Source organism: Prevotella illustrans (assembly GCF_017426725.1).
In the GTDB taxonomy this organism is placed as follows: domain Bacteria; phylum Bacteroidota; class Bacteroidia; order Bacteroidales; family Bacteroidaceae; genus Prevotella; species Prevotella illustrans.
This window is the reverse complement of sequence record NZ_JAERMS010000010.1, coordinates 1-57,671: the sequence shown is the minus strand read 5'-3', so window position 1 is coordinate 57,671 and position 57,671 is coordinate 1. Positions and strand designations below refer to the sequence as shown.

General features: G+C 49.4%; 44 protein-coding genes and 1 riboswitch (1 of these 45 running past the window's edge). Of the genes, 22 read left to right on the top strand and 22 right to left on the bottom strand.

Annotated elements, in window-relative coordinates:
• A protein-coding gene (locus JHU38_RS05095; RefSeq protein WP_107582295.1) for a GSCFA domain-containing protein crosses the window boundary here: on the top strand, positions 1-234 show its 3' portion. Its footprint begins 588 nt before the window's first position; 234 of the gene's 822 nt are visible here — the last part of the coding sequence; its start codon lies off the left edge, out of view; the stop codon is at positions 232-234.
• An 89-nt stretch (positions 235-323) separates the two neighbouring features.
• Here the strand turns inward: JHU38_RS05095 and JHU38_RS05090 are convergent, their stop codons facing one another.
• Entirely contained in the window at positions 324-1,883 is a 1,560-nt protein-coding gene (locus tag JHU38_RS05090) for an SLC13 family permease (protein ID WP_107581123.1), read from the bottom strand.
• Positions 1,884-2,104: 221 nt separating this feature from the next.
• Here JHU38_RS05090 and JHU38_RS05085 point away from each other — a divergent pair, with 221 nt between their 5' ends.
• The 4 genes from JHU38_RS05085 to JHU38_RS05070 all read left to right on the top strand — a co-directional run bounded on the left by JHU38_RS05085 (position 2,105) and on the right by JHU38_RS05070 (position 5,836).
• Complete coding sequence (locus JHU38_RS05085) at positions 2,105-2,398, top strand: hypothetical protein (protein WP_107581122.1); 294 nt, start codon at positions 2,105-2,107, stop codon at positions 2,396-2,398.
• A gap of 142 nt (positions 2,399-2,540) precedes the next feature.
• A complete protein-coding gene (locus tag JHU38_RS05080; RefSeq protein WP_107581121.1) occupies positions 2,541-5,015 on the top strand; it encodes a bifunctional UDP-N-acetylmuramoyl-tripeptide:D-alanyl-D-alanine ligase/alanine racemase in 2,475 nt (824 codons plus the stop codon).
• Positions 5,016-5,117: 102 nt separating this feature from the next.
• Positions 5,118-5,291, top strand: a complete 174-nt coding sequence (locus JHU38_RS05075; RefSeq protein WP_107581120.1) for a histidine kinase — start codon at positions 5,118-5,120, stop codon at positions 5,289-5,291.
• A gap of 347 nt (positions 5,292-5,638) precedes the next feature.
• On the top strand, positions 5,639-5,836 hold the full coding sequence (locus tag JHU38_RS05070) for a hypothetical protein (protein WP_199222638.1): 198 nt from the start codon (positions 5,639-5,641) through the stop codon (positions 5,834-5,836).
• On the opposite strand, the gene JHU38_RS05065 is transcribed toward JHU38_RS05070, so the two are convergent.
• A complete protein-coding gene (locus JHU38_RS05065) occupies positions 5,826-6,566 on the bottom strand; it encodes a nitroreductase family protein (RefSeq protein WP_107581119.1) in 741 nt (246 codons plus the stop codon). The genes JHU38_RS05070 and JHU38_RS05065 overlap by 11 nt on opposite strands.
• A 152-nt stretch (positions 6,567-6,718) precedes the next feature.
• On the opposite strand from JHU38_RS05065, the gene JHU38_RS05060 reads away from it, so the two are divergent.
• The 5 genes from JHU38_RS05060 (at position 6,719) to dnaA (ending at position 13,841) form a co-directional block, all read left to right on the top strand.
• The gene (locus JHU38_RS05060) at positions 6,719-9,280 is read left to right on the top strand and encodes an adenosylcobalamin-dependent ribonucleoside-diphosphate reductase (protein ID WP_107581118.1); all 2,562 of its coding nucleotides are present in this window, start codon (positions 6,719-6,721) and stop codon (positions 9,278-9,280) included.
• 18 nt (positions 9,281-9,298) lie between these two features.
• The gene (gene folB, locus JHU38_RS05055; RefSeq protein WP_107581117.1) at positions 9,299-9,682 is read left to right on the top strand and encodes a dihydroneopterin aldolase; all 384 of its coding nucleotides are present in this window, start codon (positions 9,299-9,301) and stop codon (positions 9,680-9,682) included.
• A gap of 52 nt (positions 9,683-9,734) precedes the next feature.
• A complete protein-coding gene (locus JHU38_RS05050) occupies positions 9,735-10,967 on the top strand; it encodes an N-acetylmuramoyl-L-alanine amidase family protein (protein WP_107581116.1) in 1,233 nt (410 codons plus the stop codon).
• Positions 10,968-10,989: 22 nt separating this feature from the next.
• Entirely contained in the window at positions 10,990-11,895 is a 906-nt protein-coding gene (locus JHU38_RS05045; RefSeq protein WP_107581115.1) for an MlaD family protein, read from the top strand.
• Between the two features lie 542 nt (positions 11,896-12,437).
• Entirely contained in the window at positions 12,438-13,841 is a 1,404-nt protein-coding gene (gene dnaA / locus JHU38_RS05040; RefSeq protein WP_107581114.1) for a chromosomal replication initiator protein DnaA, read from the top strand.
• A gap of 108 nt (positions 13,842-13,949) precedes the next feature.
• Here dnaA and JHU38_RS05035 read toward each other — a convergent pair whose 3' ends face one another.
• The 3 genes from JHU38_RS05035 to JHU38_RS05025 are packed head-to-tail and all read right to left on the bottom strand — an operon-like array spanning position 13,950 to position 17,391.
• Entirely contained in the window at positions 13,950-14,624 is a 675-nt protein-coding gene (locus JHU38_RS05035; RefSeq protein ID WP_107581113.1) for a thiamine diphosphokinase, read from the bottom strand.
• A complete protein-coding gene (gene pnuC, locus JHU38_RS05030) occupies positions 14,621-15,217 on the bottom strand; it encodes a nicotinamide riboside transporter PnuC (protein WP_232369845.1) in 597 nt (198 codons plus the stop codon). The genes JHU38_RS05035 and pnuC overlap by 4 nt, the downstream gene beginning before the upstream one ends.
• Positions 15,217-17,391 carry a TonB-dependent receptor gene (locus JHU38_RS05025; protein WP_107581112.1) on the bottom strand — a complete coding sequence of 725 codons (2,175 nt, stop codon included), beginning with the start codon at positions 17,389-17,391 and terminating at the stop codon, positions 15,217-15,219. Before JHU38_RS05025 ends, pnuC begins: the two co-directional genes overlap by 1 nt.
• Before the next feature lie 97 nt (positions 17,392-17,488).
• Positions 17,489-17,588: riboswitch (TPP riboswitch) on the bottom strand.
• Between the two features lie 813 nt (positions 17,589-18,401).
• On the opposite strand from JHU38_RS05025, the gene rplS reads away from it, so the two are divergent.
• Complete coding sequence (rplS, locus tag JHU38_RS05020) at positions 18,402-18,764, top strand: 50S ribosomal protein L19 (protein ID WP_107581223.1); 363 nt, start codon at positions 18,402-18,404, stop codon at positions 18,762-18,764.
• Positions 18,765-18,869: 105 nt separating this feature from the next.
• Here the strand turns inward: rplS and JHU38_RS05015 are convergent, their stop codons facing one another.
• The 7 genes from JHU38_RS05015 to hpt all read right to left on the bottom strand — a co-directional run bounded on the left by JHU38_RS05015 (position 18,870) and on the right by hpt (position 24,591).
• Positions 18,870-19,058, bottom strand: a complete 189-nt coding sequence (locus tag JHU38_RS05015) for a hypothetical protein (protein WP_107581224.1) — start codon at positions 19,056-19,058, stop codon at positions 18,870-18,872.
• 21 nt (positions 19,059-19,079) lie between these two features.
• Complete coding sequence (locus tag JHU38_RS05010; protein ID WP_107581225.1) at positions 19,080-20,261, bottom strand: phosphoribosylaminoimidazolecarboxamide formyltransferase; 1,182 nt, start codon at positions 20,259-20,261, stop codon at positions 19,080-19,082.
• A gap of 14 nt (positions 20,262-20,275) precedes the next feature.
• Entirely contained in the window at positions 20,276-21,415 is a 1,140-nt protein-coding gene (locus JHU38_RS05005) for a M23 family metallopeptidase (protein WP_107581226.1), read from the bottom strand.
• A 15-nt stretch (positions 21,416-21,430) separates the two neighbouring features.
• Entirely contained in the window at positions 21,431-22,210 is a 780-nt protein-coding gene (gene pgeF / locus JHU38_RS05000; RefSeq protein ID WP_107581227.1) for a peptidoglycan editing factor PgeF, read from the bottom strand.
• Positions 22,203-23,363 carry a GTPase ObgE gene (obgE, locus tag JHU38_RS04995; protein ID WP_107581228.1) on the bottom strand — a complete coding sequence of 387 codons (1,161 nt, stop codon included), beginning with the start codon at positions 23,361-23,363 and terminating at the stop codon, positions 22,203-22,205. Before obgE ends, pgeF begins: the two co-directional genes overlap by 8 nt.
• Positions 23,364-23,461: 98 nt before the next feature.
• A complete protein-coding gene (locus JHU38_RS04990; protein WP_107581229.1) occupies positions 23,462-24,034 on the bottom strand; it encodes an adenylate kinase in 573 nt (190 codons plus the stop codon).
• 20 nt (positions 24,035-24,054) lie between these two features.
• A complete protein-coding gene (gene hpt, locus JHU38_RS04985; RefSeq protein WP_107581230.1) occupies positions 24,055-24,591 on the bottom strand; it encodes a hypoxanthine phosphoribosyltransferase in 537 nt (178 codons plus the stop codon).
• A gap of 89 nt (positions 24,592-24,680) precedes the next feature.
• Here hpt and JHU38_RS04980 point away from each other — a divergent pair, with 89 nt between their 5' ends.
• Positions 24,681-26,198 carry an NAD(P)H-hydrate dehydratase gene (locus JHU38_RS04980; RefSeq protein ID WP_107581231.1) on the top strand — a complete coding sequence of 506 codons (1,518 nt, stop codon included), beginning with the start codon at positions 24,681-24,683 and terminating at the stop codon, positions 26,196-26,198.
• Between the two features lie 63 nt (positions 26,199-26,261).
• Positions 26,262-27,317, top strand: coding sequence for a DUF4831 family protein (locus JHU38_RS04975; RefSeq protein WP_107581232.1), 1,056 nt, complete (start codon positions 26,262-26,264; stop codon positions 27,315-27,317).
• A gap of 23 nt (positions 27,318-27,340) precedes the next feature.
• Here JHU38_RS04975 and hutI read toward each other — a convergent pair whose 3' ends face one another.
• From hutI to JHU38_RS04925, 10 genes are all read right to left on the bottom strand, one after another.
• Positions 27,341-28,603 carry an imidazolonepropionase gene (gene hutI, locus JHU38_RS04970; protein WP_107581233.1) on the bottom strand — a complete coding sequence of 421 codons (1,263 nt, stop codon included), beginning with the start codon at positions 28,601-28,603 and terminating at the stop codon, positions 27,341-27,343.
• Between the two features lie 61 nt (positions 28,604-28,664).
• Complete coding sequence (hutH, locus tag JHU38_RS04965) at positions 28,665-30,146, bottom strand: histidine ammonia-lyase (RefSeq protein WP_107581234.1); 1,482 nt, start codon at positions 30,144-30,146, stop codon at positions 28,665-28,667.
• A gap of 40 nt (positions 30,147-30,186) precedes the next feature.
• Positions 30,187-32,196 carry a urocanate hydratase gene (locus JHU38_RS04960; protein ID WP_107581235.1) on the bottom strand — a complete coding sequence of 670 codons (2,010 nt, stop codon included), beginning with the start codon at positions 32,194-32,196 and terminating at the stop codon, positions 30,187-30,189.
• A gap of 320 nt (positions 32,197-32,516) precedes the next feature.
• Complete coding sequence (ftcD, locus tag JHU38_RS04955; protein WP_107581236.1) at positions 32,517-34,220, bottom strand: glutamate formimidoyltransferase; 1,704 nt, start codon at positions 34,218-34,220, stop codon at positions 32,517-32,519.
• A gap of 742 nt (positions 34,221-34,962) precedes the next feature.
• A complete protein-coding gene (locus tag JHU38_RS04950; protein ID WP_107581237.1) occupies positions 34,963-36,630 on the bottom strand; it encodes a DUF6850 family outer membrane beta-barrel protein in 1,668 nt (555 codons plus the stop codon).
• The gene (locus JHU38_RS04945) at positions 36,627-39,401 is read right to left on the bottom strand and encodes a carboxypeptidase-like regulatory domain-containing protein (RefSeq protein WP_107581238.1); all 2,775 of its coding nucleotides are present in this window, start codon (positions 39,399-39,401) and stop codon (positions 36,627-36,629) included. Before JHU38_RS04945 ends, JHU38_RS04950 begins: the two co-directional genes overlap by 4 nt.
• A 21-nt stretch (positions 39,402-39,422) precedes the next feature.
• Positions 39,423-40,700, bottom strand: coding sequence for a DUF4876 domain-containing protein (locus JHU38_RS04940; RefSeq protein ID WP_107581239.1), 1,278 nt, complete (start codon positions 40,698-40,700; stop codon positions 39,423-39,425).
• A gap of 25 nt (positions 40,701-40,725) precedes the next feature.
• Positions 40,726-41,130: a heavy-metal-associated domain-containing protein gene (locus JHU38_RS04935; RefSeq protein WP_107581240.1), complete on the bottom strand. Its 405-nt coding sequence runs from the start codon at positions 41,128-41,130 to the stop codon at positions 40,726-40,728.
• 539 nt (positions 41,131-41,669) lie between these two features.
• Complete coding sequence (locus JHU38_RS04930; RefSeq protein WP_232369844.1) at positions 41,670-42,887, bottom strand: glycoside hydrolase family 27 protein; 1,218 nt, start codon at positions 42,885-42,887, stop codon at positions 41,670-41,672.
• Positions 42,888-42,909: 22 nt separating this feature from the next.
• Positions 42,910-43,713, bottom strand: coding sequence for a carboxylesterase family protein (locus JHU38_RS04925; protein ID WP_107581241.1), 804 nt, complete (start codon positions 43,711-43,713; stop codon positions 42,910-42,912).
• A gap of 144 nt (positions 43,714-43,857) precedes the next feature.
• Between JHU38_RS04925 and JHU38_RS04920 the strand changes: the two genes are divergently transcribed.
• The 9 genes from JHU38_RS04920 to JHU38_RS04880 all read left to right on the top strand — a co-directional run bounded on the left by JHU38_RS04920 (position 43,858) and on the right by JHU38_RS04880 (position 57,459).
• Complete coding sequence (locus JHU38_RS04920; protein WP_107581242.1) at positions 43,858-44,637, top strand: ABC transporter ATP-binding protein; 780 nt, start codon at positions 43,858-43,860, stop codon at positions 44,635-44,637.
• A gap of 95 nt (positions 44,638-44,732) precedes the next feature.
• Positions 44,733-45,260, top strand: coding sequence for an RNA polymerase sigma factor (locus JHU38_RS04915; RefSeq protein WP_107581243.1), 528 nt, complete (start codon positions 44,733-44,735; stop codon positions 45,258-45,260).
• Between the two features lie 69 nt (positions 45,261-45,329).
• The gene (locus tag JHU38_RS04910; RefSeq protein ID WP_107581244.1) at positions 45,330-46,316 is read left to right on the top strand and encodes a FecR family protein; all 987 of its coding nucleotides are present in this window, start codon (positions 45,330-45,332) and stop codon (positions 46,314-46,316) included.
• An 81-nt stretch (positions 46,317-46,397) separates the two neighbouring features.
• Positions 46,398-49,808 carry a SusC/RagA family TonB-linked outer membrane protein gene (locus JHU38_RS04905; RefSeq protein ID WP_232369843.1) on the top strand — a complete coding sequence of 1,137 codons (3,411 nt, stop codon included), beginning with the start codon at positions 46,398-46,400 and terminating at the stop codon, positions 49,806-49,808.
• 21 nt (positions 49,809-49,829) lie between these two features.
• Positions 49,830-51,407, top strand: coding sequence for a RagB/SusD family nutrient uptake outer membrane protein (locus tag JHU38_RS04900; protein WP_107581246.1), 1,578 nt, complete (start codon positions 49,830-49,832; stop codon positions 51,405-51,407).
• 25 nt (positions 51,408-51,432) lie between these two features.
• The gene (locus JHU38_RS04895; protein ID WP_107581247.1) at positions 51,433-52,881 is read left to right on the top strand and encodes a DUF4832 domain-containing protein; all 1,449 of its coding nucleotides are present in this window, start codon (positions 51,433-51,435) and stop codon (positions 52,879-52,881) included.
• Positions 52,882-52,884: 3 nt separating this feature from the next.
• Complete coding sequence (locus JHU38_RS04890; RefSeq protein WP_107581248.1) at positions 52,885-54,027, top strand: acyltransferase family protein; 1,143 nt, start codon at positions 52,885-52,887, stop codon at positions 54,025-54,027.
• A 12-nt stretch (positions 54,028-54,039) separates the two neighbouring features.
• The gene (locus JHU38_RS04885) at positions 54,040-55,794 is read left to right on the top strand and encodes a hypothetical protein (protein ID WP_107581249.1); all 1,755 of its coding nucleotides are present in this window, start codon (positions 54,040-54,042) and stop codon (positions 55,792-55,794) included.
• 81 nt (positions 55,795-55,875) lie between these two features.
• A complete protein-coding gene (locus JHU38_RS04880) occupies positions 55,876-57,459 on the top strand; it encodes a glycoside hydrolase family 31 protein (protein WP_107581250.1) in 1,584 nt (527 codons plus the stop codon).
• Positions 57,460-57,671: the final 212 nt, after the last annotated feature.

Here is a 57,671-nt window from a genome sequence, read left to right as displayed (position 1 = left end):
TACGACGCGGATATGCTTCATCCGTCCGCCCAAGCCGTAGAATATATCTGGGAACGCTTTGCCGAGGCCTATTTTGACGATGTGGCCAATACTTTTATCGCCGAATGGAAACCGATAAAGGACGCGTTGGGCCATAAGCCTTTTAATCCCGACTCGGAGGAATACCGAAAATTTCGAGCGGATGCGGAATCGAGATTGAAAGCGTTTGAGGCAAAGTATGCGGTAGGGAAATAGCTTATGGGAGAAAAGGCTTACACGGTTTTGAAACGAAAACGGTGTAAGCCTTTTTCATGTGGGGTGACATAAGCCCTTAGTTGGAATCGCTACACGATCATATTGACCAAGTAGAGCACGACAGGTATGGTGACGGCGGCTATTCCGATAACGTCGATATAGACGCCGGTCTTGATCATCTTGGTGATGGGAATATAACCACTGGCATAGACGATGGCGTTGGGTGGAGTAGAGACGGGAAGCATGAAGCCCAATGAAGCGGAAAGAGCTACGCCGACGGCTACCGGAATGGGGCTGAAACCCGCGGAGACGGCCGCGCCGATGGCCAACGGACCTATCATGTTGGTGGCTGCCGTGTGGGATGTAAGCTCCGACAGTAGCAAAGCCATGACACAGAACACCGCAACGAGGATAAGTTCGGAAGGCCGGCCACCCATGATGGAAATGATTTGATTGCCGATCCAGGCCGAGAGACCTGTGCTATACATCATGCCGCCCATGGCCAGTCCGCCGCCGAAGAGCAATAACGTTCCCCATTCTACGCCCGCCACGGCGTCTTTCCAGCGCAGTGTCATCCAGCCTTTCTTCAGATTGACAGGCAAGAAAAAGAGCAACAAGGCACCTACCATGGCAACGACGGCCTCGGGGAAGAGCTTGTTGTAGCCTTTCAGAATATCGCTTTCCGTTCCGAAAAAGATACTGAGAAACCCCGGAGTGACCCATAATACAACGGCCACGATAAAGGCCGTGAGCGTGTTCTTCTGCGCCTGCGTCCATTGACCCAACTCTTTTTTCTTCTGTCCGATAAAAGCTTGCGCGCCTTCAATATGCTCCACGTCGGCGGGAAACATCTTGGAAAGAACGATATAGGCAATGATAAAATAGCACACCATGGCAACGAATCCCCATACCATCCATTGGAAAAATGAAATATGAATATCGCTCATTTCGCTCAAAAAGCCGAGCATAATGATATTAGGTGGTGTTCCGATGGGTGTTAAGACCCCTCCGATGGAACAGGCGTATGCGGTCATCAGCATCAGACCGGTCGCGTATTTGTATGTTTTAAGGTCTATCTCTTTGCCGTTGGCAGCCATCATTTCGCGGATAGCCTCAAGCAGACCGAGCGCAATGGGAAACATCATGGCGGCCGTGGCCGTATTGCTGATCCATCCGGAACAAAGCATACAGGCCAAACCTATGGCTAAGAATATCTTGCGGGGACTGTCGCCCACCCATTTCATGGAAATAATGCCGTAGGCTATGCGCTTGTCGAGCCCGTGAACCATCATGGCCTTGGCTATCATGAAGCCACCCATGAACAGGAAGATCATCGGGTTGGCAAAAGCGGCGAAAGCCTCTTTCATCTTGACAACGCCGCATACGACACAGAGAGTAGGGCCGAGCAACGAGGTCACGGGAATGGGAATCGGTTCGGTAATCCACCATAGCGCGACGAGGGTCATGACGGCCAGTAGCTTGTGAGCTTCGGGCGTGAGACCGTTGATAGGGGTTATCCAAACTAATAAGGCGCAGATGGGGCCGAAGACGGCACCGGCATAGCGGCGGTTGCGGTCGAATCTCGAATTGGGATTGATTGTGGTCTGTTCCTCCTCGGGAGAGATCCTTTTTACTTGAATGTCATTCATAGGTTTGATAGTTAAATCATGATATAATTCGGATGCAGCAAATATAGTGAATAATTCAACTCGTTATACCAAAAAGTGAGGGTAATATTTAAATAGGATAGTTTTTAGTGCTTTTTAAAGAAAAAACATTAAAAAGGGCCATCTAAATAACAGACTCTTGGAAAATATTGTATATTTGCGATATATTATATTAAGTTATTAACCTTATTAAATCAAGCGTTATGAGTCAGATTACCTTGTTGATTATCGGTGCTGTTATTGCGTTATTGGCCATTGCCATCGTCAATTATTCTTACCAAAAACGTATCAGCTTTCATCCCGATGAACTGAAAAAGAGAATTGAAGTCATTTTTCGGGAGCGGAAAACCGTTGAACTTTCAAGAACAACATTTTTGGTGAGCTTGAAAAATAAGTATGGTTGTTCTTATAAGAAGGCGCTTTACTTATTGGGCAAGGCCCGTGAAGCGGGGTTTGTTCAGGTAGAAGGAAAGAATATACGTATCGTCGAAAGTTGATTCTGATTTTTATAATATTTCTTTGGTCGTTTCTTTAGGTTGAAGTATCTTTGCAAGTGGTAAGCAAGGGTTTGCTATTCGGATAGGGGCCTGTCGTGCTTCTCTGTCTATTTCCGCTTACGATATTTAACATGATAGAACGATGACATATACGATTGAAAAAATCACCACACTTGTCGGTGCGCGTCGTTTTGGACATAGAGACGCTAATATAGCCTTTTTGTTGACAGATAGCCGCTCTCTGTGTTTCCCCGAAGAAACTTTGTTTTTTGCGTTGACATCAGAACGTAATGACGGACATAATTATATAGCCGATCTTTATCGGCGTGGAGTGAGGAACTTTGTCGTAGAACAGGTTCCTCTTTCTTATGAAGTGAATTATCCGGAGGCTAATTTTCTGAGAGTAGCCGATACGCTGAAGGCTTTGCAACGGCTGGCCGAGCGTCATCGCGACGAGTATGATATCCCGATTGTAGGTATAACAGGGAGCAATGGTAAGACCGTCGTAAAGGAATGGCTCTACCAGTTGATTTCTCCGGATAAAATCGTTATCAGAAGTCCGCGTAGCTACAATTCACAGATTGGTGTGCCTTTGAGCGTCTGGCTGTTGAAGGAAGACACGCAGGTGGGCATATTTGAGGCAGGCATCAGCCGGCCCGGTGAAATGCCGGCCTTGCAGACAATCATTCAGCCGACAATCGGGGTGCTGACCAATGTGGGAAGTGCTCATCAGGAAAATTTTGCATCGAAAGAAGCCAAATGCAAAGAAAAACTGCGTTTGTTTTATGAATCGGATGTCATTGTCTATTGCATGGACGATGATACGATTCGTCGTTGTGTGTCGGAATCCACGCTGAAAGGCGAGTTGCTGGCGTGGTCGAGCAAGGACGATAAGGCACCTATGTATGTTCATATCCATATCGAAGGCTTGCGGACGGTGGTCGATTATACGTTTAAGAACCATCTTCGGGGGCAATACACCATTCCGTTCATTGACTCTGCCTCGATAGAGAACAGCGTGGTGGCCGCAACGGTAGCCCTGCAGTTGGATGTGACGCCCGACGTGCTGGCAGAACGGATGGCCCGATTGGAACCTGTTGCCATGCGATTAGAGGTAAAAGAAGGACAACACGGGTGTACTTTGATTAATGATAGTTATAATTCGGATATCAAGTCGCTCGATATCGCGCTCGATTTTATGAACCGCCGTCCTGATCATAAAGGCCGAAGGCGCACATTGATATTGAGCGATATCTATCAGAGTGGCCAATCGGGCGAAAGCCTGTATGGAGAAGTGAGCAAGCTGGCGATAGAACGAGGGGTCGAAAAGTTTATCGGTATCGGAGCGGATTTGTTTTCCCACGCCGATTTGATAAAGATAAGCGAGAAGTTCTTCTTCAAAACGGTTGAGAGTTTTCTGCAAAGTGAGGTCTTCCGTTCCTTGCGCGATGAGGTTATTTTAATCAAGGGCGCACGGCAGTTTGGCTTTGACCGGATAACAGAAAACTTGGTTCGTAAGGTGCATGAGACGGTCTTGGAGGTGAATCTCAATGCCGTGGTCGACAATCTGAACTATTATCGCGACATGATGAAGCCCGGAACCAAACTCGTTTGCATGATAAAAGCCGACGCTTACGGTGCCGGAAGCGTTGAGATAGCCAAAACCTTGCAGGATCATCAGGTAGACTATTTGGCCGTGGCCGTGGCCGACGAGGGCGTAACTCTGCGGAAAAACGGTATTACCGGTAATATCATGATCATGAATCCTGAGATGTCGGCCTTTAAAACGATGTTTGACTACGACCTTGAACCGGAAGTGTACAGCTTCCGATTGCTCGAAGCACTTGTGAAAGCGGCTGAGAAAGAAGGTGTCACGGATTATCCGGTGCATATTAAACTTGATACGGGCATGCATCGCTTAGGCTTTGATCCTAAGCACGACATGGAAGAGCTTATTCGAAGACTGAAACGTCAGAACGCCATTATTCCTCGCTCGGTGTTCAGTCATTTCGTTGGTAGCGATGATGATGGCTTCGACGCGTTCTCCACACGGCAGTTTGAACTTTTCGATCAAGGAAGCCGGCAACTCCAACAGGCTTTTAGTCATAACATACTGCGCCATATTGATAACTCTGCGGGCATTGAGCATTTCCCGGAGCGTCAGTTGGATATGTGTCGGCTGGGGCTGGGGCTTTATGGAATCAATCCGCGTAACAACCAAACAATACATACGATTTCGGCCTTGAAGACAACGATTTTGCAGTTGCGCCATGTTCCGGCAGGCGATAGTATAGGCTATAGCCGCCGTACGGTTTTAGACAAGGATAGCTTGATAGCAGCCATTCCTATCGGCTACGCCGACGGCCTGAACCGTAGATTGGGCAACCGCAAGGGCTATTGTCTGGTCAATGGCAAGCAAGCGCAGTATGTCGGTAACATCTGTATGGATGTCTGCATGATTGATGTCACGGGCATAGATTGTAAAGAAGGGGATATGGTCGAAATCTTTGGCCCGGAATTGCCCGTCACCGTCCTTAGTGATTTGCTGGAAACAATACCTTACGAAGTGATGACGGGGATAAGCAATCGTGTCAGGCGCGTGTATTATCAAGATTAAAAATATCAGTTGAGTATATGGCACAGGCTGTTGTGGCAGAGGGCGGTATAGGCAGAGACACGGTTGTATATGATGAAACTTTATTCTCAAAAATAAGCGATTATGGAAAATAAGGAACGATACAGCGAATTTGCACGCAAGATGATAGATGGCATGAAAATCGCGCGTCAGAAGATGATTCACGAGAAAGTGCTCAAAGGCGAAGACATCGTGATAGCCGATGAAAACGGGCTGGTTACGACTGTTTCTGCAAAGGAACTCGCAAAAAGTGAATGAAACAGGCTTTCGCCGCAATATCCCTTTTCGTCCCACGCTCCGCATCGTCCGAGAGCGTGGGACGGTTGTTTTCCCGCAAACCGCCGGCCGGGATTTTCCGTTTTTCGTCGTGTGGTCAATGTTGAAATGCTCTCTCGGGAGCAGAAAATCGCGATTTTTCTTCGGAAACAGCCGTCAGGAACTCAGAAACTGCAGGTTTTCGATGAAAACAGCCGTCGGGAACTCAGAAACTGCAGGTTTTTGACAAAAACAGCCGTCGGGAACTCAGAAACTGCGATTTTTCAGCAAAACTGCCTGTAGGGAGCCAATAAATCGCAGTTTATCAGTAATCTTTTAAACAAAAATCTATGGAAATCAAGACTATCAATAAGGCACAGCTCCAGAACATGGAGCACTTCCGGTTTGCCGCCCACGTGCCGGCGATGTGTGAGGAGGCGAACATCGAGAAACTCAAACCTGTGCTTGAAGCGCCACTACCAACTCTAAAGTATGGCGCGGACTGTGTTGTGAAACACGGCCCGCGCCTTTTTTTTGTTATTCGATAAAGCCTTGCCGGCGTAAGGCTTCTATCAGGTGTTTACTCATTGCGACGTTATCGTTTTTGGTGTAGCGAAGATCGGTGAATACTTGGGCGAGTGTTTCCTTATGGTTGATGTCAACAAAGTGTTGATTTTCGGGCAGTAATTCCTTCTCTTTATAGAAATCGTTAATCTTTTCAGCAGTATAGTCTTCGAATGTTTCCGTATGAACGATGGAACGCAAAGGAAGTCGGTCGGTAAGCGCGGGCTGCTCGGCCGGCCAACCGAGCGTGATGGTGGCTACAGGAAAAACAAGTTGAGGTAAATGGAGCGTGTCGATAATGGATTGCGCGTTGTAGAGGGTTGTGCCCAGGAAGCAGGTGCCAAGTCCCTTTTCTTCGGCCAGGTTGCAGAACGTTTGGGTGTAGAGCAGGGCGTCGGTGGCCGCGTTCAGGAAACTCAAAAAGTTATCATAGCCCGGGCTCGCATTTCTTTGGTTAGCCCATGCGGTCGTTCTGTGGAAGTCGGCGCAAATGGTAAGCACGACGGGTGCCGACACGACCATGGGTTGATTGAAGTGGGCCGGGGCCAAAGCGGCCTTACCTTCGGCACTACGCGTAATCACGACGCTGTAGAGTTGTAGATTGCCCATGGTGGGAGTGCGTTCCGCAATCTCAAGTAGTTGATGGAGCATGTCGTCCGAAACGTTTTGCTCTGTGTATTTTCTAATAGTTGTTCGTTTGATGATTGATTTCATAACGTTGGAGACTTTTTTTTTAAGTGCAAAGATAAAAATAGTTTCTTTTTCGGAAAGTTTTAACGATTACTTTTCCTAAATAAATTTCTCGTTAATAAGTAATATTAAAAAATAGTTGTAGTTTTGCACCAAATCAATCCATTTTACGTTTCATGGAAAATAGTAAAGCTTATTCCTATAATGAGGCCTTTGAGTCTGCGTTGAAGTATTTTGATGGCGACGAGTTGGCTGCCCGTGTATGGGTGAACAAGTATGCGATGAAGGATAGCTTCGGAAACATTTTTGAGAAGAATCCTGTTGAAACGCATTGGCGCATTGCCAATGAAATAGCCAGAATAGAGCAGAAGTATAAAAATCCGGTTTCCGCTCAACAAATATTTGAACTTTTGGATCATTTCCGTTATATTATACCTGCCGGCAGTCCGATGACCGGCATCGGGAATGATCACCAAGCAGCAAGTCTTAGTAATTGTTTTGTGATAGGGTTGGACGGCGACGCTGATTCTTACGGTGCTATCATGCGCATCGATGAAGAGCAAGTGCAGTTGATGAAGCGGCGTGGCGGTGTGGGGCATGATTTGAGTCATATTCGTCCTGCCGGAAGTCCTGTCAATAATTCCGCGCTGACCTCTACGGGCTTAGTTCCGTTTATGGAGCGCTACAGCAACTCTACGCGTGAAGTGGCACAGGACGGGCGTCGTGGGGCATTGATGTTGAGTGTCAGCATCCAACATCCTGACAGCGAGGCTTTTATTGACGCAAAGATGACGGAGGGCAAGGTGACGGGTGCCAATGTTTCGGTGAAGATAGATGACGCGTTTATGCAGGCTGTCGTTGAAGATTGGCCGTATATGCAGCAATATCCCGTCAATTCGGAACATCCTTTCGTGAAACGGACGGTTTCTGCTCGCGAACTTTGGGCGAAAATTGTTCACAACGCGTGGCAGAGTGCTGAACCCGGTGTGCTCTTTTGGGATACGATCTTGAAGGAAAGCATTCCTGATTGCTATGCCGATTTGGGCTTCCGCACGGTTAGCACCAATCCCTGTGGCGAGATACCGCTTTGTCCATACGACAGCTGCCGCCTGTTGAGCATTAATCTATATAGCTATGTGAATGATCCGTTTACCGATCATGCCTCTTTCGATTTCGATAAATTCAAAGAGCATGTGAAGTTGGCCCAGCGCATGATGGACGATATCGTGGATCTTGAAATGGAGAAAATCGATCTGATTATGCGCAAGATAGAGCAGGACCCACAGAGCGCTGAGGTGAAGAGTGTGGAATATCACCTGTGGGAAAAGATCAAGAAGAAGAGCGGACAGGGACGTCGTACCGGTGTGGGTATCACAGCCGAAGGTGACATGCTGGCCGCTTTGGGACTGCGTTATGGAACACAGGAAGCTACGGATTTCTCCGTTTTGGTACATCAGACCCTTGCGCTGAATGCTTATCGTTCCTCTGTGACGATGGCACAGGAACGTGGCGCTTTTGAAATATTCGACGCCAAGCGCGAAGAACATAATCCTTTCCTTTTGAGAATCAAAGCGGTTGATTCGCAACTCTATGACGATATCCGTCAATATGGACGTCGGAATATAGCCTGTCTGACGATTGCGCCGACCGGAACAACGTCGCTCATGACACAGACTACCAGCGGTATTGAACCAGTTTTCATGCCCGTATATAAACGTCGTCGCAAGGTGAATCCCAATGATGCGGATGTGCGTGTCGATTTTGTCGACGAGGTGGGCGATAGCTTCGAGGAATACATTGTTTATCATAGCAAGTTCTTAACATGGATGCAGGTAAACGGCTACGACGCGGATAAGAAATATAGTCAGGAAGAGATAGACGCGCTCGTCGAAAAATCGCCTTATCATAGAGCAACGGCTAATGATGTGGACTGGTTGATGAAGGTGAAGATGCAGGGCGCCATTCAGAAATGGGTGGATCATAGTATCAGTGTGACTGTGAATTTGCCCAATGATGTTGACGAGGCATTGGTCAATCGCCTGTATGTCGAGGCCTGGAAGAGCGGCTGCAAGGGCTGTACGATTTATAGAGACGGCAGTCGTTCGGGTGTCATGATACCCGTTTCAAAGAAGGGCAAGAAGAAAGAAGATGAGAAAAAGCCGGAACTTGCGCCATGCCACCATCCCGAAGTGACAGAGGTTCGTCCGAAAGAACTGGAATGTGACGTCGTTCGTTTCCAGAATAACAAGGAAAAGTGGGTGGCTTTTGTTGGTTTACTGAATGGCTATCCTTATGAAATCTTTACGGGTCTGCAGGATGATGAAGAAGGAATCATGCTGCCCAAGAGTGTCACAAAGGGCAAGATCATCAAACGGGTCAATGAAGATGGCACCAAACGCTATGATTTCCAGTTTGAAAATAAGCGCGGATATAAAACTACGGTTGAGGGATTGAGCGAGAAGTTTAATCCGGAGTATTGGAACTATGCTAAGCTAATTTCCGGTGTTTTGCGTTATCGCATGCCCATAGAGCATGTCATTAAGTTGGTTGGCCAGTTGCAGTTGCAGAGTGAAAATATCAATACATGGAAAATAGGTGTTGAGCGGGCGCTCAAGAAGTATGTGAGTGATGGCACGGCAGCCAAGGGACAGCAATGTCCGTCTTGCGGACAGGAGGCGTTGGTCTATCAAGAGGGCTGTCTGATTTGTACGAATTGCGGCGCAAGCCGTTGCGGATAAAAGTGGCGAAATATAGCAATGATTATCAAACAAAGTAAAATACTACTGTCTAACCTGCGGTTTCATGCCTTTCATGGCGTGATGCCGCAGGAGCGTTTGGTAGGTAACGACTATTCTGTCAGCCTCGAAATCGCTTATGATTTCATGCAGGCAATGGCAACCGATGATATTGAACACGCGTTGAATTACGCCGAAGTCTATCAGTTGGTCAGTGTGGAAATGCAGAGACCGGTCTGTTTGCTCGAGTGTTTGGCAGGGCGGATCGGTCAAAAACTGTTTGACTCGTTCCCCCAGATACAGGAACTTACGCTACGCGTCATGAAGTTAAATCCCCCGATGGGTGCTGATTGTGACGGTGCCGGTGTGGAAGTTCACTTAATAAATGATAAAACGGGAAGCTAATTTTCGGTTTTGTAATATATATTCTGTAATTTTGCCTTAATTTAGTAGGTGTATGATTGGCAAGAAAGTTTTCTTATTTACCCTAATTCTCTTGTTTGTTACCTTGTCGGTTTCGGCCGATAAGAAATTTGTTTTGGTTATCGACGCCGGCCATGGCGGTGTAGATAACGGGGCCATGGGCGCTTTTTCAAAAGAAAAAGATATTAATCTAAATATCGCGCTTGAGTTTGGCCGTTACGTGGAACAGAACAGCCCCGACGTAAAAGTCGTCTATACCCGCAAGACCGATGTTAAGATTGCCCTGAACGAACGCGCGAATATTGCCAATCGTGCCAATGCCGACTTGTTTATCTCCGTACATACCAATTCTCTTCCCGCGGGAAGGGTTGCCCGGGGATTCCAAACCTATACACTGGGAATGCATCGTGCGAAAGATAATTTAGATGTAGCGATTCGTGAAAACTCGGTTATCTCGCTGGAAAAGAATTACAAGCAGACCTATGCAGGCTTTGATCCCAAGTCTTCCGAAAGCTATATCATGTTTGAATTTATCCAAGGCAAGAATATGGAAAAGAGCGTAGAGCTGGCCCGGGATATTCAGAACAGTGTATGCAAAGAGGCAGGGCGTATCGATAAAGGAGTGCATCAAGCCGGTTTCCTCGTATTGCGCGAAACGTCAATGCCGAGCTGTTTGATAGAATTAGGCTTTATTACGTCATCTGAAGAGGAAACTTTCTTAAATAGTCCGGAAGGTATTCGCAAGATGGGACAGGCTATTTACCACGGATTCCTGCGCTATAAGAATAGATATTTTAATGGAATTGTTGTTCCTTATAAGGCCGAAACGGCAGAGACCGCTGAAATTCCGCAACTGATCAAGGACAACGACGGTAATCGTGGAGTGGGTAAAGACCGGGATTCTTCTTCGGCAAACAAGCCTTCGGCCCAAGTCGTAGAGGCAAAGCCCGCTCGTCAAGTGATTAAGGAAGAGCCCCAAACGGTGTCAACCGATCAGGCAAAGCCGATCTTCAAAATACAGATTCTCGTCACTTCCCGTAAGCTTCGGCCGGGCGATGGGCATTTTAAGCAGCTCGAACCGGTAGAGTGTTTTGAAGAGAATGGTATGAATAAGTACACTTATGGAGCTTCTGATAATTATAACGAAATCCATCAGTTACGTAAACAGATTCTTGATAAGTTTCCGGAAGCGTTTATTATCGCTTTCAAGAATGGAGAGAAAATTAGTGTAAATTCGGCTATTCAGGAGTTTAAGAAAAGCCGTTAGCAGATAAATAATATACAGAGCAATGACTAAAATTTTAACACGAGAAGTGAAAATAGCCATCGTGGCTACAGTGGGTATTGTCGTTCTTTTCTTTGGATTGAATTTTCTGAAAGGAATGTCTGTCTTCTCGAATGACAATATATATTATGTGAAGTTCAAGGACATCAGTGGTTTGTCGTCCTCAAATCCTATTTATGCGGACGGCTATCAAATTGGCGTGGTGAAAGGAATAGATTATGACTTGAAACGTCAGGATGATATCATTGTGCGGGTTCAGGTAGAGAAAGGTTTGCGCATACCGAAAGGAAGCAGCGCGGAGATCGTAAGCGACTTGATGGGCAATGTAAAGCTGAATATCTTGATGGCCAACGATCCTCGAAATCGGCTCGAGCCCGGCGACACATTGTGGGGCGTAGTTAATGGCGGTGCGCTTGGCAAGGTTGCCAATATCGTTCCCGAAGTGCAGAAAATGATGCCGAAACTCGATAGTATTCTTTCGAGTGTCAACCGGTTATTAGCCGATCCCGCCATCGCAGCTTCCTTGCACAATATCCGGGATGTGACAGGCGACCTGACAACGTCGACCCGCGAACTCAATCAGTTGCTGTCTTCGGTCAATCGCCAGGTGCCCGGCTTGATGCAAAAGGCCGACGGCGTATTGGAAAACACAACTCGACTGACGGCCAACTTGGCCCAGGTAGACGTTCAAGGGACCATGGATCAGGTGAATAAAACGCTCGCCAATGTTCAGGAATTTACAGACCGGTTGAATCATAATTCGGGAAGCCTGGGCCTTTTGATGCGTGATCCGGCCCTTTATAACAATCTGGCTGCGACGATGAAGAGTGCCGATTCCTTACTGATCAACGTGCGTGAGCATCCGAAGCGCTACGTCCATTTCTCTTTATTTGGCAAGAAAGACAGATAAGAAATTATTCCGCTTTTCTGTATTTTATCAACGGTTTTCCAAACGCTATGCTATTGCCATGCAAAAGGGCTGCTTTTACACGCTGAAAGCAGCCCTTTTACAAACCCACAGAATAGTCTTTCTATTTTAATACTTGCCCTTTTGTTGTAAAATAAATTAAGTCTAAATTATACGCGGCTGATGTTTCACGCCGCCAAGATTGTTGTTGTTGGGTTTATACTTGCGTGTTTAACGTTCCTTTTCCAATGTTTCACCGGTGGGGAAGAAGTTTGTTTCGTTTTTTGTAATCCGCTGATAAACAGGGCGTTGTAAATTTGCAATAGCCATTTTGAATTTTGTTTTCTTTTATTTTCGTAAAGTGCCTATTTATAGTCAGTTAGCGAAAGTTCTTAAAAAATATATAAAACGTTGATTTGCAACTTTCATATTTCTTTGTTAAATTTGCATTGTAATCTATAGCTGAAGGCTCAATTATGAGAGGGAATTAAGCACAGGCTGTTAGAGAAAGACATTAATAAAAAATTGTAATAGAACTATTAAATATGGTGCGTTCCAATACATGTTGGGACAATGCTCTTGCGCTCATCCGTGAGAACATTGGGATGGAACAGTTTAATACATGGTTTAAGCCAATTGTCTTCGATTCTTTCAATCAGGAGAAGAGGCAATTGTTGCTCAAGGTACCTAGTCCGTTTGTCTATGAGTATCTTGAGGCTAACTATCTGGACTTGTTGCGCAAGGTCTTACGTAAGACTTTTGGCGACGGAGTGCAGTTAGGCTATCGTGTCGTGACCGATAAGGAGCACAATTTGACGCAGGATCTTCAGGCAGATTCTGCAGATACAGATATCAAGCAGCGTGCGAAGGCGCGTGGCAACCAGCCTCCTTCCGTCTTGGACGCGGCCCGTCCACAGGAGATAGATTCACAGCTGAACCCTCATCAGACTTTCAAGAATTATATAGAAGGTGATTGCAATAAATTGCCACGCTCTGTCGGCCAGAGCATCGCTGAACATCCCAACAATAACCAGTTCAATCCGATGTTTATCTATGGGCCGAGTGGTTGCGGAAAGACCCACCTGATCAATGCCATAGGCGTGTATGCCAAGCAGTTGTATCCGCAGATGCGCGTGTTGTATATCAGCGCCCGCCTCTTTCAGGTGCAGTACACGAATGCCGTTTTACAGAATGCGGTCAACGATTTCATCAACTTCTATCAGACCATTGACATGCTGATAGTCGATGATATTCAAGAGTGGATGACGGCAACAAAGACTCAGGACACCTTCTTCCACATCTTTAATCATCTGTTCCGCAACGGTAAGCGCATCATATTGGCCAGCGATCGTCCTCCTGTTGATTTGAAAGGAATGAACGACCGTCTGCTGACACGCTTTTCATGTGGCTTGATAGCCGAGCTCGAAAAACCCAACGTAGAGCTTTGTGTGGCTATTCTGAACAACAAGATACGACGCGATGGCCTGCATATTCCCGAAGACGTGGTTAACTTTATAGCCTCTACAGCCAATGGAAGCGTTCGCGATTTGCAGGGTGTTGTCAACAGTTTGTTGGCTTATAGCGTAGTCTATAATTGCGAAGTGGATATGAAATTGGCTACCAGAGTTATCAAGCGGGCTGTGAAGATTGATGATAAGCCGCTGACGGTAGACGATATCATGGACACGGTTTGCAATCATTTCAATGTCACGACAACTGCCGTCAACAGCAAAAGTCGCAAACGCGATTTGGTCGTAGCGCGTCAGGTGTCGATGTATCTGGCCCAGAAGTATACCAAAATGCCTGCTTCGCGAATCGGGCGGCTTGTCGGTAACCGCGATCACTCTACCGTTATTCACAGTTGTACGCAGGTGGAGCAGAAGCTGAAGTACGACGCGGCGTTCCGGTCGGAGTTGGTTTCAATCGAAAACTCCTTTCATCTGAAATAAGTATTTTATGGTTTTAAATAGAAAAGCGTCAAAGTCTGAACAGACAATGACGCTTTTTTCATGTTGTTTTGATTATAGTTGCTGTTTCAAAGGCTTGGTGTGGGGGGGTCAGACGCAGTGTCTTTTACCCTGAAATGTCAGATATACCAGATAATAACCGTCTCCTTTAAATTTTATCGTCGTTTTTTCGGCCTCGTTGAGAGTGCCCTGCCATAGCTCATCGAATGGGAAAACGTTCCATACAAGTCCCTCGCTTTCGAGCTGTCGGCAGCCGAAATTGAAGATACTCATCTGCTGTCCAACGAAGGTTGTAAAGCTACTGGCTCCATCGGATGGAATAAAATAGCCCTCATCGGTTATCATCACCGGCTGAATGTTCATCTCCCGGTAATAGCGCATCATTAATGAAATATTTGCGAGGGTGTGATCTTCCCGTTTTCCGGTGGCGCCTAAAAAGGCAATGCGGCTTCCGGAGACAGTCGTTGGTTGCGCAATGTAGTGGCGTGTGGCCTTGGTCAGGTCGTTGCTGTCTTGTTCCTCGATTTGAATAAAATGCAGTTGAACTTTCAATTCTTCGCTCAGGCTGTCGCCATCGCCTATCACCGTGATTCCTGTCGGTTCAAAACCTTGATTTAACAGCGTCTTCGCGGCACCGTCGCAAGCAATGATGTGCCGGGCATGGCGCAGTATGTTCAGTGCCACATCGCCTTTGGGGAAGGCACCATCGGCCACGATGACCGTGTCGAAACGGCTCTCTGTGTTTATCTTCTCGTAATGTTTCATAATTGTTGTTTCATCATCTTTTGCCACTTGAAGTAGCCTGCCACGGCTATGATGACGTAAAGACCGTAGAGTCCGGCCTTAAAAGGAATGCCCTTGTTGATATAAAGATAGCAGCTAATCAGGTCGACGCCGATCCAGAAGAACCATTGTTCCATATACTTCCGTGCCAAAGCCCACAGCCCTACAAAGCTGAGGGCGTTGGTAAAGGCGTCGAGTAGGGGAACAGTGGAGTTGGTAAACTCGGTCAGAATCCAGTAGGTTACGCCCCAGGCGACGAAGAAGAATACCGTGGCGGGTAGGTAAAGGCGTTTGGGCATGTGACTGATGAGTAGCGCCTGGCCCTCCCGCTGCCCGCGTTTTCGTCCGAATTTCCAGACGGCATAGCCATAAATAGCGGCCAGCGTGTAATATACAGCCATACCCGCGTCGCCATAGAGGCCGTGACTGTAGTAGAGCCAGATGTCAAGCGCGGGCATGATGATGCCCACCAGCCATAAAAGAATGCTGGCTCGATATTCCAGCACGATGTAGGCAATGCCCAGTATCGTGGTCAGAATATCGAGCCAGTGGATTGATAGATAATCAATAATCATTAGAAAGTGATGCTTAAATGTGCCAAAAAGTTGATGGGTGCCTGCGGAGAGTAGGTAGCCCAGTTTGAGGTTTCTTTACCGTTGTCGTCATAGCCGGCACCGGCATAGCCGTTGGTGAAATACTTTTTGGAGAACAGGTTGTAGACCGTGGCCCCCACCGTAATGCTCTTCACCGATTTGAGCTTGAAGGTATAACTCACGTCGACGTTGCTTACGAAGTAGGCGTCCAATGTCAGATTCTTGTTGTCGTCATTGGTCATGTACTGTTTGCCGATGTATTGGCTTTGCAGTCCGGCCTCCAAGCCTTTGTAACTGAACGTGAAGATGTTGTTGAAGATAACGTCCGGCGAGAAGCTCAGGTGCGTCGTGCCGAACCGAACATCCTTTCCGTTGCCGTTCTTGACCGTCCAATCCTTGGCCCTATTCCTGCTGAAGGTGGCGTTGGCGTCCCATCTGAACCAGTCGGAAGGCTTCCACGCGCCTTGCAACTCTATGCCCTGACGATACGAATTGCCCACGTTGCGGTGGATCATCTCGCCGATGGCGTTGATTTCTCCGGTCAAAACGAACTGGTCCTTATAGCTCATGTGGTACAGGTTGACGCCCGCGCTCAGCGTCGCGCTCTGGTATTTGTAGCCCAGTTCCCAGTCTGTCATGCGCTCGGCCTTGGGCTTCGGTATATCATGGCCCTCGAAATCGTTGCGCGTAGGCTCACGGTGAGAGATGGCCAGCGAAGCGTAGACAGCGTGGTTGGGGTTGAACTGATAGTACAAACCGGCCTTGGGATTGAAGAAATCATACTTCTCATCGTAGAGCCAGCCGTTCTTTGCGGCGTTGGAATACTCGTCGTTGGGGTTCTGGATGCGGTAGCCGATGTGGCGATATTGCAAGTCTACGTAGGTGCTCAGCCCCTTCCAGAGGTCTACGTTCAGCTTTCCATAGACACTGTTCTCGCTTTTCACGGCTTTGTTGCGGTAGTATTCCTTGCCCGGGTAATTAGTGACGGTGGGATTGATAATGCTCAAGATGTTGCCGAAATGGCGTCCGCTGTACCGGTTGATGGCACCGCCCAGCGAGGCATGCCAGCGTCCTTGCTCATAGTTGAGCGAATAAACGCCGCCCACGAAGTCGTTGCGCAAGTTCTTGCGGCGTATCAAATCTGATTTCAGCTTACTGCCCGCAAAGCCGTACTTGGCCAGTTTTTGTCCCATCTTGTACTGCTCGTAATAGCCGAAACCGGCCGTATAGTGCAAGCCTACATTCAAGTTGAATCCTTGACCCAGTATCTGGTTCCAGATGAGTTGGTAGTTTTGCTGATGGTAGTTGTCCTTCTGATTGTTGTAATACCGTTTTTTTCCGTCGGCATCCGTATATTCTCCGCATGGGTTATAGCGTCTGCCATATTTCTTCATCTGCTCTTTGCTGGCATAGTCCCAGGCCATGTACGTCTTCTCTATGCCGTTGAAGGTCAGCAGTTTCACCATCGTGTTGGTGCCGGTGTAAGCGCCTTGCAGAAAGTAAGAGTTCAGATTGGTTGACGCTCGTTCGATGTAGCCGTCACTGCCAATGTTCGACAGGCGCCCGTTGAAGCTCCAGTGGTCGGCCATCAGGCCCGAACCGAAGAGCAGACTCTCCTTGTGCGTGCCGTAGCTGCCTGCCGACAAGTTGAGTCGGACGTAGGGTGTGAGCGAAGGAGCGTCGGTCTGCATGTTGACACTGGCACCGAAAGCCGCGCTGCCGTTGGTCGAACTGCCCACACCCCGCTGTATCTGAACGTCTTGTACGCTCGACATGAAGTCGCCCATGTTGACGAAGAACACTTGCGAACTCTCAGCGTCGTTGATGGGAATGCCGTTGGCGGTGAAGTTGATGCGGCTCGGATCGGTGCCACGCACCTTCAAACTGGAGTAACCAATGCCGTTTCCTGCGTCGCTGGTTGTCGTCACACTCGGCGTGAGCGACAGCAGGAAGGGAATATCATGACCGTGATTGATTTTGTTGATTTGCCGTTTGTCCATCGTGGAGAATGCCATTGGCGTCTTCTGTCCTGCACGAGTGGAAACGACCTGTACGTTTTGCAATTCGTAAGTCCTGAGCGTATCGAGCTTCTCTTCTGCGGCATTGGCTGCCAAAACTGTTGACGCAACCGCCAGAACCATGACCATTTTCTTCATTTCGTGTAAATCTTAATCATTAGTAAATGTAATAATCATCAGAAAATGGGCATGCCACACGTCAATATCCGTCAGCGATGGAATTATAAAAGAACTTGTGGATTGATTTAATCATCCCTGCGTCGGCATTATCCGTTTCAGGTTCCATGGGTCTGTTCTCAGCATCCGCAATTGCGGTAGCACCCCTTTTCTGTTTTCATTTGTCTTCGAAAACATTGCAAAAGTAGTCATTCGTATTTAATTCCACAAACTTTTGGTGGAAAAACATCCTTTTAAGCAATAGTGTCCTAAATAATTTTTGTGAAAACGCATACAAAGTTGCATCAAATATAAATCTGTCAATCGTTTATGGGAGAGGGAGAGACGCACCGATGATGAAGTCTCCGGCTTCATCACTTGTAAGCCCATCCAATTATATTGATTCAGCGTATCCGTGATTTTTGTCAGAAAAAACTACCAGATTTTAACACTTCCGCAACATGTCATCTAAGTGCCGACATGGCGAAAAAGCCCTTCGCTTTGCCGATTTTTATGCTCTTTTATGCTCAAAGCTATGCTTTTATCGGCTCAAAGCACAGCGATTACGCCGTCAAAGCATAGCTTTTAGCCGATGAAAGGGTCGCGATTACAGCCTAAAAGCATAGCTATTAAGGGCGAAAAAGCGAAGAGAAAACACCCTTAAAAGTACAATGTATTGATAACCTGCGTTTTATAAACTTGCTCTACAATCGCTTATTTTCGTCCTTCTCTTTTCTTTTTCAAAATAATGCCACTTTTTTGATGGTATATGTAAAGATAATTCAGGGTGGGCAGATATCATCGATACCTGTAAACCTGTCCCCACTAATTTGAAAAATATTTAGGACACTATTGAAAGTAACTAACTGAAAATTTGGAAGATAATGAAAAAGTAAGTAACTTTGCACCGCTTTTCGGCGTAACCGCTTTCACGCAGATGAGTTGCGGGATATGTTGCGTTGGAACGACAAACAATATTTAATTATCAAAAAATGGATTTAATTAAAGTTGCTGAAGAAGCATTTGCAACCGGCAAACAGTTCCCGGCATTCAAGGCTGGTGATACAATTACTGTCGCTTACAAAATCGTCGAGGGTACCAAAGAGCGTATCCAGCTCTATCGGGGTGTTGTTATCAAGATCGCCGGTCACGGAGACAAGAAGCGCTTCACCGTTCGTAAGATGTCTGGTACCGTAGGTGTAGAGCGTATTTTCCCAATTGAATCGCCTAACATCGATTCTATCGAGGTTAACAAGCGTGGTAAAGTACGTCGTGCAAAACTCTACTATCTGCGTAAGCTTACCGGTAAAGCAGCACGCATTCAGGAGAAGCGCACTATTGCTTCAAACGATTAATCGTCTGTTACTTTTCGACAAGAAAGAAATAGAAGGGATACTGCTTTTTGCAATATCCCTTTTTATATTACTCACAATACACGCATAAGCCGGCAAAAGCAACTTCTATTTATGGCGATTAGCCCGTTGTTCACGGTATTTGGCCTTCTGCTTGGCTGAGCCACTACCATGCGCGCCGGTTATATACTTCTTCTTTTTGGCCTTTGTCTTAACTTTATCGTTCTTCGAGCCACCCTTGGGCGCTCCTCTAAAGACAATGCCACTTTCTAATATATCATCGAAACTATCAGACATATAATAATAATGTTCTATGGATTAATGATGGAACAAACGCACGTGAGTAAACGCCATCGCAATACCGTATTTGTCGCAGGTTTCGATAACATGATCGTCACGAACGCTGCCGCCGGCCTGGGCAATATACGCTACGCCGCTCTTGTGGGCACGCTCTATATTGTCGCCGAAGGGGAAGAACGCGTCCGAACCTAATGCGACATTCGTGTTCTGAGCAATCCAAGCTTTCTTCTCTTCACGTGTCAATGGCGCGGGCTGTTCGGTAAAGAACTGCTGCCAAACACCATCCTGCAACACATCTTCATACTCTTCGCTGATGTATATATTGATCGTATTGTCGCGATCGGCCCGACGAATATCTTTCTTGAACGGCAAATTCATCACTTTAGGACACTGACGCAACCACCATTCGTCGGCCTTGCTGCCTGCCAAACGCGTACAGTGAATACGGCTCTGCTGGCCTGCGCCGATGCCAATGGCCTGTCCGTCCTTCACGTAGCAAACCGAATTGCTCTGCGTATATTTCAATGTAATCAGCGCAATAATCAAATCACGCTTTGCCTCTGCGGTGAAAGTCTTGTTGGCTGTCGGAATATCTTCAAACAAAGCGTCATCATCAAGTTTCACTTCATTGCGTCCTTGCTCGAAGGTAATGCCAAAGACTTGCTTCTGTTCTATGGGATTTGGCTTATACTCAGGATCAATCTGTATGACATTATAGGCACCCTTGCGCTTGGCTTTCAATATTTCCAACGCTTCGAGCGTATATCCCGGCGCAATCACACCGTCACTAACCTCACGCTTAATCAGCAGGGCCGTAGCCTCATCGCAAATATCGCTCAACGCCACGAAGTCGCCATACGAACACATGCGGTCTGCTCCGCGTGCCCGAGCATAAGCACAAGCCAGAGGCGAAAGCTCAAAATCGACGTCGTCTACAAAATAAATCTGCTTCAAGGTGTCGCTCAGAGGTAGTCCGATGGCAGCTCCCGCCGGACTAACATGCTTAAAACTCGCGGCAGCCGGCAGGCCTGTGGCCTCTTTAAGTTCCTTGACCAGCTGCCATGCGTTCAACGCGTCCAGAAAATTGATATATCCCGGACGACCGCTGACAACCTCAATGGGCAACTCACCCTCGTCGATAAAGATTCGCGAAGGTTTCTGATTTGGATTACATCCATACTTTAATGCCAGTTCTTTCATAAATATATTTGAATTTATTTACTCTTTTTCGATGTTATGCTTCCATTCTTTCCAAGGGTCAATGTCACTTGCTGCAGATTCTTCTTGGCATGATCGAAGACTACAGCGGGATTTATACGCCGACCTTTAAAGGAGATTTCAAAATGCAAATGCTCTGTGGTGGCTCTTCCGGTGCGTCCTGTCAAGCCAATTACTTCGCCGGCTTTCACCTTTTGACCCACTTTGACAAAGTTTTTCGACTGATGGCTATAAAGCGTTTCAAAGCCATAGCGGTGCTTGATTCTAATGCAATTACCGTAGCCGTAATGAGGTCCGGACATCGTAACAATACCATCAAATGCCGCTACAATCCCATCGTTAGCCTTGGTCTTGATATCTACACCCGCATGACGGCGCTTGCCACCATACGGACTTATCACATGACCACCCGGAAGCGGATAAGCCCATCGCTCCTGATCCAATGCCGACAAATCCAACTTCAGCTGACTCGTATCCTCAAAAGAGTCGTCTACAATATCGGGCTCTTCTTCGGTCGACTCAACAGTCGAAATATCTACCAGTTGCCCTTTGCCTTTCTTGCACAACAAGGTGCGCTTCCGCAACTTATGGCTTTTGAATCCCAAGATCGTTTCGGGGTTAATGCGTCCGCCGTTTACCATGATGGCAAAGATTAATTTACCCTGATTGCCATCCGTTCCCACAACGGCAATGGTCTGCCCCGCTTTCACACGTTGGCCCACCTGCGCCATATTCTGCGCATTGTTGCTGTATACGGTTTCTAAACCATTATTATGACGAATAACGATTACGTTTCCAAAACCATCTACCTTGCGGGATAATCTGACAACACCATCAAACATGGCCTTGACTACGTCGCCCGAAGCCGTCGTAATCTCCAGTTGTGAGTTATTGTTGATTAATTTGGCCTTTCCTACGGGTAAGGGAAAGGAATATTCTTTATCGCTTAATATACTGAAATCAATATTAAACGCGTTAGAACGGGCAAACAAGCCCGGAGTTTCTATACTGATTTGCTGCTGCTCGGCTGCGGTAAACTGATTCTTTGTCTGGGCAAAGGCCAACGTCACCATAACGAAGAAGAGGCCTGACAAGAGAAACCGCATTCGGTGGTTCGTCTTAATTGTAGATGTCATAAGTTATAGAATTGGTCATTTTAGCATGATGGCCGTATAGATTCGCCCTGAATCTATGCCTAATTTTCTGGCCGAAAAATACTCATTTGATTGGTCATAAGTACACACTGACGACATTTGGATATGGTCTTCTTTCACGCCCGACTGCGTCAGTTGCAGTTGATTGCATCGCGGTAAGTCGATATGCCACTTTTCTTGCATGGTCGCAATCTCGTTCATATCGAAGCTGGCTTGGGCGAAAGCGTCGTACACTTCTTGTCCTACTTCAAAATTCTTCAGACTGATGCCGGGGCCTATGACCGCCTTTATGTCCGATGGGTTTGTACCAAAAGCCGCGTGCATGTCTGACAATGCCCGACATACTATCTTCGCCACCGTGCCACGCCATCCCGCATGTACGGCCGCAACGGCATGCTGTTTGGTGTCATAGAGCAAAACAGGGATGCAATCGGCGGTCGACACGCCAATACAAACGCCCTTTTGATTGGTCATCACGCCATCAACTTTATCCAAAAAAGCGGTCTTTTCTTGCTCGGACAACGCAAAAAAATCATTTGAAATCAACCGAACGTCCGTACCATGAACCTGATGAGGTATAATAAGATGAGTGGCGGCTATGCCCAGACGCTCAGCCATCAGTCTTCGATTGGTGAGAACGTCCTGTGCATTGTCGCCACTGAATTCATTCAAATTCAATTCACCATGGTTGCCTTTACTCACCCCACCCTTACGAGTCGTTGAGAAAGCCACCACTTCTTCGGCCATGTGATATGATGTTACGACCGGTTTATTCATATTCAAAGTCGTCAAGTTCCTCTACGTCTTCTACTTCTGCATCATCAATAAACTCTATTTCCACGTCAGCTCCTTCGGCGAGAAGTTCTTCCGAGAATCTCGACATGTCTTTATCTCTGTGCACAAGGGTATCTTCTGAGGTTATCTCTTGCAACTTATTGCTCTCGCTGTTCAGTTCCTTCCAGAGTATGTCCTTCAGTTCGGGTAATCCCTTGCCCGTTACCGACGAGATGAAAATAACCGGCAAATCATGAGGCAACGTTTCTTTCAGCATCTCAATGAGTTCGTCATCCAGCAAGTCACACTTGGTAATGGCCAACACCCTATGCTTATCCAACATTTCGGGATTAAACTGTTTCAACTCATTGAGCAGAATCTCATACTCTTTTTTAATGTCATCCGTATCTCCGGGTACCATAAAAAGCAGCAATGAGTTGCGCTCTATATGACGCAAGAAGCGCAGTCCTAAACCTTTTCCTTCGCTGGCTCCTTCGATAATACCGGGAATGTCGGCCATCACAAAGCTCTTCTGATCATGATAACCCACGATGCCTAATGACGGTTCCAGTGTTGTAAAAGGATAATTCGCGATCTTGGGTCGTGCGCTCGACAGCGAAGATAGCAATGTTGATTTACCTGCGTTGGGGAAACCTACCAATCCGACATCAGCCAACAGCTTCAGTTCCATGATGATAGTCATTTCCTGCATCGGCTCACCGGGCTGAGCATAGCGTGGCGCCTGGTTGGTAGATGTGCGAAACTGGAAATTGCCCAGGCCGCCTCGACCGCCTTTCAACAGCACCACCTCCTGGCCGTCGTACGTAATGTCGCAAACATATTTGCCCGTTTCGGCGTCGTAGACCACCGTTCCGCAAGGCACGTCGATATATTGATCCTTACCATCCGTACCGTGGCATTTATCTCGTCCACCGTTTCCGCCGTGCTCCGCAAAGACATGGCGTTGGTATTTCAGGTGCAACAATGTCCAATAATTATGATTGCCTCTGAGAATAATGCTTCCTCCACGTCCTCCGTCGCCTCCATCAGGACCGCCATTAGACTGATACTTCACATGACGCAGATGCATGGAGCCCCTACCGCCTTTACCGGAGCGGCAATATATCTTCACATAATCGACAAAGTTACTTTCCATATATAGGGAGAATTAGGAGGAATCATAACAGATAATGGGTGTTAATGAATAGTCTTTACAAACACGCTATTCACCAACACCCATCACTCAAAACCTATTTAAAGACTATCTATTACTTTACAAATACGATCGAAGATATCATCTACCGTGCCAAGACCTTCTACATGATAATGTACACCTTCGCCTCTATACCAGTCAATCAGTGGAGCTGTCTGCGTATGATAAACATTCAGACGCTTCTTGATCGTTTCTTCATTGTCGTCACTGCGTCCGCTTTCCTTCCCACGGTTGATCAGACGGGCCATCAATTCTTCTTCCGGCACAGAAAGTTCAATCATGGCGGCAATCTTATGATCGCGTTCTGCCAGCATTTTCTTCAAAGACTCAGCCTGCGGTGTGGTACGCGGGAAGCCGTCGAAGATAACTCCTTTATGATCCGTGCCAAAGCTGTCATAAACGTTAGCCAGGATATTTACCATCAAATCATCGGGAATCAATTGACCGTTGTCAATGTATCCTTTGGCAATCTTTCCTAATTCGGTACCGTTTTTAATCTCACTACGTAACACGTCGCCCGTAGAGATATGTCCCAAACCATACTTCTCAATCATTTTGTCGCTCTGTGTGCCTTTGCCGGCACCCGGAGCTCCGAAAATAACAATATTCTTCATCTCTTATTTGTAATATAAATCTATTCGTCCAATACGTAAATATCACGCAACTGACGACCCTGCTGGTCATAATCCAAGCCATAGCCCACAATGAAGTCGTTAGGAATTTCCATGGCGGCATACTCAATATTCAATGGTGTCTGAAGTTTGCCCGGCTTTACAAGCAACGAACAGATATGCACCGACTTAGGATTGCGTGTTCCCAGCGATTCTATCATTTGCTTCATTGTCGTACCTGTATCGATAATATCTTCTACGATAACCACGGTTCGATTGGTCAAGTCTTCATTCAGACCGATTACTTCTTTTATTTTACCTGTAGAAGTAGTACCTTGATAAGAAGCCAGCTTCACGAAAGAGATCTCACATGGAATCGTGATATTGCGCATAAGGTCGGCTGCAAAAATAAAAGAACCGTTCAACACAGCCAATAATAACGGATTCTTGCCTTCCATATCCTTATTGAGTTTTTCGGCTACAGCCTTCACACGTTGTTGGATTTCTTCTTCAGGTATAAACGTTCTGAACGTTTTATCCAAAATTTTAATTTTACGCATAGCTGGGAATTGTATAATTTGGTGCAAAAATACGAAAAAACTATGTAACGCCATTATCGTTTTGCATTAATTTTGTAAATTTGCAACCAATGAAGATTTTCACCGGTACTCAGATTCACGAGCTTGATAATTACACGATAGAGCACGAACCTATCGCCTCTATCGACTTGATGGAACGCGCTGCCAAAGCTCTTTCATTTGCGATTTGTGAGCAATGGCCAACAACGATGCCTGTTGTAGTCTTCGTCGGACCAGGCAACAATGGTGGTGACGCTTTGGCCGTAGCCAGACTGCTTGCCAACAAAGGCTACCAAGTGAGTGTTTACCTTTTTAATATTCACAATAAACTGTCACCGGATTGTGCCACTAATCGTCAGCGGGCCATAGACAGCCATCAGCTTCATAACTTCAACGAAATAACCCTCAACTTTGATCCACCCCATCTCGGCAAGGATACGCTCGTCGTAGATGGTCTTTTCGGTTCAGGACTCAACAAGCCCTTAGCCGGCGGCTTTGCTTCGCTCGTCAAGTATATCAACAATTCGCCTTGCAAAGTTGTAAGCATTGATATTCCTTCAGGCCTGATGACCGAAGATAACACCTATAATATTCAAGCCAATATCATCCAGGCTGACCTCACACTGACACTGCAACAAAAAAAACTGTCCATGCTCATGGCTGATAACCAGCAGTATGTCGGCCGACTGAAGGTGCTTGACATCCGGCTTTCTCCCGAGTATATTCGCCAAACCAAGGCTCATTACACGATTACAGAGGAAAACGACATCCGTTCTTTGCTGCGCACGCGAGGTGATTTTGTCCATAAAGGTGACATGGGATCGGCCATGCTCATCGCCGGCTGCTATGGAATGAGCGGTGCCGCCACCCTTTCCGCCCGTGCCTGTCTGCGTTCCGGAGCAGGCAAAGTGTATCTCCACACGCCTAAATGCAATTACTCCATTCTTCAGATGAACGTGCCCGAGGCTGTCATGAGTATTGACAAGGAAGAAACTTACTTCTCCCAACCCGTCAACACTGACGACATCGACGCGCTCGGAATCGGCCCCGGACTGGGCAAGAACGAAAACAGTGCCATCGCCATGATAGCCCAGATCCGTGGCTGTCAATGCCCGGTGGTACTCGATGCCGACGCGATCAACATCTTGGCCAACCACCGCGCCTGGATGCAACAATTGCCACAAGGCATAATCCTGACACCACACGCAGCCGAATTCGACCGACTCACAGGCACAGGAAGCAATAGTTGTTACGATAGACTGATGAAAGCCGGCGATATGGCACAACGTTTCAAGGCCTACATTCTTCTGAAAGGCCATTATTCCGCGCTCTGTCTACCCGACGGAGACATCATTTTCAATTCGACAGGCAACAGCGGCATGGCTACAGCCGGCTCAGGCGATGTGCTCACCGGTATAATCACCGGTTTGCTGGCCCGTGGATATCAGCAACGAGAGGCTTGTCTCTTAGGCATGTATCTGCATGGACTGGCCGGCGACATCGCAATTAAAGACTTGGGTAAAGAGAGTCTCATCGCAAGCGACCTCATTCAATTCTTGCCCAAGGCATTTCTACGCGTCAATGACTAACGGGACCTTTTCTACCCCATTAATCTATTTTCGAACATTAAGAAAACATCACCATCATAATTTATGAAAAAACTCATTATCGTTACACTCATGGCTGTCTACGGTCTCATACCGGCCATGTCACAGGAGCCCGTCAATGGCGCAACATATTTTTTGCCGAAGACCGCTGTCAAATTTAAATTGTTGATCGAAAAAAGTACATATACTCCCGGTGAAATGGCCAATTACGCCAGCCGTTACATGAAACTGAGCAACGTTGGTATGCAGCCGCAAACCCACTACCGCCTCGTTCAGATCAACTTTTATGCCGTTGGGTTGCCCGATTCTACCAAACAATTCACGGCATTGATTGATAAAAAACACAGTATTATCAATCTTGACCGTGACGAAAACGGTGTGCTCATGGCCGTCAACGACAAAGCTGCGAGAATAACACCGCAGCAGCCTTTCCGACCGGCTCCCAAAACAGCTCCGGACAATCCACGCGATTTCTTTACCGAAGATATCCTTGCCGCAGCTAACGAGCCACGCATGGCCGAACTCATCGCACAGGAAATCACCGACATTCGTGAAAGCCGCAACTTGCTCACACGTGGCGAAGCGGAGTTCATGCCCAAGGACGGTGAACAACTCAAAATTATGCTGGCCCAACTTGCCCGACAGGAGAAGGCCTTATTACAGGTATTCCAGGGTACGACTCAACTGGATACACTTGAACAAGAGGTTACTTTCATTCCACAAAAAGACGGTGAAAAGTCACTTGTGTTCCGTTTCTCAAAGCACTACGGCCTTGTCGATGCCGACGACCTGAGCGGTAAGCCCTACTTTGCCCAAGTAGAGGACCTCCACACCTTGCAGACCATTAAGCCCTTGATAGAGAATGACGGTAAAAAATCGAAAGATGACTGCGGCATCGCCGTAAACCTTCCCGGCAAAATCAAGATAACGCTTCTCAATGTTACCGAACCTCGTGCCTCTTTTGAGCTCTACGCCGCCCAGTTCGGTCGTGTAGAACCCCTCAGCGGTGAGCTTTTCGGTAAGAAATTCACCACCCACCTGCTGCTCGATTCTGTCACAGGCAACGTAAAGCGACTCGAAACGGAGCCGCTGGATAAGTAGAAAGTTTTTTTTAAAATATGACTTTAGGCCTGTATTTCTTCCGACATGTATTCGATACCTTGCAGGAATACTCGCTTTATAAGGGGAGTCGTGTAGGCATAAGGGATGAATTCAACGGAAGGGATAGGGTCGGTCATGAAGAAGTTGGCAACCTTTCCTCGCGTAATGGAACCGTAATCATCGCTCAATCCCATTGCGCAAGCGCCGTTAAGGGTGGCGGCATTGATGGCCTCGGCAGGCATCAGTCGCATCTTGATACAGGCAAGCGAGACGATGAACTTCATATCGCCGGATGGCGTGGAACCCGGATTGTAATCGCTGGCAAGGGCGAGCGGAAGTCCGCGGTCTATCATCTTGCGACCTAAAGCAAAGGGCATATTCAGGAAAAACGATGTTCCGGGAAGGGCTGTCGGCATGGTACGGCTATTTAGCAGCAGGTCAATTTCTTCCTCTGTCATACTCTCCAAGTGGTCCACGGACAACGCGTGATGTTGAACGCCAACTTCTACCCCACCCGATGAAGCCAATTCGTCGGCATGAATCTTGGGTCGCATGCCATAGACGGCACCCGCTTCGAGAATACGTGCGGTCTCTTCGGGGGTGAAGAATCCCGTGTCGCAGAACACGTCGATAAAGTCCGCCAACTTCTCAGCGCCCACAGCCGGTATCATTTCTTTGACGACCAGATCGACATAGTCGCCCTGTCTGCCCTTATAAGCACGCGACACAGCATGTGCGCCAAGGAAAGTCGAAACCACTTTCAGACGTGTCGTCTCCTTGATTCGACGGATGACACGGAGCATTTTCAGCTCGTCCGCGGTATTAAGGCCGTATCCGCTCTTTATTTCTATACAGCCTGTTCCCTTTCTAATCACTTCGTCCACCCGTCTTATGGCCTGCCGATAGAGCTCGTCTTCGCTCATCTCGTGAAGTCGATCGGCAGAGTTGAGAATACCACCGCCTCGTTGAGCGATCTCGGCATAGCTGAGTCCGCGAATCTTATCGACAAATTCCTGTTCGCGACTATCGGCATAGACGATGTGCGTATGAGAGTCGCACCATGACGGAAGTACGGCGGCCCCCTTCGCGTCGACAACCCGCACGTCGTCGGTGGGAGCAGGACAGTCGGCCATCTCTCCATAGTCGGCAAACCGGCCGTTCGCAATAGTGAGGTAAGCGTTGGCGATCATGTCGAGCCGTGCCATCTCCTCGCCTTTCAGACTGCGTTTCCCATCCTGTCCGACACCGGCAAGGAGTCCTATGTTTGTTACGAATAGTTTCTTCATATCATCATTTTCTTCTCATCCCTTCCCCTCTCACGCTGGAGAGGGGGAAGGGACAAGAGACTTATTTTCTTAAAAACTCTACCGATTTGGCTATATGCGGCGCCATAAACTCGTCGTTGTCGATGAAGGGAACTTCCTTGCGGTAAGCCTCATGAATGGCTTCGATGGCAGGAGAAGACTTCAACGGCCGACGGAACTCCAAGGCCTGGGCGGCATTGAACAACTCGATGGCCAACACACGCTCCGTATTCAGTACCACCTGATACAATTTTGTGGCCGCATTGGCACCCATACTGACATGATCTTCCTGCCCTTGCGACGAAGGAATACTGTCTACCGATGACGGCGTACACAGGGTTTTACTCTGACTGACGATAGAAGCCGCCGTGTATTGCGGTATCATGAAACCACTGTTTAGCCCGGGTTTGGCAACCAGGAAACTGGGAAGGTCGCGCGTTCCCGATACAAGTTTGTAGGTGCGACGTTCAGAAATGTTGCTAAGTTCGCACAGAGCGATGGCAAGAAAATCCATCGGTTGTGCGATAGGTTCGCCATGAAAGTTTCCCGCAGAGATAACAAGATCCTCGTCGGGGCATACCGTCGGATTGTCTGTGGCCGCATTCACCTCTATGTCGATCACGGTTTTCACGTAGGCAATGGTGTCTTTCGAGGCACCATGAACCTGCGGCATGCAACGGAAAGAGTAAGGATCCTGCACATTCACCTTGGGTTGTCTAATCAGTTCACTACCTTCCAGCAGTTCGGTAATCCGTGCGGCCGTCCTAATCTGTCCCTGATGAGGGCGCACGGCATGCACGGCATGGGTGAACGGCTCAATCCTACCATCGTAGGCTTCCAACGACATGGTGCCGATTTTGTCCGCCCAGTCGCTCAGACGCTCGCTTTGCAGGAGTGCCCACACGGCAAACGCGTTCATATTCTGCGTTCCGTTGAGCAAGGCAAGCCCTTCTTTAGAAACAAGTTGAATCGGTTGCCAATTCATTTTCTCCAGAATCTTCGCGCCGGAAACGATTTCCCCTTCGTATTCCACTTCTCCCATACCTATCAAAGGCAATGCTAAGTGGGCCAAAGGAACAAGGTCGCCCGACGCGCCCAAAGACCCTTGCATGTACACGATGGGATAAATGTCGTTGTTGAAAAAGTCTATCAATCGCTCTACGGTCTGCAACTGGCAACCTGAATAGCCATAGCTGAGCGACTGAGCCTTCAGCAACAGCATGATTTTTACAATCTCATTAGGCACCCGTTCGCCTACACCGCAGGCATGAGACATCATCAGATTCTTCTGTAACTGGGCCAGACGATCCTTGTCGATGGATATTTTGCAGAGTGAACCGAATCCTGTCGTCACACCATAAATCGGTTTGTCGGATTCTTTTATTTTGTTGTCGAGATATTCTCTACAACGAATGATGCGCTGTCGTGCGTCTTCCGATAGTTCGAGCTTTGTGCCATTCTTGATGATTTCCCCTATTTGTTCTATAGAAAGGTGCTTGGCACTGATTTGATGAATCTCGTCCATAGTTCTTATAAGTGATTTTTAGGATTATAAATTAAGGTTATTAAAATATTGTGTCGATGACTTCATCGTCTACGAGGTTCGGAAGGGTCACGCAAAGATTGGGCGTACGCTCCATTTCCCGGCGAATGGCGTCCATCGAGCCTGTGTTGCGAGCCCAGCTACGGCGAGCGATTCCGTTATTCACATCCCAGAGAAGCATCTGTCGGATGTGCCGCTCGGCGTCTTCACTGCCGTCTACCACCATTCCGAAACCACCATTAATGACCTCTCCCCAGCCTACGCCGCCACCATTATGGATAGACACCCACGTAGCGCCACGGAACGAATCGCCGATTACGTTCTGAATAGCCATGTCGGCACAGAACTGTGATCCATCGTAGATATTCGATGTTTCACGGAACGGAGAGTCCGTACCCGACACGTCGTGATGATCTCTGCCGAGTACAACAGGGCGCGAAATCTCACCTTTACGTATCGCTTCGTTGAACGCTAAGGCTATTTTTGTACGCCCTTCGGAGTCGGCGTAGAGGATACGGGCTTGCGAACCCACTACCAAATGATTCTTGCCGGCCTCCTTTATCCAGTGAATGTTGTCGTCGAGTTGGCCGATAATGTCGGGCGTAGCAGTCTTCCGAATCTCCTCCAGCACCTCTGTAGCGAGACGATCGGTAACTTCCAAGTCCTTCGGATCGCCCGAAGAGCATACCCAACGGAACGGGCCGAAACCGTAATCGAAGAACATCGGGCCCATAATATCCTGCACGTATGACGGATAAAGGAACGTTCCGTCGTCCTTAACGATGGCTGCTCCCGCACGACTTGACTCTAAAAGGAAAGCGTTTCCATAATCAAAGAAGTACATACCACGAGCCGTCAACCGGTTGATGGCAGCCACCTGACGGCGCAACGATTCCTGAACCTTCTCCTTGAACAGCGCCGGTTCTTCCGCCATCATGCGCTTAGACTCTTCCAACGTGAGGCCTACAGGATAATAACCGCCGGCCCACGGATTGTGGAGCGAGGTCTGATCACTGCCCAAGTCCACACGTATATTCTCCTCCGCCAGCCGTTCCCAAAGGTCAACCACGTTGCCCACGTATGCCATAGACACCGTGCGCTTCTCCTCAACAGCCTTCAACGCGGCCGGAATAAGTTCGTCGAGCGAAGTATGAAGCTCATCTACCCACCCTTGGTCGTAACGCTTTCGCGCTGCCAGTGGGTTGATTTCAGCGGTAATGCTGACCACTCCGGCGATGTTTCCGGCCTTGGGTTGCGCGCCCGACATCCCTCCCAGTCCGGAAGTGACGAAGAGCATGCCCTTGATACTGGTCTCACCGGCCTTCAGTCGTTTGCGCGCGGCATTCAGAACGGTAATCGTCGTGCCGTGAACGATGCCCTGCGGACCGATATACATGTATGAACCGGCTGTCATCTGGCCGTACTGACTGACCCCGAGGGCGTTGTAGCGTTCCCAGTCGTCGGGCTTCGAGTAGTTAGGAATGACCATTCCGTTGGTCACCACGACACGTGGCGCATTCCGATGGGAAGGAAACAGGCCGAGCGGATGGCCCGAATACATGACGAGTGTCTGCTCATCGGTCATATCACTCAGGTATTTCATCGTCAGGCGATACTGCGCCCAGTTCTGGAACACCGCGCCATTGCCGCCATAAGTAATCAGTTCGTGCGGATGTTGCGCCACTGCCTTATCGAGATTGTTCTGAATCATCATCATGATAGCAGCTGCCTGCCGCGACTGATGCGGATATTCGTCGATCGGACGGGCGTACATCTCATAGGTAGGACGGAAACGATACATATAGATACGACCATACAGGCGCAGTTCTTCGGCAAACTCTGGAGCCAACACTGCGTGAAACTTCTTAGGGAAATAGCGCAACGCGTTGCGAAGAGCCAGCTTCTTTTCTTCGGGCGTAAGTATATCCTTACGCTTGGGCGCATGATTGATGGTGGTATCATAGGCCTGTGGTTCTGGTAAAATCTCGGGAATGCCGGCACGGATGTCGGCTATAAAAGCATCTTTGTTCATATTTGTTTAGGTTTTAGTTCATTGAAGATGGGTATATGGTTATTTTATTTAGGGTGAAAGGAGGTTCTGGGGGAGATAAGGAGTATCTTTGGGGAGTTAAGGAGTTAAAGGGAGTTATCGCTCGCTACGCTCGCTGAGGAGTTAAGACAAATGTTTTCTGGTTGTAATGATTCTTATCTGTTACGAACGACCATATATAATATACTACCAAGCTATTGTCTTAACTCCCTTTAACTCCTTAACTCCTTAACTCCTTAACTCCTTTCTATATCTCCTTGATATAACTCCTTGATATAACTCCTTTCTACATCTCCTTTACTTCATAATTTAGCCTCAACTATCTTCATAATCTCGGCTTCTGCCGTGTTAGCTTGGGCTATCAGCGTATTCGCCTGACCAACCAACCGATCGGCAGTGGTTCTATCTTTCAGTCCGGCGGCGTTGATTTTTACGTTAAGTCCGGCTCCCAAGACGGCCGCACGGGCAGCCAAGACGCCCACTCCCGCATCGGAAACACTGTTGGGATTGCCTTCTTCGGCCATGGCACGGCAGAGTTCAAAGACTTTAAATGCGGCCTGCATCGTATGCAAAGGCACTTCCGTGGCAAACAAAGTGGCTTCCTGAATGGCAGCCGTGCGAGCAGCCTTCTCCTCGTCCGTACTCTTAGGTAGTCCGAAGGCCGCCATGATACGGTTGAAAGCCTCGGTGTCTTCATCAACGAGCACCATCAGTTCTGCCTGTATAGCCTGTCCGCGACCGGCCCATGTGCTGAACTCTTCCCATCGTGCGTCCCATCCGGCCTTGTGACTGGAGAGATTGGCGACCATTGTTCCGAGTGCGGCGCCGAGCGCGCCCATATAAGCCGATATGGTACCACCTCCCGGTGCCGGAGATTCACGTGATGTCTCGTCAGCAAAGCCTTTTACGGTCAGATCAATGAGTTTGACGGTCTTTTGTTCGTCCTCCAACAGATACTCTATAACCTTCTCGCGGGGGTTGAACGGTTTCAAGTCATCGAGCCCCATCGACTTGATGGCGATTTTCAAGATATCTTCTTCCGGGATACCCGTTGAGCGGTTCTGTTTTTTCAGGAAATAAATACCCGCCTCAAGGAGCGTCCGCTTCGGTATAAGACCCACAATTTCGGTGCCCGTCACACGTATGCCACGGTTCTGCGCGCAACGACATACCTCGTCAAAGGCCACATGGAGCGGTGTGACATTGATATCGGTGATGTTCATCGACACCTGCGCAATGCCGTATTCGTCGATAAACCATCCGATGGCTTTCGTACTTTTCAGCGTGCCGGGAATCATAATCGGATTTCCGTCGGCATCCTTCATCGGCTTGCCCACGGGCGAACCGCCCTCACGTTGTGGGCGTCCTTTCTCGCGCACGTCGAAAGCAATGGCATTGGCACGGCGTGTGGAAGTGGTATTAAGGTTGAAGTTGGTGGCAATCAGGAAGTCGCGCGCGCCAACGGCGGTGCAACCCGTTCGTGCCAGTTGCTCATCCCACGCACGGGCACCATAGTCGGGTGCTTCCGCTTGGGCTGTCATGCGCTCCGGAAGTCCCTCGTATTCACCTTTCCGACACACGGCAAGATTCTTTCTCTCGAGCGTTGCGGCGGCAGCCTCATAGCAATAGCAAGGCACTTTCAGCTCGGCAGCAATGCGTTCTGCCAACTGGCGGGCCAGCCGTGCGCATTCTTCGAGCGTGATTCCGGCCACGGGGATGAGCGGACATACGTCGGTAGCGCCCATACGGGGGTGGGCACCATGGTGCTGGCGCATGTCGATGAGCTGCGCCGCCTTCTTTACACAGCGGAAAGCGGCCTCAACCACCTGCTGCGGCTCACCTACAAAGGTAACAACGGTACGGTTTGTGGCCTCGCCCGGGTCAACGTCAAGCAGTTTGACACCTTTTACACGCTCTACTTCGTCGGTAATTTGCTTGATTACTTCTTTGTTGCGACCTTCACTGAAGTTAGGAACGCACTCAATAATTTGTTTTTCCTGGATCATATTTATCGTGGATATTAAATTTGAGGCGATTTAGATTTTCGGGCATAAATATACGAATAAGTTGCCAAAAGACAAAATATTTAGCCCGAAACTATTGAAAACATTTAGGTTGTTCACCAATTCTGGGACAGAGATTATTGCGGGCAAGAAGTTCAAGAGAAAATTCCGAATCCGGAGAAACCTCCTTCTGCGACTATGAAATAACTTTACAACATGCTTAAAATGCAGCGATTATTTTCAAAAAAAAGTTTTTTGCCGACAAATACGCGAGTATTTTGCGTTTTCATTATTTTGCTATTTATCAACCACTTACAAACTTTCAGTCTTTGATTAGCACATGATAAAAATCTAAAAGGGCTGCTATTGATTGCCAAAAGCTATGCTTTTACATCCTAAAAGTGCAGCTTTGAGCTGACAAAAGCTGTGCTATGAGCGGTTAAAAGCGACCTTTCATAGCGCGAATGGTAGCAAAATAAATGATTATATAGCATTTTCGCATCATTCAACAAGCGGCAACTACTCTTTTACAATGGATAAAGGGCCCTAAATCAAGCTAAATTCAATAAGTAAGTGTGATGCTTTTCGGCGAATAAAAGTTTACAAAACCTATCACCATTAGTTCAGAAAAGAAGTCTCACGTTCCGTAAAGGAATGTTCGGCCGGGCGAACATTAAAAGGATGTACCATAAAAATAATGATTTATGATACATCCTCAAAACGAAAGAAAGAGCTTGATGAGCGGTCAGAAAGCGACAAACGTCGTCAGAGACGCCCAATATTCTTGATGCTTGTCCGGTGTTGCACGAATCATCGGAGCCGTAGAAGGAAAACCAATGGTTCCAGTGTAGGAAACATCATTCTTTCGGTTGCCATCGGCCAGGTATAATTTAGCATTCAGACCGACATCTATTTTCTTCATCCGGTGCTGCCACGTGACGCTTGCCACCACTTTATCAAGTTCGGCACAGCGAAAGGCATAGGGAGCAAAGGCTTGTTGAAAGTCAAGGCGGGCAATCTGCCCGTTCTGAAAAGATACATTGTAGTCGTTGTTGACCACACGCTGACGGGCGTATAGTATGCTTAGGCCGATATCATCCCGAGTGCCCTGCCTGTCTATGCCTATCTTGACATGGGGAGTGATGGTGCTAACCCGGATTCTGTGGCCGTCGACCTTGTATTTCTCCTCATAACTTTCTGTTGTTGCACCTCCCTGTAAGCTGAGTTCAAGGCGGGCAATCCGTCTGGAAGCTTTCAGCGCGGCAGAAAACCGACCGGTATTGCGAATGTAGTTCTGACGGGTATCGATGGTGCGGAAGTCATAAATGTTGTTTTCCTTGTCGATAAGGTATTCTTCAATGATGTTCTCATAACCTTTGCGCAAGATGATGGCGCCCATGGCGCCGAGTTCGAATTGCCAGTCGTTCCGAGGATCAAATGTCAGGCGAATAAGTGGCGACAACTGATGACTGCGCGACTCGTAGAGGTTGTAAATGTCGCTCTCTTCTGTCTTCATGTGGTCGAAGGAATAGCCCAGCGAGGCATGTAGACGTAACGATCGGGTCTGTGATGAAAGGTATTGCAAACGGGCATTGAACTCGTCGATATAGTACATGCGGGATTTACCGAAAGATACCGCGCTTTGGCGGGTATCGTAAAGTCCGAAACCATAGCAAACAAAGAAACGGTCCTGTTGTCCCGGGCGCCAGTAGCGCAGTTGTACATGTTGCTTGTTGCGACCATATCCGACATCGAGCAACAGCAGACTGCGCCCGAACCGACGTGCCACACCGGTGTTGAAGCGCAGCCAGGTAGTGTTGTTCAAGGCGCGCGGGTCTGTCAGGCGATAAGCCTGCTCGCCATAAAAGGAGGCCTTGGCGCCCAAAGTCCATTCGTTGAGCGTAAACGCGTAGTTGCCCTCCGCAAAATAAGAATCAAACTTAAAGTCTCCGCCGCAGGAATCGGTAGAGATATAAGGAAAATACAACTCCGGCAGTCGCATGGCGCTCCACCCGATGTTGCGGTGCTTGCCTTGGGCGTATTGGATGCGTCCCGACAGGGTACCGCTACGAGGGGTGGTGTATTCGCCGTAGGCCCCAATACGATAGTCTGTGTAAGCGTTTCCCTCGTAAGGGATGAAGTCGCCCTTGCTGTCTGCACCTGCCAATCCCGCGTAAACGATGGCAGAACGTTTGTACAAGGTAGTGTCGTTCTGTTTGTGCCATTGCGTAAAGGCCGGATTCGCATAGACGGTTTTGGCATCGGTTAGCGTGAAATCGGAAAGAGTGACATGATAACGGTCTTCGGATGGTGACAGACTGTGGTTCACACGGTCGAGCAACCTTTGAGCATAAAGCTGGTTGCAGGCAACCAAGACGAAGGCAGTGAGATATATTCGTATGTTGCGCATCATAAATTCAAATTAAAATACAATTCAAGCCCGAAATAAGGGTCGTGCCACTCGCGCTGGGTAATCTTCTTGCCGGAGAGATACTTGGGGCTGACATCAAGCAGACCATTAACGAAGAACGACAACTTGGTGCCTTTATTGAACTCCTTAGTGGCCTTGATATTCCAGAGAAGGGATATGGGCTTTTCGTTACGGGCGTACTTGACGGGCAGAATCGTGCGTCGGAAGTAGCGGAACGTGCCATCGTCAGCGGCGATGTGGGCACGGACCAACTCATCTACCGGCAGACGGTTTCCTTGCATGTCGATATACGAAGTGGGAATATAGTCGTGGTTATCCTTATACTGTGAGGTGTTGAGCCATACAACCTGGAAGAAATTCGTCAGAAACAACTTGAACTTCGGAATATGCGTGTTGAGCCAGATATTGGAATTCAGACGGCGGTACTGGTTTCTGGCACCGTTGTCGTAGATGCAGACATAAGGATACTCCTTGTTACCAATCTTCACGGCAGGGTAATAGTAAAGCGGCAACGACGAGGCATAGTCAGTCTGATAGTAGGCGCCGTTAATCTCTATAGTCGTGAACAGCGGCTTGATTTTCGGCAGTATCAGGCGATATTCTATCCCTCGTTTGGTAACCTTGCTGGCGTTTCTGACCTGTTGCGACGTAGTGAAAATGCTGTATTGTTCTTGTATATAATCGCTTTTCTGGGGGATGCGTCCCTCGATGCTCACACCGGGCTTCAATTTGGTATAGAGGTCGTAGGTCAGCGGATGGTATTCCGTGAAATACTCAAAACCGGCGTCCGACTTTTCGTAGAAGGCCGTCAGTGAGAGACTGAAGCCACGATAGTCGATATCCCATCCGACCTCCATCTTGCGATTCTTATTAACACGCAGGTCGCGGTTGGCCATGTCGTAGATATTGGTATACGTAATGAGGTGGCGGTAGTTGGGATCGACGGTATAGGCGTTGAGCATGTAAAAGTCCTTGTAGAGTTTCTCGGGATAGAGATAGTCGAGCGTAGGTGTCTTACTCTCCTCACCATAGCCCACGCGAAAGGTATTTTTAAGCGTTTTGCCCATGATGTACGAGAGGTTCAGGCGCGGGTCAGTCAACACATAGCCATGCAGATAATAATCGTGGGGCAGATTCATCAGCATAGAAGCGCGGCCTCCGATAGAGAGTTGCAGGATATTTCTATTATTATCATCGTAAATAAAGTCGGCCTGCGCATAAGCCGCGCCATTTCCCAAGGCAGGGATAGCCCAGTTTGGTCTTGGGCGCATATACGAGTTGTCGTAAGGAAACGGCGGACGTGTCTCGTCCTTGATGACGGCACCAGCCCCGTGGTTCTTCACGTTGGTATACTCGATACCGTATTGGAGGTTGAGCATCGTGTTCTTCACCAACTGAACGCGTGATATGGCATTTAGCTGGGCGTAGATGTTCACAGGCTGGTTGTCAATATAGAAGTCGCTGTAGTATTTGCGGGGCAGGTAAATACCTTCATGCTCGCCCTCTTCGTATGCCAGTGGCATGTTCATCGGACCTGAACCCGATATGACCATGCGATGACGACTTATTTTGTCGTGGGTATAGTCGGCAGACATGACCAGTTCCAGTTGGTTCAGCCATGACTTGCCGAGTGTCAGCGTTCCCTTCATCATCAGGGCCGTACGACTGTAGTCGGCTTTGTAGGTCTCGTCATACTCGTAGGTCAGCTCGTCTTTTTTCATCTTGCTGATAGTGACGGTCTGGCTCAGTCGTCCGTCGAGGTCAAGACTATAGTTGCCGAGCCTTACCTTATTATTATAATAAAGCTGTCCCGTCAGGCGTGAGAACTTATCCATTTCCTCACGGATATCATCAATGGAGCGCAGATAGTCGACGCCTGCGTGGAGCGTACCGGCTTTCTCTCCAAGTCGCCAGCCTTTCCCCGCATACAAGAGCTTATTCTTCAGGTCAGTCTTCAGGCGGACACGCAGTGGAGTTACGCCATGCTTCGACGAAATGCTTATCATACCACTCGAAAGGTTGCCGTAGCGGGAAGACGATATGCCGCGCGTGAACTCCACACTTTGGATATGGTCGGTAGAAATCATTCGCATGTCGGCCCCTTGATTGATACCCGTTCGACTGCGCACTTCACCATCATAGCTGCCACTGCCAGCGGTAATACCCACCAACTGAGAACGGATACCATCATTTGTAACCGGGGCGCCATCAGTGACGATTCCCACTCCCAGCGAGGTGTTGGCATCGGTCCCCACTTGGCGACTGCCGATCTGTGAGAATTGCGTCAGATTGTTTTCTTTATACACACTGCCGGGCAACAGCAACATCACGTCGGCCAGCGAGGTGGGCTGGATGTACTCCAGAGCGGCCTCGTCGACAACAACCTTCCCCTTGCGGCTTTTTCTTGCCATCACTTCAAACTCCGGTAAGATGAAACTGCTGCTCTGCAGCTGAAGCGACAGGCTGACATTCTTCGTTGCTGTAAACTGGTGTTTCAACTTGGCATAGCCCAAGCACTCCACCTCGATGGTATGCTTGCCCACCGGGACGTTACGGAGTTCAAAGTATCCGTTGACATCAGACTGAGTACGAAGCTCCTGATTCCGGATACTGACGATGGCGAAGCTTGCAGCCTCGCCATCGTGATCGGTGATGATCTTTCCCTTTACCGTACAGGTCTGCCCAACGGCAACGGTCACCATACATAGCAGGGAAAGAGTCAAAAAAAGAATTTTCTTTTTCAATGCGTTCATTTATTGTTTCCCGCAGTCGGTTTACTTCTTTCTCCAACCAATGGGGAATGCGTTTTGTACGAGGCCGGCCTTCTTGCGTTCATTCACATCCTGCATGTCCTCACTACTGTTATTGGTGTCCTTATAGAAAATCTTATCGCCTACTTTTATTTCCTTACGGATACAGAGTTCTTGGCGATGGCATCCATTGACGAGGAACTTGCCTCGATCCACAATCTCAGGAACGGCGCGTGTCTTCACATCCTGCGGCACATCGCTGGTCTGAATGCCGTCGAGAATCTTGTCTGTATCAATGGCGAGGATATGAATGTCGATGTCGCCTTCGGGAGTGTCCTTCGTTGCCTTGACATGTGTCTTCGACATTGTGGTGTGAGTCTTGACAAAAGCGTCAACAGTAGACTGCAGACCGTTCTCCAAACGGAACATCACAGGTGATACATAGCCGCGCGGATGGAGGAAGAAGCCGTAAGAATCGCCGTTTTCCGTAAGGAGTACGTTGGGAACTTTGGGGTTATCAACGTCTTTAGAGTCCGGACCTTCGTATAATTCAAAGTCGGCACCGCTCAAATCCACGGCATGGTCGTAGGCAATCTCTCCATTCACCACTTCTGAATGATTAATAGCGGTAAAGGCGATCACCAGTTTCTCGCCCGGCTGCACGGGATGATCCTTGCCACTGCCCGGAATGGTGATGAATCCGCCTATGGGTACCCGATTAGGATAGTAGCTATCGTACCACAACTGCTTGTTTTGGAAAGATATCTGCATCGTAACACCGATACTAACACCGTCAGCATAAAGCACATTCTCCGTCGGGTTAAACAAAACGATATACTGGTCGGGATGCATCATGCGCCCCGAATTAGTCTCACCATTAAAGAACACCTCGCTGAAAATGAAGTCCTTGCCAAGAGCGCTGGCCGGCAACGAGTTCACATGACCATCGATAGACTGTCCGGAAGCGTTGATATTGACATTTTCCATGCGCAAAGAGATAACGACCTTCTCGCCCTCAGCGTTGGTAACGTCCTTGTCTATCGCAATATTATAGACGCCCATTGGCAGAGAAACGAACGCCTTTCCGGCGGCATTCAGCAGGAACTGACTTGTGTTTTGGCTGCGCACCTCGGTGAATTTGACGGGTGTACCTTCCAAAGTAGCCACATCCAATGTCCCTGATACCATGGGAATGGCGTTGAACGTCACATCTATTTTCTTCTCAGCCTCGTCATCAGAGCAAGAGGCGAGTAGCACCGGGCAGATGAGCGCTGCCAATGCGTATTTTAAAAATCGCATCATACTTTTTCAAAATTAAAGGGTTGTTTTACTTAGACTCTTTGTCGTGTCCGCAACCTTCGGCTCCACACTTGTGTTCGCCGGGGTTCTGCTTCTTCTCTTTCTTGCCGCATTTATGCTCACCAGCCTTGCCATCGTGCTTGCAACCTTCTTTCTTGTCACATTCCGTGGCAACTTTGGCGTCAAACTTGACATCGGTCAGTGCTTTTTGCAGTGCCTCTACATTGGTCTTCGTCGCATCGTAGCTTACACTGACGCCCTTGCACTCGAGATTGATCTTCACATCGCTGACAGCCTTATTGGCTTTCAGGGCCTTCTCCACGCGATTTGCACAGTTTTGACAGTGCATGTTGCTTACTTTGAATTTCACGTTTTCTGCCAGTAAGTTCATAGCGAACATGGTGGCAAACATCATCATTGCAATCTTTTTCATATTCTTTATTATTACTACGTTGAGTTATTAAATCGAAAGCAAAGGTAGGGACATCCCTTAGAACATGCAATACCTAAAAATAAGGTTTTTTCTCACCGATAAGTGTTCCAAGGGTTGACAATAGCAACCCTTACTAAAAACATTCCTTTTGCTTTGGTGTTTTCCACGCGCCGGGAAAGGTCGTCGGCATTTGCCGGGACGTTTGCCCAAGTCGGGCATTTAACATCTGTTTTACTTTGACGTTTGCCGAACTCCGGCATTTAACACCTGTTATACCTTGACGTTTGCCGAACTCCGGAATTTAACATCTGTTATGCCTTGGCGTTTGCCGAAGTCCGGCATTTAACATCTGTTTTGCTTTGATGTCTTCCGAAAGCCCGGAAAGTCTGCCGGCATTTGCCGTGGCGTTTGCCCAAGTCGGGCAAGGCTGTCGGCATTTGTCGGGATGTCTTCCGAACCCCATGAAAGCCTATCGGCATTTGTCGGGACGGCGAAAAGGCATGATTTATCGTTATAATTTGTTTATCGGACAGCAATCATTATTTAACAATCCCGAGTACGAATACTTTTGTTTCATGGGGTTGCAGGTTCCCGCTCCACTTCATAGCCTTACGGGCCACGCTCTTGTGTGCCCAAACGTCATGCAAATTATACTTCCCTGTCAGTCCGACGGTGGATAACGGCAGATTGATTTTAGTCCTATTATCGCCTGCATTGAGAACGGCCAGTGCATAGCGGTCGCCACTCAATGGGCGCAGATATACCCTGCAGTCGCCCATCCGCTTCACTTCCCGGGCCGCCTGCCCCAGCGCGTCTTGGTCGATGGCGATGATTTCCTTGTTCAGCAGTATGCGTTTGGCCTCGGCCGGCGTGCGCAGGATGTTGTGACTCATCTGCAAGGGCGAGGCCATCATGGCCCACAGACTCATCTGGCTCTGGTATTCCGTGTAGCTACAGCCCTTTCCGCCCAAGTCGCTCGACGGACCGCCACGGCCTTCCAGACCCACGACGAGCATGTCCATGTCGTTCCAATGGCCCGGTCCGGCATAGGCATGAAGCGGTGCCGTCAGGTCGGCGATATCCAGAATGCCCATGCCGCCCTCGTGCACGATGTCTTTCCACATGTCTCGCACGTCGTAGGTTGTGCGCCATTGCTGGCCGCCCGCGTCGTGGGCCCACAGCTCGGGACGCAGCTGTCCCCACTCGCAGACACCGAAAACGATGTCACGCCCGCTCTCGGTCAGGGCCTTTGCCATTTTCGCGTACCGCTGATGAGCCACCGCGCTGTCAGCGGGCGCGTGGCAATAATCATATTTCAAATAATCGATTCCCCATGCGGCAAAGGTCTTCGCGTCCTGCTCCTCAAAGCCAAGACTACCCGTCACGCCGCCGCAAGTCAACGGCGCCGCGTCCGAATAAATACCCAGCTTCAGGCCTTTGCCATGCACGTAGTCGACCAAAGCCTTCATACCCGACGGAAATTTCTTGGGGTCGGGAATGATGTTGTTGTACTTGTCACGGCCACCCTGCCAAAGGTCGTCGATAAAAATGTAGTTGTAACCGGCTTCCAGAAAGCCATCCTCCACCATTCGGTCGGCCACCCGGCGGATGAGTTCTTCACTGATATTAGCCTGATACATGTTCCAAGTCATCCAGCCCATCGGCGGAGTCGGAGCCAGGTGATCACGGTCGGCGGAATAACCGGCCGTCACCGCCACGAACAATAAAGCGCAAATCGCGCATAATCGTTTCTTCATAGCGTGTAAATATATAAAATAATCAGTCTTTCTCGTAATCTTCGGGCAGGACTTTCATCTCCCGATACGACTGCCGTATGTCGCTTTCGTCAATGGTAAAGCTGCGGTCGGCGTCACGCGGATTGTCTTTCGTGGAATGGCCGACGAGCCAGTCGTAGGTTTTCTGCATATAGAATAGACGGGCCAACGCGCCGTGCGAGGCGCCTTTCACCCAGAAATAGCGTAACAGCCTGTCGTTGCCGGTCTGCTCCAATTGGCTGACCACCCGTTTCGATTGCTGTATCGAGACCGCTCGGTCGGCCGTGCCATGTATGATCCACAGCGGCACCCGCCCCAAGCCGCTCACGTCCTTGAGCGAACAACCGCCGCAGAGGGCCATGGCGGCGGCCACTTTCTCGGGATAGGTGCCCACGAAATCCATCGTGCCATAACCGCCCAGGCTCATGCCGAGCACATAGACGCGCGTCGTGTCGACACGGTAGTTGGCCTTCACCCACTGCAACATGTCATTGAGTTTCTCAGGGTTCCACGCGCCGCCGGGATTCTGCGGTGCCGCCACCAGCATGGGAATGTGCTTGCCCCGCTCGATGGCGTCGAGTACGCCATAGCGCCTCACGCGGTCAAGATTATTGCCGCAGAGGCTGGCTCCATGCAGAAAAATCATCAGGGGCAACGGGTGCATGTCGGTCTCGTAGTCCGCCGGCGTGTACATCCAGAAGTTGTAGCCGCCGTCCGTCACGTTTCGCTTCGCCTCGAAGTTGCCATCGAAGGCCCTTATCGTCAGCGTGACGCAGCACAATACCGGCAGTATCATCAGTTTTTTCATCGTTCAATAGATTTATATATATATTGCAAACTTACGGAAAATAAGCTGAAAAGGTAAGCTCATCGCTCCCCGACTAACATCATTTAAAATAAATTGTAAAAAAACGATTTTGCGATTCGCAGCTTTTAACTTATCTTTGCCCGCATGCAAGAAACCATTCGCCTTGAGCATTTGTCCATCGGCTACAAACAGGGGAAAGCACGCCGTGTCGTAGCCGCCGACCTCAACGCGTCGATAGACAGCGGCCGCCTCACCTGCCTGTTGGGACGCAACGGTGTGGGCAAGTCGACCCTGCTGCGCACGCTGGCCGGATTCCTGCCACCGCTCGACGGGCGGATTCTGCTTCATGGACAGTCCCTCTCTTCGTACTCCAAGGCCGATCTTGCCCGTCTCGTCAGCGTGGTACTTACGGGAAAGCCGCAGGTGCAGAACATGCGGGTGGACGAACTCGTGGCTCTGGGACGCTCACCCTACACCGACTTCTGGGGCCGTCTGCGCACCGCCGACCGTCGGGCCGTCGGCGAAGCGATGCGCTTAGTGGGCATGGAAAGCCTTGCCCACCGCATGGTGAGCGACCTCAGCGATGGCGAACGCCAAAAGACGATGATTGCCAAGGCCCTGGCCCAGCAGACGCCCGTCATCATCTTGGATGAGCCTACGGCTTTTCTCGACTTTCCAAGCAAGGTAGAGACGATGAAATTGCTTCGCCATCTGGTCCGCGAAACCGATAAGACGATCTTTCTTTCTTCCCACGATCTGGAGCTTTCCATGCAGTTGGCCGACCGGCTATGGCTGATGTCCGGCCGCCAACTCGTCATAGGCACACCCCGACAGTTGACCGCCGACGGCACCCTCGCCCGCTACGTAGCCCATCCTGACGTAAGATTCAACGCCGAAGAAATGACGCTGGCAATAGAAGTTTGAAAGCCCTTTTCCACAAAAGTATTACCTTTTTTCAATTTCTTTGTAATACTTTTGTCGGCCTTATTACTATATATCAATAGCTAACCAGCATCTAAATGATTGACAAACATGTGATATGCGGATTGAAAAATGGCAACAAAAACCATTTTGAAACCATTTACCACCTTTACAACGGGTGGATATACAACTTTGTCTACGCGCTTGTGAAAGACGCGGCCGTCAGCCAGGATGTCACCCAGGACGTATTTCTTCAGCTGTGGAACTACCGTGGCAACATAGATGATGACAACAACTTCGAAGGCTATCTTTTCAGAATAACCCGCAACACGGTATACCAATACATCAGAAGAGAACTGCTGAAGAAACATTATCTGAAAGAGGTAGCCATGGAAAACGTACATGAAAGCGTAAACGCGGAGAAAGACATTGACAAGGCGCTGATGGAAGATTACCTGCTGAACCTGACCCGCCATCTTCCCGAAAGCAGAAGAAGAATTCTCTTGCTCTACTGGAAATCGGGACTGACCTATAAAGAGATAGCGACAATGCTGTCCATCTCCGAGAAAACCGTAGCCACGCAAGTACAACGCTCCTTAAAGTTCTTGAAGTCAAAGCTGGACTGACCGTAGTTGCGAAGCGTATATCTCACATTATATTATATATACACTATAAACACTATAAAAAGCCTCAACATGAAATATCAGAAATATAGGTTATTGATCGAGAAACTATTCAAGCGGCAACTGACGGAAAAGCAGGCCGCCGACTTGAGCAAATGGCTCCGGAGTCCCGAAGACAAGGAGGGCTTCGACGATATGTGTCACGAGCTTTGGGTGAACACCCCTACGGCCGCGAACGATTCGGTAGAAGCCGCCATGTTCGCCAACATCCAATCACGAATGGACGAAACGGAGACCGAAAAGTTCTCCAAACGGTTATCGTTCTATAAGATAGCGGCCGCCGCCCTGCTCGTTTTCTGTATAGGATTGGGCGCTTATACTTATTTTATACGGAAGAATATGACCGATCGGCTTGCCGAAGTCGTAGAGACCAAGGTCGAAAAGGGACAGAAAGCCCAAGTAATCTTGCCCGACGGAACGAAAGTATGGCTCAACTCTTTCAGCCAATTAACCTACGACGGCGCGTTCAACCAACGGGAACGAAGAGTGAAACTGAGCGGCGAAGCCTATTTCGAAGTGACCAAAAACCGAGATAAACACTTTGTCGTAGAATGTGAGGGAGTAGAGATCGAAGCCTTGGGGACGGCATTCGACGTCAAGGCATACCCGTTGGATTCCACCATAACGACATCGTTGACGGAAGGACGCGTGAGGGTGTCGGACAAGAAATCGGGTATAACGCTCGAACCCAATCAACAGCTCATTTACAACAAGAAAGGCAACTCCTTTGCCGTTGCCGAAATGGATAATATCAACGAGGCGGATTTCTGGCGAAAGAATATCCTCTATTTCCATTCAACCCCATTGGGAGATATCGCGAAAACCATAGAACGCATGTATGACGTGAAAGTTGTTTTCGCCTCCACCGATCTGGCCCGGGCAACCTTTTCCGGTACCATCAGAAACAACAGTCTGGAAAACATATTCCATATCATCAGCCTGACCTATCCGATGACCTGTCGGTTCCATGAAGATACCATCTATATAAAACACCGATAACGGCCATTCACCGGAAAATCGATTACACAACCATTTAATAACCAACCTTTTTAGTTTATGAAGAAGCATTATTCCCATTGGATGAAAAAAGGTATAGTCGCCGCTTTCGTGCTACTCGCACAGATTCCGGTATGCGCTCAAATCACGTTCAAGGCGCAAAACAAGACTATACAACAGGTGCTGAAGCAGCTTGAACGAGCAACAGGCTACAGTATCTTTTACAACGACGGACTGGAAGGACTCGGCCAAAAGGTCAGTCTGACGGCAAATGATGAAACGATAGATAAAGTTTTAAGTCGCTTGCTGAAGGATACCGACATTACCTACCGCATAGAAAACGGTAAGCAAATCATCCTGACACGGCGCGTCAGAAGAGATAGTCCCGTGACGCAGAAGAAGCGGGTGAAAGGCGTCGTAAGAGATTCCAAGGGCGAACCCCTCGTAGGCGTGAGCGTCAGTGTCGAAGGTACCCCCAATGGTACCGTAACCGATATCGATGGCAGATATCAGCTGGAAGCGGCCCCCGGTACGCGTCTGCGCTATTCGTATGTGGGATTCCAGAACAAAAGCGTTCGTATAGGCAATGCCGAAAACTACAATATAACGTTGACGGAAGACAACACGCTGCTCGATGAAGTGGTGGTAGTGGGATATGGCACGATGAAAAAACGCGACCTTACCGGTGCCGTGTCGAGCGTAAAGGGTGAAGACCTCGCCGTGGCAGGCGTGGCCTCGGCTGCCCACATGCTCGCGGGCAAGGCTGCAGGTCTCTATGTTCGCCAGAACTCAGCACAACCGGGCGGCGGACTTGATATCCTTATCCGTGGTGCGGGTTCCGTGAACGCAAGCAACGATCCGCTCTATATCGTGGATGGGTTTCCCATAGCCAAACTCGATCAGCAAAAAGGCGAGAACGCCCGCATGGACCCCGGTACGCAGGGAGTGCTCAACTTTTTGAACCCGAACGACGTAGAGAGCATAGAGGTGCTGAAAGACGCTTCGGCCACGGCCATTTATGGCGCACGTGCGGCCAACGGCGTGGTCATCGTGACGACCAAGCGAGGGCGCAAAGGCAAGGCCGTGGTAAACTATTCCTATAACTACAGCTATCAGCACTACAGCGACGAATACGACGTTCTGTCGCTGCGCGACTGGATGATAGAGAAGAACAAGTCGACTTGGGAGTACTGGATATGGGAGAACGGCGTAGCCCCGTGGGGTACGAGAACACTCGAAGAAGCTCTGGCCGCTCCGAAGAGCGGTCAAGCCTATACCCGTCCGTATACCGATGAGCAAATAGCCGCCGCCGGAAAAGGTACCGACTGGGTGGGACTCATCACTCGCAACGGTCACGTGCATGAGCACAACCTAAGCATACAAGGCGGTTCGAAAGACACGCAGTATATGATCTCGATGAACTACTATGACAACCAGGGTATCATACGCAACTCGGGCATGAGCCGATACACCATCAAGAGCAACATTGACCAGCGCTTCCTTGACATCTTTAAAGCTGGCGTGAACATGACACTGACGCGTATCAATAACAACAATACGCAGTTGGGATCGGCCCAATACGAGAAATCGGGTATCATACGTTCAGCTGTGCAGATGGGACCGAACATCCTGGCCTACGATCCCGCCACCGACTCTTATCCCGTAAATCCTCTGTTAGGCACGCAACCCAACCCTTACTCGCTGCTCAACAACATCGATCGAGGCCGTACCGACCGTTTCCTGGGCAACATCTACGTGGAGGCCAATCCGCTGGACGGACTCTCCTTGCGCGTGAACGCGGGCATCGACCGGGCTAACATCAGCCGCAAGACCTATGAGCCGAAGACCACACTCTACGGTAAAAACCTACAGGGAAACGCCGATATCTACACGACAGATAACAACCAATATCTGTTGGAGGCGACAGCTACCTATGCCAAGACGCTCAACGACATCCACAAGGTAAACCTACTTGCCGGAACGTCTTACGAACAGTTCAATGTGGAGGTCGCGAATCTTGGCAACAACAATTTCCTGACTGACGGATTCACCTATAACAATATGAACGCGGGCGCCGGAACGAAGATTGTGGGATCTGGATTCTCGAAGAACAAGATGGAGTCTTACTTCTTCCGTGCCAACTATATCCTTCAAGACCGCTACTACCTGACGGCAACCTTGCGTGCCGACGGAGCCTCGGTGTTTGCCAAGAATCATAAATGGGGTTACTTTCCGTCGGCGGCTCTGGGCTGGACATTCTCAGAAGAGAGCTTCATGAAGCCGCTCTCATGGCTAACTATGGGCAAAGTGCGTCTCAGCTGGGGACAGACGGGAAACTCTGACATCGGCTCCAACGCCTTCGCCAGTTACTATGCCCAACCGGCCTACAACAAAGAGGACGGAACACAACTCATCGGCGTGTTCCAAGGAAAGCTGGAAAATCCCGACCTGAAATGGGAGACTACCACGGAATGGAATCTCGGTTTCGACTTCGGGTTCCTCAACAACCGTATTCTCGCGAGCTTCGAGTTCTACCACCGTGTGATTTCAGACTTGCTCAACTATAAGCCGCTCAACTATTACCACGACGTTTCACGCGTCATGGCCAACGTGGGCAAGACCCAAAGCACCGGCTTTGAGTTTACGCTCAATACCACTAACATCAACACCCGTGATTTCAAATGGACAACAAGTCTCACTTTCACGAAGTACAAAGACCGCTGGAAAGAGCGTACGCCAGACTGGAAACCTGCCGTGTATGAGAAAACGGACGATCCCATACGTCCCATCTACTCACGCATTGCCGACCATATTCTGCAGATTGGCGAAGCCGTTCCCGCGGCGCAACCTGAACTCAGGCCCGGTGAAATCGTCATTAAAGACCTCAACGGTTATAAGCGCGATAGCAACGGACAGCCTATGGTGGACGAAAATGGCCGTTTTTTGCTCACGGGAGCCCCTGACGGTATCATCGATGATGCCGACGTAGTACTGATCGGCTCACAAGATCCCGGATGGATGGCCGGTATGGTCAACACAATCAACTACAAGGACTTCGACCTTAGCTTCCAGTTCAGCGGAATGTTTGACCGCATAATGCAAGATCCTACGGAGATGACATACGGACTTGGGGGTGGAGACGTAGCTCGCTATGGCTACAACGCGCTTAGTATCATCAAGAAACGCTGGACGTGGGACAACCCTTCCACCAAGTATCCTTGTTCCTTTAACGGATGGAACACCACCTACACTTATGGTGACTGGTACTATCAGAAAGCATGGTTCGTGCGTCTTTCCAACGTAACACTGGGATGGTCTATGCCCAAGGCATGGCTCAGCAAGGTAAACTTCATTTCGCGTGTACATCTCTCTTTGAGCGCTAATAACCTCTTCTGCATCACTCCGTATAAGGGTCTTGACCCGGAAACAGACTATTACACGGCTGCATACCCCAACGCCCGCACTTATAGTCTTGGCGTGAACATCACATTTTAGAACCTTTTAAGAATCTCAAATATGAAAAATATTAAGTTTATATATGCACTGATGCTGACAGTTGCCAGCCTGAGTCTGAACAGTTGCTCAGACTTGGAGCCCGTGGACTTCTCGGAAATCAACCCTTCCAACTTCCCGAAGACCGAGGCCGACATCCAGTCACTGGTGCTCTCGTGTTACTATCCGCTACGAGGCAGTTGGTGGGATGGCATGTTCTCCACCTCCGAACGCGGCATCATGTTCCTCAACGACGCAACGACAGGCATTCTCACAGGAACCTTCGGCGAACAGAAGATGTGTTCCGAGATGAACTATTTCCCCGAAAGCAAGGGTATTACCTGGTTTTATTACACGCGTGACACCGAGGGATATTCGGGCGGCTACTCACAGAAGATCAGTCGCTGCACACTGGTACTGGACGGCATCGCCAACAGTGCGCTTGACGAAAAGACCAAGGAGAAGTATGAAGCCGAGGTGCGCTGCGCCCGCGCCTTCCTCTCCTATATGCTCTATGATATGTACGGTCCGTTAGTGGTAGCTCCCCTCGAGACGCTGAAGAACCCTCTTGCCGAGAAAGCACTGCCCCGTCTGTCGCGCGCCGAGATGGTGAAGTTCATTGAAGACGACCTTCTCTTTGCAGGCGAACATCTACCCCTACCCGCATCGACAGAATACGGACGGTTCAGTCGTGGACTTGCCAAAATGTTGCTCATACGCTTGTATCTCCACGAGACAGGCGACTACAACTATCCGGAAGGATTAACCCATGGCGACAAGGAATATTATAATAAGGTGGTGACATTGGCCCGGGAACTCAAAGGGGCACAATATGGCTACTCCTTACAAAGCGACTACAACGCCATGTTTGCGCTTGGCGGCCAAGGGAAGGCCAACAGGGAAATCATCTTCGCCCTCCCCTGTTCTTATGAAGGGCCGTCACTCAACCAATGGCACATGATGGTTTTCCCCACCAACTATGCCGACCACGGCATGGGATCGGGCTGGGGAACAGTGACAAGCACGTGGTATTTCTACGATTCTTTCGAACCGGGTGACAGCCGTCGCAACGGTTTGATCACTTCATATGTTGCTTCAGACGGCAGCACCATAGACCGTAACACCTCCCAGTCGCCGATAGCCGCCGGCCCGATACCGCTCAAAATCGGCTACGACACAGGCGTGAAAGGTTCCGGAGGCTACACAGACATAGATATCGTGCTGTTCCGTTACGCCGATGTCTACCTCTCTTTGGCCGAAGGCCTGTGCCAACGTCCGGGAGCTTCCGCCGCTGATTTGCAAGAGGCCGTAGATAATGTAAATGTCGTGCGTAGCCGTGCGGGGCTGCCCAACCTCAATTATGCCGACTACACCGACTCCGGTAAACTACTCGATGCCATCTTAACGGAACGTTGGCACGAGTTCTGGTGCGAGAACGGACAATACCGCTCTGACATGATTCGCTATCATCGGCTCGTGCAATTAATCAAAGCCATCAACCAGTCGCCGTATGCCGAGGAGTACAAGGAATTATATCCACTACCGCTCGAGGTCATCACCGACGGCAAAGGGCAGGTGAAGCAAAATCCCGGTTATAAATAAAACATCATCTTCAAACGTCATTTTCATGAATAAGTTTTTGACCATATCCTTCTTGTCACTATCCCTTTCGCTATCTTCCTGTAGTGGCGGGGGAAGCGACAATCCCGCTCCCGGACCTGAAGGGCCCGACTCCGGAGGTACGACTCAGAAGACACAGACCGTGAGATATACTTCCACGGACGAGAACTTCTTCAATCCCGAACGCGGTTTCTATACGGAGGTAGAGTCTAATATGACCGTTCCCATGTCAGAGGCACGGCTCGTCGAGCTGAAACGCGATAAGAAATCGCTTGTGCAGATACTCTATTATCTGAAAGATCGACGCGACCGCGCTTTCTCTGAAGCCGATATCAGAAAAATAAAAGATGACATGGCAACAGTCCGCAAAGTAGGTCTGAAGATTATCCTACGCTTTGCCTATACCTCATCGGCCACCGAACCCGACGCGCCGATGCGTGTCATCAAGCAACATCTCGACCAACTGAAGCCCCTGCTGACAGACAATAAAGACGTAATAGCCTGCGTTCAGGCCGGTTTTATCGGTGCCTGGGGCGAATGGTATTATTCCAGCAACGACCTCAACAACACGGCTTCGCGCAACGAGGTGCTGACCAAGTGGCTTGAGGTTTTGCCATCCGACCGCTGTATACAGGTGCGCACTCCGGCCTACAAGAAGAATTTTACAGGCTCACAGACGCCTCTCGACGACGCCACGGCCTACAACGGCACCCCAATGGCCCGCATCGCCCACCACAACGACGCCTTTATGGCCGACGCGACTAACATGGGCACCTATGAAGATGTCACTAAAGACAAAGACTATCTGGCCAAGGACGGACTCTATGTCCCCGTGGGCGGAGAGACTTGCCGCACTTCTTCCACCGCAACCCCCAGTCACGGAGCCGAGGCCTTACAGGATTTAAAGTATCTGCACTGGTCATTCCTCAATGACGCCTACGACAAGGTGGTACTCCAGCAATGGGAGAAAGACGGACAGATGGCCGAAATTCGCCTGAAGCTGGGCTACCGCATCGTTCTCACCCGCGGCGAGTATTCCACCAAACATATACCGGGAAGTACGCTCAACGTGAAACTCTCGCTCCAAAATATAGGCTTTGCGGCTATGTACAACCCGCGTAAGGTACAACTGATACTACGTTCCACCGACGGGACGACAGAGTATGTAGCCGCCCTCGGTGACGACCCACGGGCCTGGAAACCGCTTCGTGCAACCACGCTGACCGCTGACGTCGCCCTTCCCGCCGATCTTCCGGCAGGCGACTACAAGCTCTTCCTCTTCCTGCCCGACGCCGAATCCTCTATCAGCGCACGTGCCGACTATGCCGTGAGACTGGCCAACAAGGACATGTGGGAGGCAGCCACAGGTTACAACAACCTCGGCGTGACTATCAAGGTAGACAAGACTGGCTCTTTACCCAAGAGCACTTCGAGTATCAGGTTTATCAAGAAGTAAATCATGGAGACAGCACACAACCAACAGAAACCACAGCGGTTGCTTTCGCTCGACATCCTGCGTGGAGCCGATCTGGCCTTTCTGGTTCTTATCCAGCCTATCCTGCTCAAGACACTCGAAGTGTCGCAGCCTGCCGAAGGTACCGTGGGACATTTCATCATGGGGCAGTTGCTCCATCTGCCGTGGCAAGGCTTCTGCTTCTGGGATATCATCATGCCCCTGTTCATGTTCATGTCAGGAATTACGATACCCTTCGCCATGTCGCGCTACAAACGTGGCGAGCGAGTAGACGGCCGTTTCTTCCGACGTATTCTGAAGCGCTTCATCATACTCTGGTTACTGGGTATGGTGGTACAAGGAAATCTCTTGGCATTCGACCTAAGACAACTGCATCTCTTTTCCAACACCTTGCAGAGCATTGCCATAGGCTATGTGGTCGTCGCTTTTCTATTTGTCTTTTGCCGTCTGCGTACCCAAATACTGGCTGTGAGCCTTTTGTTCGCGGCCTACATTGCCATCTTTGCTATATGGGGGCAATTCGACTTCACGATAGATAGCAACATTTGCGAAGAGATTGACCGACAGGTTTTAGGACGTTTCCGCGATGGTGTGATATGGCAAGACGACCGGTGGACTTGGGATCCTACGTATCATTATACCTGGATCATGAGCTCGCTCAATTTCGTCGTGACCGTCTATCTTGGCACACTGGCCGGTTATATCCTGAAAAGCACGCGGCCGGCGATGACAAAGTTCGGCTGGCTCATGGGCGGCGGCATACTGATGATAGCGATTGCGCTAATGATGCACCCGTGGATTCCGATCATCAAGCATATCTGGTCGAGTTCGATGACCCTTTTTGCGGGGGGCATTTGCTTTCTACTCATGGGACTCTTCTACTACGCAATAGATGTAAGGGGCTGGCGCCGGGGGCTGATGTGGCTACGGTTTTACGGTATGAACTCCCTCGCCGCCTATATCCTTGGCGAATACATAAACTTCGAATCCCTCACCGACTCTCTCTTCTTCGGTCTCAGGCAGTGGACGGGCGACTATTACTCTGTGGTCAATGCGACCATGCAAGGAGTCTGGGTGCTCCTTATCCTGAGATTGATGTACAAATTGAACATATATATCAAAGCCTAAAACAAAACTATTATGTTAAAGAAATTATACTGTCTTGCCTTGTCGGTTGCCATGTGCGGCTTTGCCGGTTGCAGCGACAACAATGAAGAAAACATATCCAATGACAAAACGGGACCCAAGCCGGGAATAGACCTCGTGATGACTCCGGCCGACTATAAATACGGCGATAAAGTGAGCGTCACAGGACTGCTCACCGACGACCGCAACCTTGAACACTATGAGATGCTGCTGCTCAACAGCCGGGGCGATACACTTGCTACGAAGTACCAGATGTTGCTCGGACAGCAATTCAATATGGACGACTTCATCCAAATTCCCTTACCCAAGAACGCTTCGGCAGACGATTTGCGATTAGTGGTAAAGCTCGACAACACACGCAATGGCGAAGCTGTGCAGACGTTTGACCTGCCGGCCGTATCGGTTCCAACTTTCGAGTTGCTCAACCTGGTGCTCGGCAACGGCAACATCATCGAACTCATGAAGTCGGGGGATGTCTTCACCACCCCCACCGAACAGGTTTTTCCTGCCGGGGTGAAAGGACTTATCTCCACGACGACCGGAAAGAATGGCATATATTGGGGCACCCGGAATAGCGAGATAGCCACGATGGCACGCGACTCTATCACGATTGGCGGCGATGTGGAGTCGTCTTTCACGGTCAGCTTCAACCCACGTACTTTTGAACTTACCTTTGGCGAGCGCCATGTCTGGTCGCCACTGCCCAATACCGACTGCTATTACATTCTCGGCACCATCTCCGGACACTGGCAGGACGGCGAAATCACCACGGAACGCACGAAGATGCGCATGGCCGGATTCCAAAGTAAGAGCGACACTTACTACACATGGACGGCCCCCGAAGGTGATGACCCCGAGGTAGGAATGTGGGGAAGCACGGCCGCAGGCACTTTCCGTATGAAGCAAGGAGGGCAACAGGGCTATATCCTTTGGGACGGACAGAAGATCGTGCAATCGGCCACGGACGACGCATCGAAGAGTTTTCCGCTCACGGCAGCCGGCGCGTTCACCATCAAGGCCAATCTCACGGCCGGAGTATGCACCGGTGTAGAGATCAGCGGGAGCGGTAAATCGCTTATCTTTACCAACGGCAAAGTGACCGTCAACGGCACCGTGGCCGCGCCTTCCATCAACTTCTGCGGCAATAAGCTGAACCTGAAGGCCGGCGCGTCGTACATCTACGAAGGCACCATCACGCTCAAGAAGGGACAGAAAATCTATTCGGACTTCGACCTGTCGGGCTTCACTTGCAATCTCGATTTATTCAATGGTGGCGGTAACTCGACCTGGACACTGAAAGGGAACGGTGGTACCTACTACGTACGCATGGATGTTTTCAGCGGTGCTTTCTATGCCTGTCCCTTAAACGGATATCCCGACGTACTTTATATGGACGGTTGGAGCTGGGCTCCCACAGCGACCTCTACGGCAGTAGTGTGGTCGGCCGAGAATGTGCTCCCCATCGTTCGAACCAATGGCAACCGCTATGAAGGAACCTTCTATAATTTCGGCTGGGGAGGCGACGTCGCCTTCTACGTAGTTCATCCGTCCACGGGTGCGAGCCATCGTCTACCCAACACGTTCTTCACAAAGTATGTGGGTGGCAACGCCGGCGGCTTCCTCATCCCTTCAAGCGCGGGCTACTATAAGGTGGTCATCGACCTGAAAGACGGTATCAACGTTGCCGCTGACGGTACGGTGACGGCCAAGGGCAACGATAAGTTCACCATCGACTATATTGCCCAATAACGGATTATGACATAAATATTATAGGCAGTTGGCCTGAATCGACGGCCAATTGCCTATTTCTCATCCATAAGTACTTCTTATATGCGTTTAAAACCTTACTTTCTTCTGCTTGTCTGGCTTCTCAACCTGCCTGTGAACGCCCAACATCGTACAGACATACCGATGTCTGACGACGAAGCATGGTGGGGCGGCGCCACCGCATTGGGCTCAGTCATGCCCTTCACGTCGCTCAAGCCCTTTGACCTTTCATGTGAGAACGCTAACAACCAGGTGTCGTCACTGCTCGTATCCAGCCATGGGCGCTGCCTCTGGAGCGACCGCCCTTTCAAGTTCTCCGTCAGCAATGATACCATCCACATCGACTCACGCTATGAAACAGTCAAGGTAGAGAAGCCCGGTACCACGCTTCGCGAAGCCTATCTCGCCATGGCACGACGCCACTTCGCGCCCGACGGTCTGCTGCCCGACACGCTGTTTTTCTCACGCCCGCAGTATAATACTTGGATAGAGCTGATGTATAACCAGAACCAGCACGACATTTTGGCTTACGCACGGCAGATACGCGACAACGGACTGCCGCCCGGCATTCTCATGATCGACGACAACTGGCAACGCTACTACGGGAACTTCGATTTCAAACGGGAACGTTTTCCCGACCCACGGGCAATGGTAGACAGCCTCCATCGCCAAGGATTTAAGGTCATGCTCTGGATAAGTCCCTTTGTAACAGCCGACAGTCCGGAGTATCGTGCGCTGGCCAAAGAGGGGCTGCTTCTGCGCGACACCTCGGGACAGCCGACCATCATACGCTGGTGGAACGGCCAGAGCGCTTGTTTCGACCTGACCAATCCGGCATCCCTCGACTATCTGGAACGCACGCTGCGCGACATGATGGCGCAGTATGGCATTGATGGATTCAAGTTCGACGGTGGCGACAACACTTTCTATGACCGGCCCGACCTCCGCCCTCACCGTGCCGAAGCGCTTTCCGTCGACCAGACACGGGGCTGGGCCGAACTGGGATGTCGCTTCCGTTTCAACGAATATCGTGCCTGCTGGCAGAAGGGCGGTCGCCCGCTCGTGCAGCGGTTGGGCGACAAGGAATACTCTTGGGATGCCGTGCGACGACTCATTCCCGACATGATGGCCGCCGGCCTGCTGGGCTATGCCTACGCCTGCCCCGATATGATAGGCGGCGGTTCGTTTGAATCGTTTCTCCAGATAGAGACTGACAAGTTCGACCAAGAACTCATCGTGCGCTCCGCGCAGGTGCACGCGCTCATGCCGATGATGCAGTTCTCCGTGGCGCCATGGCGCATCCTAAGCGCACGGAACATGGATATCATCCGCTCTGCGGCCCACCTGCACATGCTGAAAGCCCCCTACATCCTTGAATGCGCACGCCGGTCTGCATCTACGGGCGAACCCATCGTACGCAGTCTTGAGTACGAATTTCCGCACCGGGGCTATACCGATGTAAAGGATGAATTCATGATAGGCAGCCGACTGCTCGTGGCACCGATGACCACACGTGGCACCTCACGCACCATCATCCTGCCTCCCGGACGATGGAAAGACGACCAAGGTCGCATTCTGCGTGGCGGACGTACCGTCACACAGGCTGTCCCACTCGACCGTCTCCCCTATTTTGAGCGGCTGAAATAGGTAGCTAAACCCAATAGTGTCCTAAATAATTTTTGTGAAAACGCATACAAAGTTGCATCAAATCATTTGATTTGATGCAACTTTGTTCCAACGGTAAAGAGCACATACCCCCTCTCCGGCTTCATCATTTGTAACCCCGTCCTCATTGATTCAGCGCTTCCGTGATTTTGTCAGAAAAAACTACCTGATTTTAACACTTCCGCAACATGTCA

Excerpts from the sequence above, each read along its gene's own strand:
- JHU38_RS05090 (WP_107581123.1), bottom strand. The coding sequence starts at position 1,883 with ATGAATGACATTCAAGTAAAAAGGATCTCTCCCGAGGAGGAACAGACC.
- JHU38_RS05085 (WP_107581122.1), top strand. The coding sequence starts at position 2,105 with ATGAGTCAGATTACCTTGTTGATTATCGGTGCTGTTATTGCGTTATTG.
- JHU38_RS05080 (WP_107581121.1), top strand. The coding sequence starts at position 2,541 with ATGACATATACGATTGAAAAAATCACCACACTTGTCGGTGCGCGTCGT.
- JHU38_RS05075 (WP_107581120.1), top strand. The coding sequence starts at position 5,118 with ATGGAAAATAAGGAACGATACAGCGAATTTGCACGCAAGATGATAGAT.
- JHU38_RS05070 (WP_199222638.1), top strand. The coding sequence starts at position 5,639 with ATGGAAATCAAGACTATCAATAAGGCACAGCTCCAGAACATGGAGCAC.
- JHU38_RS05065 (WP_107581119.1), bottom strand. The coding sequence starts at position 6,566 with ATGAAATCAATCATCAAACGAACAACTATTAGAAAATACACAGAGCAA.
- JHU38_RS05060 (WP_107581118.1), top strand. The coding sequence starts at position 6,719 with ATGGAAAATAGTAAAGCTTATTCCTATAATGAGGCCTTTGAGTCTGCG.
- folB (WP_107581117.1), top strand. The coding sequence starts at position 9,299 with ATGATTATCAAACAAAGTAAAATACTACTGTCTAACCTGCGGTTTCAT.
- JHU38_RS05050 (WP_107581116.1), top strand. The coding sequence starts at position 9,735 with ATGATTGGCAAGAAAGTTTTCTTATTTACCCTAATTCTCTTGTTTGTT.
- JHU38_RS05045 (WP_107581115.1), top strand. The coding sequence starts at position 10,990 with ATGACTAAAATTTTAACACGAGAAGTGAAAATAGCCATCGTGGCTACA.
- dnaA (WP_107581114.1), top strand. The coding sequence starts at position 12,438 with ATGGTGCGTTCCAATACATGTTGGGACAATGCTCTTGCGCTCATCCGT.
- JHU38_RS05035 (WP_107581113.1), bottom strand. The coding sequence starts at position 14,624 with ATGAAACATTACGAGAAGATAAACACAGAGAGCCGTTTCGACACGGTC.
- pnuC (WP_232369845.1), bottom strand. The coding sequence starts at position 15,217 with ATGATTATTGATTATCTATCAATCCACTGGCTCGATATTCTGACCACG.
- JHU38_RS05025 (WP_107581112.1), bottom strand. The coding sequence starts at position 17,391 with ATGAAGAAAATGGTCATGGTTCTGGCGGTTGCGTCAACAGTTTTGGCA.
- rplS (WP_107581223.1), top strand. The coding sequence starts at position 18,402 with ATGGATTTAATTAAAGTTGCTGAAGAAGCATTTGCAACCGGCAAACAG.
- JHU38_RS05015 (WP_107581224.1), bottom strand. The coding sequence starts at position 19,058 with ATGTCTGATAGTTTCGATGATATATTAGAAAGTGGCATTGTCTTTAGA.
- JHU38_RS05010 (WP_107581225.1), bottom strand. The coding sequence starts at position 20,261 with ATGAAAGAACTGGCATTAAAGTATGGATGTAATCCAAATCAGAAACCT.
- JHU38_RS05005 (WP_107581226.1), bottom strand. The coding sequence starts at position 21,415 with ATGACATCTACAATTAAGACGAACCACCGAATGCGGTTTCTCTTGTCA.
- pgeF (WP_107581227.1), bottom strand. The coding sequence starts at position 22,210 with ATGAATAAACCGGTCGTAACATCATATCACATGGCCGAAGAAGTGGTG.
- obgE (WP_107581228.1), bottom strand. The coding sequence starts at position 23,363 with ATGGAAAGTAACTTTGTCGATTATGTGAAGATATATTGCCGCTCCGGT.
- JHU38_RS04990 (WP_107581229.1), bottom strand. The coding sequence starts at position 24,034 with ATGAAGAATATTGTTATTTTCGGAGCTCCGGGTGCCGGCAAAGGCACA.
- hpt (WP_107581230.1), bottom strand. The coding sequence starts at position 24,591 with ATGCGTAAAATTAAAATTTTGGATAAAACGTTCAGAACGTTTATACCT.
- JHU38_RS04980 (WP_107581231.1), top strand. The coding sequence starts at position 24,681 with ATGAAGATTTTCACCGGTACTCAGATTCACGAGCTTGATAATTACACG.
- JHU38_RS04975 (WP_107581232.1), top strand. The coding sequence starts at position 26,262 with ATGAAAAAACTCATTATCGTTACACTCATGGCTGTCTACGGTCTCATA.
- hutI (WP_107581233.1), bottom strand. The coding sequence starts at position 28,603 with ATGAAGAAACTATTCGTAACAAACATAGGACTCCTTGCCGGTGTCGGA.
- hutH (WP_107581234.1), bottom strand. The coding sequence starts at position 30,146 with ATGGACGAGATTCATCAAATCAGTGCCAAGCACCTTTCTATAGAACAA.
- JHU38_RS04960 (WP_107581235.1), bottom strand. The coding sequence starts at position 32,196 with ATGAACAAAGATGCTTTTATAGCCGACATCCGTGCCGGCATTCCCGAG.
- ftcD (WP_107581236.1), bottom strand. The coding sequence starts at position 34,220 with ATGATCCAGGAAAAACAAATTATTGAGTGCGTTCCTAACTTCAGTGAA.
- JHU38_RS04950 (WP_107581237.1), bottom strand. The coding sequence starts at position 36,630 with ATGATGCGCAACATACGAATATATCTCACTGCCTTCGTCTTGGTTGCC.
- JHU38_RS04945 (WP_107581238.1), bottom strand. The coding sequence starts at position 39,401 with ATGAACGCATTGAAAAAGAAAATTCTTTTTTTGACTCTTTCCCTGCTA.
- JHU38_RS04940 (WP_107581239.1), bottom strand. The coding sequence starts at position 40,700 with ATGATGCGATTTTTAAAATACGCATTGGCAGCGCTCATCTGCCCGGTG.
- JHU38_RS04935 (WP_107581240.1), bottom strand. The coding sequence starts at position 41,130 with ATGAAAAAGATTGCAATGATGATGTTTGCCACCATGTTCGCTATGAAC.
- JHU38_RS04930 (WP_232369844.1), bottom strand. The coding sequence starts at position 42,887 with ATGAAGAAACGATTATGCGCGATTTGCGCTTTATTGTTCGTGGCGGTG.
- JHU38_RS04925 (WP_107581241.1), bottom strand. The coding sequence starts at position 43,713 with ATGAAAAAACTGATGATACTGCCGGTATTGTGCTGCGTCACGCTGACG.
- JHU38_RS04920 (WP_107581242.1), top strand. The coding sequence starts at position 43,858 with ATGCAAGAAACCATTCGCCTTGAGCATTTGTCCATCGGCTACAAACAG.
- JHU38_RS04915 (WP_107581243.1), top strand. The coding sequence starts at position 44,733 with ATGATTGACAAACATGTGATATGCGGATTGAAAAATGGCAACAAAAAC.
- JHU38_RS04910 (WP_107581244.1), top strand. The coding sequence starts at position 45,330 with ATGAAATATCAGAAATATAGGTTATTGATCGAGAAACTATTCAAGCGG.
- JHU38_RS04905 (WP_232369843.1), top strand. The coding sequence starts at position 46,398 with ATGAAAAAAGGTATAGTCGCCGCTTTCGTGCTACTCGCACAGATTCCG.
- JHU38_RS04900 (WP_107581246.1), top strand. The coding sequence starts at position 49,830 with ATGAAAAATATTAAGTTTATATATGCACTGATGCTGACAGTTGCCAGC.
- JHU38_RS04895 (WP_107581247.1), top strand. The coding sequence starts at position 51,433 with ATGAATAAGTTTTTGACCATATCCTTCTTGTCACTATCCCTTTCGCTA.
- JHU38_RS04890 (WP_107581248.1), top strand. The coding sequence starts at position 52,885 with ATGGAGACAGCACACAACCAACAGAAACCACAGCGGTTGCTTTCGCTC.
- JHU38_RS04885 (WP_107581249.1), top strand. The coding sequence starts at position 54,040 with ATGTTAAAGAAATTATACTGTCTTGCCTTGTCGGTTGCCATGTGCGGC.
- JHU38_RS04880 (WP_107581250.1), top strand. The coding sequence starts at position 55,876 with ATGCGTTTAAAACCTTACTTTCTTCTGCTTGTCTGGCTTCTCAACCTG.